Origin of the sequence: Gluconacetobacter asukensis (assembly GCF_014174375.1) — a bacterium.
Classification (GTDB): Bacteria; Pseudomonadota; Alphaproteobacteria; order Acetobacterales; family Acetobacteraceae; genus Gluconacetobacter; species Gluconacetobacter asukensis.
Genome location: NZ_JABEQE010000007.1, coordinates 172,764 through 221,504 on the forward strand (window position 1 = coordinate 172,764; position 48,741 = coordinate 221,504).

General features: G+C 64.7%; 41 protein-coding genes and 1 tRNA gene (1 of these 42 cut by a window edge). 22 read left to right on the forward strand and 20 right to left on the reverse strand.

The window, feature by feature from the left end:
• The 6 genes from HLH35_RS10130 to HLH35_RS10155 all read left to right on the forward strand — a co-directional run.
• Positions 1-1,708, forward strand: partial view of an FdhF/YdeP family oxidoreductase gene (locus HLH35_RS10130; RefSeq protein ID WP_182979016.1) — the 3' portion only. 596 nt of this gene lie to the left of the window's left edge; 1,708 of the gene's 2,304 nt are visible here — the last part of the coding sequence; its start codon lies off the left edge, out of view; the stop codon is at positions 1,706-1,708.
• Positions 1,709-1,747: 39 nt separating this feature from the next.
• A complete protein-coding gene (gene moaA, locus HLH35_RS10135; RefSeq protein ID WP_182979017.1) occupies positions 1,748-2,806 on the forward strand; it encodes a GTP 3',8-cyclase MoaA in 1,059 nt (352 codons plus the stop codon).
• A 36-nt stretch (positions 2,807-2,842) separates the two neighbouring features.
• Complete coding sequence (fdhD, locus tag HLH35_RS10140) at positions 2,843-3,646, forward strand: formate dehydrogenase accessory sulfurtransferase FdhD (protein ID WP_182979018.1); 804 nt, start codon at positions 2,843-2,845, stop codon at positions 3,644-3,646.
• A 60-nt stretch (positions 3,647-3,706) separates the two neighbouring features.
• Positions 3,707-4,618, forward strand: a complete 912-nt coding sequence (locus tag HLH35_RS10145; RefSeq protein WP_182979019.1) for a LysR family transcriptional regulator — start codon at positions 3,707-3,709, stop codon at positions 4,616-4,618.
• Between the two features lie 77 nt (positions 4,619-4,695).
• Positions 4,696-5,187 (forward strand): SRPBCC family protein, encoded by a 492-nt coding sequence (locus HLH35_RS10150; protein WP_220790626.1) that lies wholly within the window; start codon positions 4,696-4,698, stop codon positions 5,185-5,187.
• A 69-nt stretch (positions 5,188-5,256) separates the two neighbouring features.
• On the forward strand, positions 5,257-5,610 hold the full coding sequence (locus tag HLH35_RS10155) for an ArsR/SmtB family transcription factor (RefSeq protein WP_182979021.1): 354 nt from the start codon (positions 5,257-5,259) through the stop codon (positions 5,608-5,610).
• A gap of 31 nt (positions 5,611-5,641) precedes the next feature.
• Here the strand turns inward: HLH35_RS10155 and HLH35_RS10160 are convergent, their stop codons facing one another.
• Positions 5,642-5,821 (reverse strand): hypothetical protein, encoded by a 180-nt coding sequence (locus tag HLH35_RS10160; RefSeq protein ID WP_182979070.1) that lies wholly within the window; start codon positions 5,819-5,821, stop codon positions 5,642-5,644.
• 348 nt (positions 5,822-6,169) lie between these two features.
• Between HLH35_RS10160 and HLH35_RS10165 the strand changes: the two genes are divergently transcribed.
• The gene (locus HLH35_RS10165; RefSeq protein ID WP_182979066.1) at positions 6,170-7,081 is read left to right on the forward strand and encodes a LysR family transcriptional regulator; all 912 of its coding nucleotides are present in this window, start codon (positions 6,170-6,172) and stop codon (positions 7,079-7,081) included.
• A gap of 24 nt (positions 7,082-7,105) precedes the next feature.
• Here the strand turns inward: HLH35_RS10165 and HLH35_RS10170 are convergent, their stop codons facing one another.
• The 9 genes from HLH35_RS10170 to HLH35_RS10210 all read right to left on the reverse strand — a co-directional run bounded on the left by HLH35_RS10170 (position 7,106) and on the right by HLH35_RS10210 (position 18,033).
• A complete protein-coding gene (locus HLH35_RS10170; RefSeq protein ID WP_182979022.1) occupies positions 7,106-7,699 on the reverse strand; it encodes an NAD(P)H-dependent oxidoreductase in 594 nt (197 codons plus the stop codon).
• Positions 7,700-7,769: 70 nt separating this feature from the next.
• On the reverse strand, positions 7,770-8,189 hold the full coding sequence (locus tag HLH35_RS10175) for an SRPBCC family protein (protein ID WP_182979023.1): 420 nt from the start codon (positions 8,187-8,189) through the stop codon (positions 7,770-7,772).
• Positions 8,190-8,498: 309 nt separating this feature from the next.
• On the reverse strand, positions 8,499-10,430 hold the full coding sequence (locus HLH35_RS10180) for an FUSC family protein (RefSeq protein WP_246385003.1): 1,932 nt from the start codon (positions 10,428-10,430) through the stop codon (positions 8,499-8,501).
• 183 nt (positions 10,431-10,613) lie between these two features.
• Positions 10,614-11,375: a class II aldolase/adducin family protein gene (locus HLH35_RS10185; protein ID WP_182979025.1), complete on the reverse strand. Its 762-nt coding sequence runs from the start codon at positions 11,373-11,375 to the stop codon at positions 10,614-10,616.
• On the reverse strand, positions 11,372-12,424 hold the full coding sequence (locus HLH35_RS10190; protein WP_182979026.1) for an isopenicillin N synthase family dioxygenase: 1,053 nt from the start codon (positions 12,422-12,424) through the stop codon (positions 11,372-11,374). The genes HLH35_RS10185 and HLH35_RS10190 overlap by 4 nt, the downstream gene beginning before the upstream one ends.
• 1 nt (position 12,425) lies before the next feature.
• Positions 12,426-13,295: a sugar phosphate isomerase/epimerase family protein gene (locus HLH35_RS10195; RefSeq protein WP_182979027.1), complete on the reverse strand. Its 870-nt coding sequence runs from the start codon at positions 13,293-13,295 to the stop codon at positions 12,426-12,428.
• Between the two features lie 22 nt (positions 13,296-13,317).
• Positions 13,318-15,363: a TonB-dependent receptor gene (locus tag HLH35_RS10200; RefSeq protein WP_246385013.1), complete on the reverse strand. Its 2,046-nt coding sequence runs from the start codon at positions 15,361-15,363 to the stop codon at positions 13,318-13,320.
• 398 nt (positions 15,364-15,761) lie between these two features.
• Positions 15,762-16,520: an amino acid ABC transporter ATP-binding protein gene (locus HLH35_RS10205; RefSeq protein WP_182979029.1), complete on the reverse strand. Its 759-nt coding sequence runs from the start codon at positions 16,518-16,520 to the stop codon at positions 15,762-15,764.
• A complete protein-coding gene (locus HLH35_RS10210; RefSeq protein ID WP_182979030.1) occupies positions 16,510-18,033 on the reverse strand; it encodes an ABC transporter substrate-binding protein/permease in 1,524 nt (507 codons plus the stop codon). The genes HLH35_RS10205 and HLH35_RS10210 overlap by 11 nt, the downstream gene beginning before the upstream one ends.
• Positions 18,034-18,375: 342 nt before the next feature.
• On the opposite strand from HLH35_RS10210, the gene HLH35_RS10215 reads away from it, so the two are divergent.
• Positions 18,376-19,248, forward strand: coding sequence for a dimethylarginine dimethylaminohydrolase family protein (locus tag HLH35_RS10215; protein WP_182979031.1), 873 nt, complete (start codon positions 18,376-18,378; stop codon positions 19,246-19,248).
• 218 nt (positions 19,249-19,466) lie between these two features.
• Here the strand turns inward: HLH35_RS10215 and HLH35_RS10220 are convergent, their stop codons facing one another.
• A complete protein-coding gene (locus HLH35_RS10220; RefSeq protein ID WP_182979032.1) occupies positions 19,467-22,430 on the reverse strand; it encodes an Rne/Rng family ribonuclease in 2,964 nt (987 codons plus the stop codon).
• A gap of 700 nt (positions 22,431-23,130) precedes the next feature.
• Here HLH35_RS10220 and HLH35_RS10225 point away from each other — a divergent pair.
• Positions 23,131-23,907, forward strand: coding sequence for an N-acetylmuramoyl-L-alanine amidase family protein (locus HLH35_RS10225; RefSeq protein ID WP_246385014.1), 777 nt, complete (start codon positions 23,131-23,133; stop codon positions 23,905-23,907).
• 304 nt (positions 23,908-24,211) lie between these two features.
• The gene (locus HLH35_RS10230) at positions 24,212-25,792 is read left to right on the forward strand and encodes a 2-isopropylmalate synthase (protein WP_182979034.1); all 1,581 of its coding nucleotides are present in this window, start codon (positions 24,212-24,214) and stop codon (positions 25,790-25,792) included.
• Between the two features lie 97 nt (positions 25,793-25,889).
• On the opposite strand, the gene HLH35_RS10235 is transcribed toward HLH35_RS10230, so the two are convergent.
• Together HLH35_RS10235 and HLH35_RS10240 are read right to left on the reverse strand one after the other, a co-directional pair.
• A complete protein-coding gene (locus HLH35_RS10235; RefSeq protein WP_182979035.1) occupies positions 25,890-26,294 on the reverse strand; it encodes a cell envelope biogenesis protein OmpA in 405 nt (134 codons plus the stop codon).
• A gap of 128 nt (positions 26,295-26,422) precedes the next feature.
• A complete protein-coding gene (locus HLH35_RS10240) occupies positions 26,423-26,689 on the reverse strand; it encodes a cell envelope biogenesis protein OmpA (protein WP_182979036.1) in 267 nt (88 codons plus the stop codon).
• A 394-nt stretch (positions 26,690-27,083) separates the two neighbouring features.
• On the opposite strand from HLH35_RS10240, the gene HLH35_RS10245 reads away from it, so the two are divergent.
• The 6 genes from HLH35_RS10245 (at position 27,084) to HLH35_RS10270 (ending at position 33,397) form a co-directional block, all read left to right on the forward strand.
• Positions 27,084-28,130 carry a rod shape-determining protein gene (locus HLH35_RS10245; RefSeq protein ID WP_182948744.1) on the forward strand — a complete coding sequence of 349 codons (1,047 nt, stop codon included), beginning with the start codon at positions 27,084-27,086 and terminating at the stop codon, positions 28,128-28,130.
• A 94-nt stretch (positions 28,131-28,224) separates the two neighbouring features.
• Positions 28,225-29,130, forward strand: a complete 906-nt coding sequence (mreC, locus tag HLH35_RS10250; RefSeq protein ID WP_182979037.1) for a rod shape-determining protein MreC — start codon at positions 28,225-28,227, stop codon at positions 29,128-29,130.
• A 12-nt stretch (positions 29,131-29,142) separates the two neighbouring features.
• Complete coding sequence (locus HLH35_RS10255) at positions 29,143-29,706, forward strand: hypothetical protein (RefSeq protein WP_182979038.1); 564 nt, start codon at positions 29,143-29,145, stop codon at positions 29,704-29,706.
• Positions 29,707-29,743: 37 nt separating this feature from the next.
• Positions 29,744-31,657 carry a penicillin-binding protein 2 gene (mrdA, locus tag HLH35_RS10260; RefSeq protein WP_182979039.1) on the forward strand — a complete coding sequence of 638 codons (1,914 nt, stop codon included), beginning with the start codon at positions 29,744-29,746 and terminating at the stop codon, positions 31,655-31,657.
• Positions 31,658-31,790: 133 nt separating this feature from the next.
• Positions 31,791-32,942 (forward strand): rod shape-determining protein RodA, encoded by a 1,152-nt coding sequence (gene rodA, locus HLH35_RS10265; protein ID WP_182979040.1) that lies wholly within the window; start codon positions 31,791-31,793, stop codon positions 32,940-32,942.
• Positions 32,939-33,397, forward strand: coding sequence for a DUF3293 domain-containing protein (locus tag HLH35_RS10270; RefSeq protein WP_338029330.1), 459 nt, complete (start codon positions 32,939-32,941; stop codon positions 33,395-33,397). The genes rodA and HLH35_RS10270 overlap by 4 nt, the downstream gene beginning before the upstream one ends.
• Here HLH35_RS10270 and glyS read toward each other — a convergent pair.
• Together glyS and HLH35_RS10280 are read right to left on the reverse strand one after the other, a co-directional pair.
• A complete protein-coding gene (glyS, locus tag HLH35_RS10275; protein ID WP_182979041.1) occupies positions 33,378-35,438 on the reverse strand; it encodes a glycine--tRNA ligase subunit beta in 2,061 nt (686 codons plus the stop codon). The two genes, HLH35_RS10270 and glyS, sit on opposite strands and share 20 nt — an antisense overlap.
• Positions 35,439-35,441: 3 nt before the next feature.
• Positions 35,442-36,335, reverse strand: coding sequence for a glycine--tRNA ligase subunit alpha (locus tag HLH35_RS10280; protein WP_182979042.1), 894 nt, complete (start codon positions 36,333-36,335; stop codon positions 35,442-35,444).
• 183 nt (positions 36,336-36,518) lie between these two features.
• Between HLH35_RS10280 and HLH35_RS10285 the strand changes: the two genes are divergently transcribed.
• The 3 genes from HLH35_RS10285 (at position 36,519) to HLH35_RS10295 (ending at position 38,809) form a co-directional block, all read left to right on the forward strand.
• On the forward strand, positions 36,519-37,262 hold the full coding sequence (locus HLH35_RS10285) for a DUF2076 domain-containing protein (protein ID WP_182979043.1): 744 nt from the start codon (positions 36,519-36,521) through the stop codon (positions 37,260-37,262).
• A gap of 318 nt (positions 37,263-37,580) precedes the next feature.
• Entirely contained in the window at positions 37,581-37,940 is a 360-nt protein-coding gene (locus HLH35_RS10290; protein WP_182979044.1) for a YidB family protein, read from the forward strand.
• Positions 37,941-37,999: 59 nt separating this feature from the next.
• Positions 38,000-38,809 (forward strand): transglutaminase domain-containing protein, encoded by an 810-nt coding sequence (locus tag HLH35_RS10295; RefSeq protein ID WP_182979045.1) that lies wholly within the window; start codon positions 38,000-38,002, stop codon positions 38,807-38,809.
• Between the two features lie 93 nt (positions 38,810-38,902).
• On the opposite strand, the gene HLH35_RS10300 is transcribed toward HLH35_RS10295, so the two are convergent.
• The 5 genes from HLH35_RS10300 to ssb form a co-directional block, all read right to left on the reverse strand.
• Positions 38,903-38,978, reverse strand: a tRNA-Lys gene (locus tag HLH35_RS10300).
• A gap of 89 nt (positions 38,979-39,067) precedes the next feature.
• Positions 39,068-39,553: a peptidylprolyl isomerase gene (locus HLH35_RS10305; RefSeq protein WP_182948728.1), complete on the reverse strand. Its 486-nt coding sequence runs from the start codon at positions 39,551-39,553 to the stop codon at positions 39,068-39,070.
• A 56-nt stretch (positions 39,554-39,609) separates the two neighbouring features.
• Positions 39,610-40,119: a pantetheine-phosphate adenylyltransferase gene (gene coaD, locus HLH35_RS10310; RefSeq protein ID WP_182979046.1), complete on the reverse strand. Its 510-nt coding sequence runs from the start codon at positions 40,117-40,119 to the stop codon at positions 39,610-39,612.
• Positions 40,112-42,928 (reverse strand): DNA gyrase subunit A, encoded by a 2,817-nt coding sequence (gyrA, locus tag HLH35_RS10315; protein ID WP_182979047.1) that lies wholly within the window; start codon positions 42,926-42,928, stop codon positions 40,112-40,114. The genes coaD and gyrA overlap by 8 nt, the downstream gene beginning before the upstream one ends.
• Before the next feature lie 172 nt (positions 42,929-43,100).
• A complete protein-coding gene (ssb, locus tag HLH35_RS10320; RefSeq protein WP_182979068.1) occupies positions 43,101-43,670 on the reverse strand; it encodes a single-stranded DNA-binding protein in 570 nt (189 codons plus the stop codon).
• Positions 43,671-44,005: 335 nt separating this feature from the next.
• Between ssb and uvrA the strand changes: the two genes are divergently transcribed.
• The 3 genes from uvrA (at position 44,006) to speE (ending at position 48,506) form a co-directional block, all read left to right on the forward strand.
• Positions 44,006-46,885: an excinuclease ABC subunit UvrA gene (gene uvrA, locus HLH35_RS10325; protein WP_182979069.1), complete on the forward strand. Its 2,880-nt coding sequence runs from the start codon at positions 44,006-44,008 to the stop codon at positions 46,883-46,885.
• 161 nt (positions 46,886-47,046) lie between these two features.
• Positions 47,047-47,508 (forward strand): adenosylmethionine decarboxylase, encoded by a 462-nt coding sequence (gene speD, locus HLH35_RS10330; protein WP_182965177.1) that lies wholly within the window; start codon positions 47,047-47,049, stop codon positions 47,506-47,508.
• A 128-nt stretch (positions 47,509-47,636) separates the two neighbouring features.
• Complete coding sequence (gene speE, locus HLH35_RS10335; RefSeq protein ID WP_182979048.1) at positions 47,637-48,506, forward strand: polyamine aminopropyltransferase; 870 nt, start codon at positions 47,637-47,639, stop codon at positions 48,504-48,506.
• Positions 48,507-48,741 lie beyond the last annotated feature (235 nt).

The window sequence follows — 48,741 nt, forward strand, 5'->3', positions numbered from 1 at the left end:
GATCGGCAAGGGCACGATCGTCATGTCGGATTTCGACCATGCCGAGGCGATCTTTGTCATCGGGCAGAATACGGGCACCAATTCGCCGCGCATGATGACCAACCTGGTGGAGGCGAGAAAGCGCGGTGTGCCGATCGTGCTGATCAACCCGATGCCGGAACGCGCCCTGATCCGCTTTACGGAGCCGCAGGATGTGCTCCAGATGGCGACGTTCGGCTCCACTCCGATTTCCAGCGAATTCGTCCATGTGCGGATTGGTGGGGATCTGGCCATCTTCAAGGGGATGATGCGGGCGCTCTTCGAGGCCGAGGAGCAGGGCGAGCGGGTGCTCGACATGGATTTCATCCAGCAGCACACGGCTGGTCTGGATGCGTTGCGTGACGACGTGATGGGCTGTTCGTGGGCCGATATCACCCGGATCTCGGGCGTGTCGGAGGGGCAGATCCGGCGGATCGCGGAGATCTATAAAAGGTCCAAGGCGACGATCATCTGCTATGGGATGGGCCTGACGCAGCATCAGGAAGGGTCGCGCCTGTTGCAGCAGGTGGCGAATCTGCTGCTGTTGCGTGGCAATTTTGGCAAGCCTGGTGCAGGCATTGCGCCGATCCGCGGGCATTCGAACGTGCAGGGCGACCGCACCGTCGGCATCGACGAGAAGCCGACGCAGCGTTACCTGGATCGGGTCCGCGATGCGTTCGGCTTTGAGCCGCCGCGCACGCATGGTCACCATGTGCTTGAGGCGCTGGAGGCCATGGAAGCCGGCACCGCCAAGGTCTTTATCGGCATGGGCGGGAATTTCATCCGGGCGGTTCCGGACACCGATCGCTCCTATGACGCGATGCGGAAGCTTAACCTGACCGTCGGCATCGCGACCAAGCTCAATCGCGGGCATCTGGTGCATGGCAAGGATGCCCTGCTCCTGCCGGTGGTGGCACGGTCGGAGATTATTCGCACGGAAGCAGGTGAGCAGTTCGTGACCATCGAGGATGCGATGGCGAATGTGACGGCTTCGCGTGGCGTATTCGAGCCCGTCACCGAGCATGTGCGGCCGGAGACGGAGATCGTGTGCCGGATGGCCATAGCCACGTTGCCGCATTCGAAGACGCCGTGGGCGCGCTATATGGTCGATTATACGCCGATCCGTGACAAGATCGCCGAAGTCTATCCGGAGATCTATTCGGATTTTTCGGAGAAGATCAAGAATCCGAGGGGCTTTCACCTCGACATTCCGCCGCGTCGGCTCGTATGGCAGACGCCGAACGACAAGGCGAATTTTCTCGTGCTGCCGGGGCTGGAGGTGAATGTTCCGGTTGAGGATGCTGCGATGCTGCGTCTGGCGACGATCCGGTCGCATGATCAGTACAACACGACCATCTACAGCAATAGCGACCGCTATCGCGGTGTCTACAACAACCGGCTCGTGATCTTCATGAACAAGGAGGACATGAAGGATCGCGGGCTGGAAAACGGCACGGTGATCGGGCTGGAAACCTATAGCGATGACGGGTTCCGGCGTTATGTCGATGGGTTGACCGTGATCGACTATCCGATGTCGCGTGGTGCCATTGCGGGCTATTATCCGGAACTCAATCCGCTGCTGCCGCTCGATTATTTCGACGAGATCAGCGGAACGCCGGCGGCCAAGTCCATTCCTGTCAAGGTGGTGGAGAGTGTTGCGTCGGCAGCGCCGATCAGGATTGCCGGGTAACCGTCAATCGCGGGCCTGTGGGTGGATGAGAGTCTCTTGATGGACACAGATGCGTCGCTTGTGGACCGGCTCGGGCGCCCGATGCGGGATCTGCGGATCTCGGTGATGGATCGGTGCAATTTCCGGTGTCCGTACTGCATGCCGGAGGCGACCTATCATGAGGGATTTCGCTTTCTGGCGCCGCGTGAGCGGCTGGATTTCGACGAGATCGAGCGTGTCGCACGGGTTGCGGCAGGGCTGGGCGTGACCAAGCTGCGCCTGACGGGGGGCGAGCCGCTGCTACGCCCCGGCCTGCCTGAACTGGTCGCGCGGCTGGTGCGGGTGCCGGGCATCGAGGATGTCGCGCTGACCACCAATGGTGTGCTGCTGGCACGGTCGGCCGCTGTTCTTCGTGCGGCGGGCCTGCATCGTGTGACGGTGAGCCTCGATAGTCTCGATGCGGCTGTGTTTGCCCAGATGAGTGGCGGGCGCGCGAAATTGTCGACTGTGCTTGACGGGATCGAGGCCGCGCGGGCGGCTGGATTTCCGGGCGGGATGAAGATCAATAGTGTCATCCAGCGGGGCGTGAACGATTCCGGTATTCTGGATCTGGCGGCGCGTTTTCGCGGCACGGATATTGTGCTGCGCTTTATCGAATATATGGATGTGGGAACCCGTAATGGCTGGGAGCGCGCCGATGTCGTGCCCTCGCGCGAAATATTGGCGCGGATCGATGCGCACTGGCCGTTGATTCCTCTGTCGCCGAATTATCGCGGCGAGGTGGCGCGGCGCTATCGCTATGTCGATGGGGAAGGCGAGGTGGGGTTCGTTTCCTCGGTCAGTGCGCCATTTTGCGGGGATTGTTCGCGCGCGCGGCTTTCTTCCGACGGAAAGCTCTATACCTGCCTCTTTGCGGCCGAGGGGACGGATTTGCGGGCGATCCTGCGTGAGGATGACACCGTGCAGGGCGATAGGAAGCTGCGCGCTACGTTGTCGGGTATCTGGCATGGCCGTGCGGATCGCTACAGTGAAGAGCGTGCGATTCCGCGCGGGTGCAGCGCCGTGAAGGGAAAGGCCCCGGCGGCGGAGAAAATCGAAATGCATTATATCGGAGGCTGAACGGCCGGTGCGGCCGGTTCTGGTAAGGTTAGCGGGATGCCCTCTCTCTTTCACCGATTGCGCGTTACATCCCTGGGCCAACCTGACAGGGCGTTCGACCTGAATGTGGCCGATGAGGTGCCGGTCCGGCTGATCTTCAACGGGATCTTCTCCTATGGCGTCATGATGATGACGCCGGAGGATCTGGAAGATTTTGCAGTCGGTTACTGCCTGACGGAACAGATTGTCGGCACGTCGGCGCAGATCCGATCGGTCGTGGTCGTGGAGACGGATGATGGCCTGACAGTGGATGTCTCGATCGCCGGAGATGCGTTGACGTCGCTGATCAGGCGCGGGCCGCGGACCCAGACCGGGCATTCGAGCTGCGGGATCTGCGGCAGCGATGCGGTGCCGTCCTGTGATGCCATCGGGGTGCCGGTATTGGGGCCGGGCCCGGTGGTTTCGACCGAGGCAGTGCAGCTTGCATTGAACGCGCTTGGTGAATGGCAGACGCTGAATGCGGCGACGCGGATGGTGCATGCGGCCGCCTGGGCCGATCGCGACGGTCGTATCCTGATGATTCGTGAGGATGTGGGGCGGCATAACGCGCTCGATAAGCTGATTGGCGCGCGGGCGCGCGGCGCCGAAGAAACGGGCGAGGGGTTTTGTCTTCTGACCAGCCGCTATTCGTTTGAAATGGCCCTCAAGACGTTGCGGAGCGGGATCGCGATCGTCGTGGCGGTCTCGGCCCCGACCTACCGGGCTTGTCGGCTTGCTGAAACGATGAAACAGACATTGATCGCCATTGCGCGACGTGATGGGCAGGTTCTGTTCTGCGGCGGGGAGCGGCTTGTGCAATAAGTGGGCGCCGGGCGGCAGGGTGGCGTACGGCGGCGTCGGTTGTGAATGAGAAGACGATAAATGTTTCTGAGGCAGCTTCATTATCTTCGGGAAATCGACAGGCTGCGGAGTTTTTCGAAGGCCGCGGACGCGTGCAACGTTTCGCAGCCCGCGCTTTCACGCGCCATCAGGCAATTGGAAGACGAGCTTGGGGTCGTTATTATCGATCGCAAGAAGAAAGTCTTCGGGCTGACGGCTGAGGGTGCGCGCATACTGAAATGGGCGCATGATATCCTGCGCAGCGTGTCGGAGATGCGGAATGAAGTTTCGCTGTCGCGGCAGGAGCTGGTGGGGTCGGTCAAGATTGGCGTCATCCCGACCGCCGTGCATATCGTTCCGATCCTCCTGGAAGCAATCAAGGAGAAGATCGGCGATTTTTCGAGCGATGTTGCCGTTCTTCCGAATGCGGACATTATCGAGAGGCTTGCCAGCAAGCAGCTTGATATCGGGATCATGTATTATGACCAGTGCCCGCAGGCGCAGGCTTTTACGGTCCGGGCCCTTTATGCGGAAGAGCAGGTTCTGGCCGGTACCACGGCGTATGTCTTTCCCGACCAGGGGGAAATCAGTTGGGAGGAGGCCGCGACATTTCCGCTCGCCTTGCTCAGTCGCGGTATGCGCTGTCGCCAATTGGTGGATATCGGGTTTCAGACTGCCGGGGTTGAGCCGATCATTCGTCTGGAGACCGCGTCATTGGAACTGATCCATGCCGAAATCATGCGTGGTGCCATGGTGACCATCCTGCCGCTATCCTCCTTTCCGCTACGGGTGCCGCCGGCCGGTCGCCTGCAGATGCGCCGGCTTGCCGGTTTTTCGCCGGGCGCGATCGGGTTGGTGAGGTTGAGCGAACAGCCGCCTTCGCCTTTCGTCGCGCGTGTCTGGACGGTCGCCCTGGAAACGGATTTTCGAGAGCAGCTTGGCAGTCTGTGCTGATGGTATGTCAAAGCGCAACAATATGGTTGCGCCTGGACGTCTGCGATAATAGGGTTTGAGCAACTGGGAGGTTGCTCATGGAGACGGACAGGATCGAAAAGACGGTCGTGCTGAAGGCGGCGCACGACCGTGTATGGCGCGCGATCACGGATTCCACCCGTTTCGGCCGGTGGTTTGGCGTGGAGATCGATGGTCCCTTTATCGCGGGGCAGGAGGCGATCGGGCGGATCGTCCCCACCCAGGTTGACCCGGATGTCGCCCGCATGCAGGAACCGTATCGCGGTACCCCCTGGCGTGTTCACGTCGAGCGGATCGAGCCTATGCGGCTGTTTTCGTTTCGTTGGCACCCATATGCCATCGATCCGGCCCATGATTATGCCGCCGAGCCGATGACGCTGGTCACGTTTGCACTCGAGGAGGTCGAGGGGGGCATCCGGCTTACCATTACGGAGACGGGTTTCGACCGGTTGCCGCTTGCCCGGCGGGCGGAGGCGATCAAGGCGAATGATGGTGGCTGGGCGCATCAGGCCAGGTTGGTGGAGAGATATCTCGCCCTGGGAGACGAGTGAGGCTCTGTTTGAAAAACAGGATTGCCCGGCAGGGGTGATTTTACAAATGGCCCCAAAGAAAGCGCGCTGATGGAAAGCGGATATTGTTCGGACAGTCTGCAATCAGCGGTGCAGATTTTTGCGGCTCTGGGCGATCCGGTCCGCCTGTCGATTGTCGCGCGACTGAGCGAAAACGGGCCGCTGCCCACCGTCCAGTTGAAGGACGGCACGGGGGGAATCACGCGTCAGGGTATCAACAGGCATCTGCGCGTGCTGGAAGATGCCGGGCTGGTGGAAAGCGCGCGGGTTGGCCAGGTTCGGCAATGGCAGTTACGGGCGCAACAGATCGCGATCATCCGCGAGCATCTCGACCGGCTGTCGGCAGTGTGGGATGCCCGTATCGAAGGGCTTCGGGCGTTTGTCGAGGACGGCGATGAGCGATAAGGGGGCCTTCTCTTCGGAAACCGCCTGACCGTCAGGCAATGAGGCTGTCGGTCACGATCTTGCCGCTCATGCCGTCGGTGATGCCGAGGTCGGTGACATGCGGCCCCGGATTGCAGGCGAGGCTGGCGCCGATCACCAGTTCGGGGTGGTATTTCCCGATGGGGCGGCATGGGTCGTAACGGGCGCGGGCTGGGTCGTGGGTGTCTGGCATGTGGCGGCCTTGTGCGTCGCCTTATGCTGCGTGGATGCGGTAAACGCCGGACCGCCACCGGTCCCGATGATGGAAACGGAGACTGTCAATAGAAGAACAGATCGTCCGACCATTTCTTTCCTGGCAGCATTGGCTTGTATTCCCTGGATCTTGCAATGTCAGAACGATAGTTCTCAATGTTGTCAGAGATAAATATTGCGATGATGCATCTTGTGGCGGAGAGTTTAATTTTTGTTCCTCAACGTTCTTGAGGACGGATTGCCGCGGATCGCATCGAAGAGGCCGTGATGCTGGCCCTGGTCCGGCCATGCCGTTATCTTCGACAGGAATTCACAGATCGGAGCGATGATGGATAACCGTGCGGGAGAGATGCTGGTCTTTGTCCGGGTCGCGGAGTCCGGTAGCTTCTCCGAAGCGGCGCGGCAGCTTCTGATGACGCCATCGACGGTCAGCAAGCTGATCGCGCGCATGGAAGATCGCCTTGGCGTGCGGTTGGTCGAGCGGTCGACGCGGCGGCTGTCGCTGACCGACGAAGGGCGTCTCTTCCATGAGCGGAGTGGTGCCCTGTTGGCGGAACTGGACGATATCGAGCGCGAGGTCGGTCAGGGCGGCAAGGGGGCCAGTGGCACGATCCGCGTCAATGCGTCGGTGGCATTCGGTGTGCTGGGGATCGAGCCGCTGTTGCCCGCGTTCTGGGAAACCTACCCGAACATGGTGGTCGATCTGTCGCTGTCGGACGAGATTGTCGATCTTTATCTTGATCGTGCCGATATCGCGTTCCGCGTGGGTCCGCTCGCGGATAGCAGCCTGCTTGCGCGCAGAATCGGGGTCGCACGCCGGAAGATCGTCGCCGCCCCGGCCTATCTTGAACGTCATGGCACACCGGTCACGATCGGAGATCTCGACCGGCATAACTGCCTTGGGTTCAATTTTCGGCGTGCGGCCCCGATCTGGCCGCTGAAGGATGGCGGACGGATCGTCGATCGGATGGTGGGTGGAAATCTGCTGGCCAATAATGGCGAAACCGTACGGCGGCTGGCGCTGGCCGGAATGGGGCTGGCCCGTCTGGGCGATTACCATGTGCGGGAGGATATCCGCCACGGCCGGCTGATCGAAGTGCTGGACCAGGCCGGCCATGGCGACGAGGAAGAGGTCCATGCGCTCTATCCGGGTGGACAGCGCATGCCGCAGCGCATTCGGCTGTTTCTCGATTTCATGATTCCGCGTTTGCAGATCTTCATGCGGAACGACCCTGCGTGAAACGTGGGGTTGCCGTCCGAGCGCTCAGGCCCCGCCGAACGCCAGGGTCTCCGCAAGATGTTGACGATAGCGGCGCGTGGTCGTGTCGATTGCGGGGGCCTTCATGACGTCCGAGGCCAGGAAAGTCGGCAGGGGCGACATGGCGAGGAACTGATTGGCCTTGTGGAAAGGAAAATAGACGGCATCGACGCCCTTGCCTTCGAAGAACTGAGCGGGGGCGACGAAGGCCTCTTCCGGCGCATTCCAAGTCAGGGACAGCATGTAATGCTTGCCGTGCAGCAGGCCGCCTGAGCCGTATTTGCGTTCCGGGTGCGCCCGGCTGCGGCCATCGTTTGCGTAAAGCGCGCCATGGCCGGCGGTGAAGACCTCATCCATGTATTTCTTGACGATCCATGGTGCGCCCATCCACCAGCCGGGCATCTGGTAGATGACCAGATCGGCCCACAGGAAATTCTGGACTTCCTCCTGGATGTCGTAGCCGGAATCGATTTTCGTCTGGCGGATGGCGAAGCCGGCGTTCGACAATGCCTCGACCGCCACCTCATGGAGCGTATCGTTCAGACGTCCGTGCGAATGTGCGAAAACCTTCCCGCCATTCAGAAGGAGGATATTTTTCATGCTCGGTTATCCTGTGGATGGTTTCAGGAGCGGATGATCGGGAAAAGGGGGCTGGAGGATGCCGCGACGGTCAGGGTGCGCCTTCCAGCAGAGTCTTTGCGTGCATGAGGGCCGTCGTATAAGCGGCGTGATACCGTGCGGCCGCGTCTGCTTCACTCAGGCCCACAGGCACGAACCGGCTGCCCCAGCTTATGATGCAGCGGTGGGGGCCGTGTTCGGCGACGGCGACCTGGCCGACATAGTGTTCGACCGGGTCTGGCCCGCTGATATAGGCGTAGGAATACACGCGTTTTCGATCGTCGAAGCGGATCAGGCGTTCCACGATGGTTGTGTCTTCTGCAACGGTCAGGCGCCGGACGCGCCCGCCCTCTTCCAGCGTGCTGGTCCGGATCATCGGTATCCACAGTGGAAGGTTGTCAAAGCCGCCGAGCAGGGCCCAGGCTGCGTCGGCGCTGACCGCGACGTCCATCTGGCTGACGATTTCGACCATACATGTTTCTCCCCTGTTCCGCCGGATGGGGCACCGCACATAAACGGCTCCCGGTTTCCTGCACGTACAGGGCGCCTTTGGACGGGGCTATGGCCCCTGTCGTCACAACGCTTGTGAACGAAATTCAGGAATGGCCCGCAGGCTAGGGTCTCGGGGGGCGCACGCTGCTGCTTCTGGGCGCCGAGCGGCGGCCCAGCGTCAGCCCGTCCTTGTCCTTGATCTCGTCATCCAGCGTCTTCTTGTCGATCGCCTTATCAAGTATCCGGCCCGCATTTCCCAACAGGCCCTGGACCATCCGGCGCGGTAGGTTCAGTGCGGCCGCCTGAGGAACAGCAGCATTTCGCGCAGATGGTCGCCGGTGGACGATGGGGCGGACAGCAGGTCTGAAAAATGCCGCAGGGCTGTCTGGTAGGTCTGTGCGGTCGGGGCTGGAGTGTGGTCCGTCGTGCGTTCGAGCCAGCTTGTGCTGGCGATGCCGGCCTGCTGGCGCAGGTGGAAGAGGATTTCCGTGCAGATCTTCAGGTTTTCCGAACGGCGGAGGCCTTCGAGGCTGGTCTGCTGGCAGAGGATCTCGGCTTTGTTGGACGTGGTTCCGGCCGCGCGCCGCGCCTGCTCGGTTTCGTCGCGGGTGCCGTCGCCGCTGGTGGCAAGCGCGGCATAGCGGAGATTGGCCAGGAAGGCGCGGCTGACCAGGGTGGGGAGCGAGGCCGTGGATTTTTCCGGCCACAGCAGAAGACAGGCGGCCATGCCGACCAGGCTGCCGATGATGTTGTTTTCGGCGCGGGCAAAGCCGAGCCACCAGCCGGTGTCGGAGCCAACGAGGTCGGTGACCAGGACGAAAAGCTGGGTCATGAAGGTGACGCATAGCGTGTAATTGACGCTGCGCAGCGCGATGGTGGTGGCCGATAGCGGGAAAATGAGGAGCAGAACCAGCCATTTTGGACACAGCGTGCCTGCGATGGCGGCGAGGATGCCGCCGGCGACGCTGCCGGCGACGCGCTCGATGGTGCGGGAGAGGGTGGTGCTCCTGCCCGGTTGGGTGACGACGACGACAGCCATCATCGCCCAGTAAGCATAGGGCAGGTGGAAGGCGAGCGTCATGCCGAAGGCGGCCAGAACCGCCACGGAAAGGCGTGCGGCGTGACGGATGAAGATCGGGCTGAGTGGTTGCGACGGCGTGGCAAGGGCGGATGGCGTGGTGCCGCGTCGGGACTGGTCCTTGCCCTGCCAGGCGGTTTGCAGGTCGGTCAGGGCAGCGGCATTCCAGGCGGCGGCGCGAGTTGACAGGGTTTGAGGGTGGGTGCCGAGGCGGCTGAGCGCGCGGATATAGGGGCCGATGCTGTCCGGGGCGTGGCGGCCGGGCGGGATGTCCCGCGCGATGCGGCGGAGGGCGGCGGCGGTGATGCGGATGACACGGGTGGTCTGGGGTGGCAGCGGGGCGGAGAACGCCGCATGTTCGAAGGCGATGAGGGTAACGAAGATGCGGTCGGCGGCCTCGACGGCGGGTAGAAGAGTGGTGCGGGCCGGGCTGAGTGGCGCATCACTGGAGAGTTTTTCGACCGACGAGCGGGCCTGTTCGATGCGGCGGCGGATGTCGCGGCGCCAGGCGCTGAGTTCCTTCTGCTGGGTGAGAAGGCTGGCTGTCTGAAGGTGCGGAAGGTTGAGCAGTCGGAAGGCCATACTGGCCTGTTCGCGAAACAGGGCGGCGCAGGCCTGTTTTTGCGGGGTGCTGGGGTCGACGGGCCAGGCCAGCAGGCAGATGAGCATGGCCCACAGGACGCCGAGGGAGAACAGGGCGGCGAGGGTGATGGCCCCCATCGGGGTCTGGGGATAACAGATGGCGACCACGGCGACGATGGCAGCGAGGACGCTGACCTGGGTGGCGGCCGCCCCTCGGGCCCGGGCAAGCCCGCACAGGAAAACGCACAGACCCAGACCGACGAAGGCGGCGGCGGTGCTGTATCCCGCCAGGGCGGATATGGTGCCGGTGATGAACGCGCCGGCCAGGCCGAAGGATGTCAGGGCCCTGATCCTGCGGCGGAGAAGGCCGCCGGGGTCTGCAAGGCAAGTCCAGAAGGCGGCGAAGGCGGACCACGCCATGAGGGGCATGTTGAGATGCCAGGCGACCAACATGACGGTGCTGACGGCGACGCCGGCCCGTAAGCCCTCGCGGATGGCGATCTGTTCCGGCGCGATGGCAATGGCGCGCGCGCCCAGCCAGTGCGTGACGATAGAGGGCATCAGGCTGTGGGCCAGTGCTTTCAGAAAGCGTGGCTTGCGGGGAAGAGGGGGAAAGAGACTGTTTTTCATGGGCCGGCGCAGGAAGCAGGCCACGGATTATATAAAAGAATCCAGGAAAAGGGGAGGGTCCGTTCCGGACCCTCCCATGTCGAATGATGGTGCGTTGGTCGAGGGGATAGGCCCCTAGCGGATGTAATCCGGCTGTTCACGATCCAGCTTGCGGCGCAGGGCGCGCCAGACCAGTTGGCCCTGATCCGGGTCGCTCTCGAACTGCGCACGGGTGCGCAGCAATTTATCCTCCGAGGGCAGATGCAGCGGGGCGCCCGTCGATTGCGCGGCGATCTGGATGCGGCACGCCTGTTCCAGATAGTAGGTACGATAGAACGCCTGGGCGACGCTCTCGCCGACTGTCAGCAGGCCGTGATTCTGCAGGATCAGGCCGATATTGTCGCCGAGGTCGCGGACCAGCCGCTCGCGTTCGCTCAGATTGTCGTCCGCCGCGATGCCTTCGTAGGGATGAAAGCCGACGCGGCCGTGGAATTCGACATTGATCTGGTTGAGCGGCAGGATTCCATGCTGCTGCGCGGCCACGGTCATGCCTGCCAGCGTGTGGGTGTGCATGACGCAGGCGGCGTCGGGGCGGCTGCGATGAACGGCGGAATGGATCACGAAGCCGGCGGGGTTCACCGGCCAGCTCGTCGCCTGTTTCGGCAGGCCTTCGGCATCCACCACGACCAGCGAACTGGCCGTGATCTCTTCGAACAGCAATCCGTAAGGGTTGACCAGGAATGTGTGGCCGGGGCCTGGCAGGCGCACCGAAAGATGAGTGTAGACAAGATCCGTCATGTCGAACAGCGCGAGCAGCCGGTAGGCGGCAGCCAGGTCCTCGCGCAGTGACTGTTCGTCCTGTTCAGTCTGCGGAGTAGTGAGTGTGTCCGTAGTCATGCGTGCTGCGTCTTTCGTTTGAAATGCCCGAATGTGGCGGTGCCGCGTGCGCCGGTCGGCAGCGCCAGTTCGCCCCGTTCGACCTTGCGGACCAGATATTGGTAGGTCTGCAGGGCCTGCGACCACATGTGATCGCCGATCTTGATGGCCTCGTATGCCTCGCCGCCCTTGTCGAAGGCAGGCAGGGGGCGGATCTGGGTATGGTAGTCGCAGGCATAGAATAATGGGAAGGAATAGCGTTCTTCCTTCACGCTGCGCACGCGGTGCGCGGTGGCGACAAAGGCACCGGCCGTCATGACTTCCAGCATGTCGCCGATATTGACCACGAATGCGCCGGGGATGGGCGGCGCGTCGATCCACTCCCCATTGCCGTTCATGACTTCCAGACCCGGCTGGTCGGCAAGCAGGATGGTGAAACATTCATAATCGGTATGGGCGCCGATGCCCGGCGCGTCCTGCGCCGCGCCGTCATGAGGATAATGGATCATCCGCAGCTTGGAAGGCGGGAATTGTGCCATGTCATCAAAGGCGTTTTCCGGCAGGCCCAGTGCCAGCGCGAAGCCTTGGAACAGCAGGCGCCCGAGGGTGAATACGGCGCGGTAATAGGCCTCGGCCCGTTCGCGGAACAACGGCAGGCCCGGCCAGTTGTTGGGGCCCAGCAGCGGCGTACCGGACAGCACCAGCGGGTTGTCGGCTGGAACCTCGAACCCGATATCGAATGCTTCCTTATGGTCCGGCCGGTCCTTGTTATAGACTTCCTCGCCCTCCGGCACGAAGCCTTTATGGGTCGCGGAGGTGCCGATATAATAGTCCATCTTGCGGTCCAGCGGCAGGGCGAAGAAATCCTTCGCCGCCGCGCGCACGCCGTCGATCAGGTCCCGTGGCACATGATGGCCGGAGATGTAGAGGAAGCCTACATTGCGGGCGGCATCGCCCAGCCTGTCCGCCACTTCCTGCCTGTCGGCGGGATTGGCGGAATACAGGCCGGAAATATCGACGACCGGAATCGAGGTGAAGGTTTCCCGCCGGGTGGTTGCGTCTGTCGTCATGTCAGATGTCTCCTGAGGCCAGGCTGTTCTGGCGCTGCTGGAATGCGTCGAAATGCCGGCGTTCGGTGTCCGCGATCCATCGGTTCAGAGCCCACAGATCGGCCACCGGCGCATTGGTGAAGGGAAGTGTGTGCAGATAGCCGTCCGGGCCGCATTCCGGCGTCAGCGTCGTGACGGCGTAGCCGCGCCGGGCGTGTGCGGCCCACACCTGTGCCCAGACATGCTGATGGAAGGCGAGGGCTGCCGCATATTCCGGCGCGCCGGGATGCGGTACCTGCGGGCCCTGATCATAGCCGACCCGGGCCTGGAGGTGATGGACGCGGTCGATGAAGGCGCTGAAATCGTCCAGCGGATCGTCCAGCAGCCGCTCGCAGGTGACGATCCAGTGGCTGATATCCAGCGTGAACTGCGCATCCGGGCACTGGTTCAGGACGTCCAGCGCGATCCAGGGCGAGGAGAGGATGCGCGAGCGGTGTGTTTCGAACACGCAGCGCAGTCCCACCTGGCGCCCGATCTCGTCTGCCTGGTTGATGAAATCCGCCTGCTGGGTGGCGCCCCAGCGGTCGTTGCCGCCCAGCACGTTGACGAAGCGGGGCTGCATGATGGCAGCGCGGTCAAGCGCGGCGCGTAGGTCGGCCAGATGGTCGGCCAGGGGGGCGCCCTGGCGGGGGATGACGCCGCCGCCGGTCAGGGCGATGGCGATATAGGGCACGCCCTCCTGGCGCAGAAGGCGGCCCTTGTCGGTCGCATCCTGCGCGTTGTCGGGGATGCGTGCCTCAATCCCGTCGAAGGTGGCGGCGCGCATCTCCTCGATGATCTGCGGCCAGGCGCGGGTATCGCCCCACAGGGTCTTGAACAGTTCGAGGCGCATGGCGGCCGCCTTACCCTTGGGCCTAGAAATTATAGCGCAGGTCGCAGCCGACCCAGCGGGGCGTCTGGAGATACTGCACGCGGCTATTGTCGCTGCCGGTGAAGGAATAGGTGTTGCCGTGCTGGTTCAGCATGTTGTCGACATAGACCGCGGCCGTCCATTTGCCGGTCTTGGGCCCGACTTCCATCCGCAGGCCCATCGAGCTGATCTTGTTGGTCTTGCCGTTCGGGTCACCCAGCGCCACCAGCATGTTGTCCTTCCACGTGTAGCTGGCCTGCAGGGTCACGCGATAGCGCGGTGTCACGTCGATGCCGTAGCGCGCGACCGCGCTCCACGAGAAGCGCGGTGCGAAGGGCAAGGCGGAGTGGGAATCCACATTGCCCAGCAGCGGCAGGCCGCCGATCGAGCTGACCGAACTGACGGTCTGTGCGTCGAGATAGGCGAAGGACCCGCGCAGGTCCAAGTTGGGCAGCAGGTCATGCAGCGTGCTGGACAGTTCGCCGCCGCGCGTCCGTGCCCGGGGGATGAGGCCGAGGCTGAGCGAGGTGATGTCGCGCGGCATCTCGGCCACGAACAGGGTCTGGCGGTTGTGGTATTCGTAGTCGAACAGCGAGCCTTCGATCTGCACCTTGTTGTTGAACAGGCTGGTCTTGGCGCCAATTTCGTAGGCGATCAGGTTTTCGGGGTGGACATAGTCCAGGGCCTGGGGGGCGGTGACAGGCGCCGCGAAGTAGGCGCCCGCCTTGTAGCCGTTGGAGATCGTGCCATAGACCAGTGTGCCGGGCAGGATCGTGTAGCGCAGGCCGACGCGGCCGGTCAGGCGCTCATATTCATGGTTCTGGTTGACGTAGGACAGGTGCGAACCCGCCATGCCGGTCACGGCGCCGGTATTGTCCAGCGTGCCACCGTCGAAGCCGCGTTCGTCATAGGACAGGCGGCCGGCGGCGATGAAATCCAGCCCCTTGATGATGTGTGTGACGGTGTTGATGTAGAGGCCGGTCGACAGGTTCTGCTGGACGAAATGATCGGTCAGGCTGGCGTTCGGCGAGTCCAGGATGAAGGAACGGTAGCTGGTATAGGCGCCGTTGATCTTGTCCCAGGACTCATAGACGCCGACCGTCAGGTTAAGGCGCTTGGCTAGGTTCATGTTCAGATGCATGTCGTGCGACTGGGCGATGGTCGTGTCGTTCCAGCGATAGTCGCCGACATTGACTGATTCGCCATCGTAATTGTCATAATCGTCGCGACGGTAGAAATCGATACCGGTGGCCGAGGTGAAGGTGCCGAAATCGAAGTTCCTGGTGTAGTTGATGCCGATGCCGCCGCCGTTTTCGTTGCGCGAGGCGCGGTTGTCGCCGACATTCACCGCATTGTATTTCGCATTCTGGCCGACGCCGATCGTGCGGTCCGGCAGGCCATTTACCGCGTCGCCATCCACATCCTGCGGCGAGACCGGGGTGCCTTTGTCGCGCGTGTAGTGGATGTTCAGCATCAGCGATGACTGGTCATCGATGACGAACTGGGTCAGGTTGCGCAGCGACAGGATATCCTGCGCGCCGTAACGCTGGCCGGTATGGATATCGTGCTGCCAGCCCTCGCCGTTGATGTAGCTGAAGGCGAAGCGGTTGAAGATGCGGTCGGTGATCGGCGTATTGATGGCGCCGCGTGCCGTGTTGGTGCCGTAGCTGCTGTAGCCCCAGTTCAGGTAGCCGCCGAAATGGCCCGTCGGCTTGATGGATTCGATGTTCATGCTGCCGCCGGTCGTGCTGCGGCCATATTCGAAGCCCTGCGGGCCTTTCTCGACACTGACTGTCTGCACGTCGAACATCTGGCCGTTATACAGCACCGGATAGGGCGCGAAGACGCCGTCGATATAGATCCCGATCCCGCCCATGTTGGTGCCGATATAGTCGTCCAGCCCGATGCCTCGGATCGAGAAGATTGGCGTGCTGCCCGAGGTGGCGTTGACGGCGGTCACGCCGGGGATGAAGGCCGCGATCTCCTTGGGGCTGACGATGTGCAGCGACTGGAGTTCCTTGCCGCTGAGCGTGTTGACCGTGTTGGCCATCGTATGGAACCGCGCCGTCCGCGCGCTGGTGACGGTGATGGCTTCCAGCGTCGGGCGCTGGGGGGCGCGGGCGTGACGGGTGGCATGCGCCGGGTGGGTGGTCGTTGCCGGCGGGGACGTGGTCGGCGCGGCGTGCGCTGCGATACTGCTGACCCCGGCCAGAAGCAGCGCCGAGAACAGGACATGCCGGTTCCTCTGTGCGATGGCGGTGCGACACGGGGAACTGGAGCGTGCTGTCATGGGGGCTTTTCCGTCCTGGAATGATCTTGTTCTTATCCAAGAACGAAAAGCGGAATGGTTTCGTTGAGAAGGTTCCAAAGTTTACTTTGCCGCCGTCCTGCATTGCCGGCAGGCGGGGCATGTCTGTGTGTTGGGGCGTGCTCTGTGGTTCGCGCCGATCAGTGGCGGATCATCTGCGCGAGAAAAGTCCGGGCCCTTTCGGTGCGTGGCGCGGTGAAGAATTCCTCGGGTGGCGTGACCTCCAGCACCGCGCCCCGGTCCATGAAGACGATACGGTCGGCAATATGGCGGGCGAATCCCATTTCATGGGTTACGCAGACGGTCGTGATTCCCTGTTCGGCCAGGTCGCGCATGATGCCGACGATTCCGGAAATGGATTCCGGGTCGAGGGCGGCCGTCGGTTCATCGAACAGGATGATCTCGGGATTCATGCACAGGGCGCGGGCAATGGCGACGCGCTGCTGCTGGCCGCCCGAAAGCTGGATCGGGAATTTTTCGGCCTGTTCGGCGATATTGACCTGCGACAGATAGCGGCGGGCCGTGGCCTCGGCATCGGATTTCGTGATGCCGCGCACTAGTTGCGGCGCCAGCGTGCAATTGTCCAGGACGCTGAGATGGGGGAACAGGTTATAGTTCTGGAATACCATGCCGACCGAGCCGCGCAGCGCCGTGAGATTGGTGCGGTCGTCGATGATGCGGCCGTCGATCATCAGGACGCCGCTATCATGCGGTTCGATGCGGTTGAGGCAACGGATGAAGGTCGATTTGCCCGACCCTGACGGGCCGAGCACCACGATCTTCTCACCCTTGCTGATGTCGAGATCGATCCGGTCGAGGGCCAGATAGTCCTTGTAGAACTTGCTCAGGCCACGGATCGAGATGCGCGCGGTCGGATCGGGGGAAGTGCTAAGCTGCATCGGCGGATGCCTTGTTGCGGTCGGCCCAGATGAAGCGGCGCTCGATCCGCTTCTGCAGGAACAGGAAGAAGAAGACCATCGCCAGGTAATAGACCAGGGCGGCGGCATAATATTCGGTGAACTGGAATGTGCGGGCCACCTGGATCTGGGTGACGGCCAGAAGCTCCTGCAACGAGATGACCGAGGCGAGCGATGTCGTCTTCAGCAGGCTGATGAATTCGTTGATGGTGGGGGGCAGGGCGATGCGCAGCGCCTGCGGAAAGATGACATGGCGGTAGGTCTGCGCCGTCGTCATGCCCAGCGCGTCGGCGGCCAGGACCTGGCCCGGATCGACGGCGCGCAGGGCGGCGCGGTTGATTTCCACCTGATAGGCGGATTCATTGATCGAGAGGGAGAGCCATGTCGCCAGGAACGGCGTGAACCAGTGCTCGCGGAAGATGGGGAAGAATTGCGGCAGGGCGTTCCAGATGAACAGCAACTGAAGCAGCGTCGGCGCGCCCCGGAACACGGCGACATAAAGTCCGAGCAGCCGCCTGATGATCGAATCCCGGCCATTCAGCTTCATGGCCATCGGGATCGAGATGGCGATGGCCGTCAGGTGCGACAGGAGGGCGATGACCAGCGTGAGTTCGGCACCCTTGAGGAAGGCTGTGGAGAACAGGGCGCCGAAGAAGGTGGTGAAATCGAAGCGTGATGGCGCTTTCTGATCGGTGAAGACGCTCTGATGGTCGCCGGAAATGCCCCATTTCTTCGCCATGGCGGCGATTTCGCCCTCTTGGGACAGTTCGTCGATCGCCTTCTGCAGCAGGGCGGTATCATGTGAATCCTTGCGGATATAGACCGCGAACTGATGAAAGTCGGGATAATCGGGCGTCAGGATGATCGTGACTTTTCCGCCCAACTGCTTCTGCCGGTAATAGAGTTCGACATCCTGGCTGATGAACGCATGAACCCGCCCGATCAGGACCTGCTGCACGACCTGATCTTCGGTCGGGTATTGCTGCAGGATGATCGGTGCCCGCCTGGCGGCGCGGAGGCGATCATTCTCGCGTTCGATCTGCGCAGCGTAGCTGGTGCCGGACTGCACCGCGACGGTCTGGCCGGACAGATCCGCCATTTCGCGGATCTTCGGCGTGCCGACGCGGGCGACCGCCACCACAGTGGAATCCAGATAGGCAACTGCGTCATAATTCCGCAGCCTTCCCGCCTGGCGCAGGACGCCGCTGATGACCATGCCGCAGCGCTGGGCGGAGAGGCTGGGGAACAGCCCCTCGAAATCCATCGTCTGGGGGATGAGCGTGACATGCCAGTAGGCCGCCAGGCGGCGGGCGAGGTCGATATCCATCCCGGCCAGGGCATTGGTGTCGGACCCGTTGACGAAGGTCATCGGCGGCAGGGTAGGGTTGGTGCAGAGCGTCAGCTGGCCGTCATGCACGAAGCTGGGGAGATCATCGGCCAGCGCGCGCGCGGCCGGCAGGGCGACGGCCAAGGCGAGCAGGGTCGCCGCGAGCATGCGGCGCCATGGGCTGGCGCGGCGTATGGAGCGATCGGAGGCTGGCAGGGACCGAGATCGATATCCGAAAAAAGCGAGGGTAGACGGGCAGGTGCTCGGCAAGCGGGTCCATCCTTCGTGGGGCGGCATGATGCGGAACGGCCACCGGAATCATAGGCGGAATGTTCCGGCTGGCGCCAGCCGGATCGGAACCCTATACACCATTTCGATTGGTTTTTGATTTACCAAAACCCAAAGAGAACTCCATGAGATTTAAATCGAGCACTCTGGAGTGCTCGGCCTAGGTTGGATGGAGAATAGGATCGGACTCGCATTATAGCCGAGCGGAAGGAGTATGGGTACATGACGTCGAACCGGTGGTTCATCGACAGTGAAACCGGCGAATTGTTGGATGTTCTTTTGTGCCCGCCCGACAATTACAGCTGGATACCCAGCAATGACATCGCGATCCAGACCATGGCGAAGGGTGTGCGGATCGACCGGAGTGCTTTGGCGGCGCAGTTCCGCGAGCTGGTTTCGGCCCTGGAAGGGGCGGGCGCGGCCTGCCATTTCCTGCAGCCGCGCGCGGGGATGCCTTATCAGGTCTATACGCGTGACAGCTCGCAGACCACGCCATGGGGCACCGTCGTAACCCGGCTGATGCGCCCCGAGCGCACCGCGGAAGAGGGGGAGATCCGCACGTTCTACCAGCCCGACGATATCTGGAAGAGCGCTACCCAGGGCCATATCGAGGGGGGGGATATCCATATCATCCGCCCGGGCTTGGTTGCCGTGGGCGTGACGGGTGGCCGCACGGACGAAGCGGGGGCGCGCGAGTTCCTGGGGTGGTTCGAGGAGGCCGGGTGGACGACGCGGATGATCCGCTTTCCGGAACATTTCCTGCATCTGGACGTCATTTTTACGATGGTGACGGAAAATCTGGCCATCGCCGCCGTGGACGTGCTGGATGATGAGGATCTCGACTGGTTCCGCGCGCAGGGTATCCGGCTGCTGCCGGTCAGCTACAAGGAAGCGATGCGGGACATGGGCTGCAACGTGCTGGCGCTGGGTCGCGACCGGGTAGTCAGCCCGCGCCATTCAACGCGGATCAACGAGACGCTGCGGGCCGAGGGGCTGACCGTGATCGACCCCGAACTGAACCAGTTCTCGCAGGGCGGGGGCAGCATCCACTGCATGACGATGCCGCTGCGCCGCGCTTCGCTCGTCACCGGCTGAGAGCAGCCGGTCCGGGTCGGCGCCGTCAGGCGTCGACGACGGAGCGTTTGAAGCAGTGTCTCAGAATGCGGACAGGCCCGCCCCCGATACGGGGAGTGGGCCTGTGTCGTTTGTGCGCGGGATTTGAAGCGTCTGCCGCATTCTCGTGCGCGTACCCATCGATGCGACCCGGGGCCCCGCGTCCGGTGAGAACGCGGGGCCTTGGCTGTGGCAGCGATTTAGCGACGCCACCAGCCGGTCCGGCGCGCCGGGGCCGGGGTGGCATCGTCGATGACGATCGGCTGCACCACCGGTCCGTCGGCCGCGGCGGCGGACGTGCTGTCCGCCGTCTCGGCCTTGGGAGCTGCGTCGGCATCGGCCGGTGCGGCCTTTGCGGTTTTGGCGCGTGCCGGTGTCTTGCGGGCCCGCCGGGGCTTGGCGGGGGCCGGCGCGGCCTTGACCGGCTCGGTCTGCTCGACCTTGGCGGTCTTCGTGGCCTTGCGGGTCCGGGTTGCGGCCGTTGCGCGCGTTGCAGCCTTGCGTACGGGCTTCTTCTTCTCCGGCGTTTCCGTCACGGCTTCCGCGACCTCTTCAGGCGCTTCGGCCGGTGCCTCTGCGGTCACCTCAGCGACTGGAGCTGCCTTGGTCGTGCGCCGGCGGCGTGTCCGGGGGGCCGCCGCAGGTTCCACGCTCTCGGCCGGCTCCGCCGGGGCAGCAGCCACGGCGGGCTCTTCCGTCGCCTGAACCGTTGCGGGTTCAACCGCTGCCGGTTCGGCCTCCGCGCTCTTGCGGGTGCGGGGACTGCGACGGCGACGCGGCTTCGGCGCGTCTTCGGCCGGTTCGGCCGCAGGTGCGCTCTCGGGCACCGCTTCCGCCACCGTTTCGATTACCACTTCCACCGGCACGGCTTCGGGTTCCGACACCGCCAATGTTTCGGCGATATCGACGATCTCCGCCAGTTCGGCCTCGGGGGCGGCTGGGCGCCGGGGGGCGGATGCCGCCGGCAGGCCAGCTTCGGTCGATTGCTCGATCACGTCGAAGATGTCGATGATGCCATTGCCGAACGGGTTGGCCGGTGTCGGACCGCGATAGGGTGCTTCTGCGGCCCTGGGTTCGCGCCGGTCGTTCCGGTCGCGCCGACGGCGCGAGCGATCGCGGCCCTCGTCTTCGCGGTTCCGAGGGGCTGGCGCTTCGGCGGGTTCGACCGCCGCAACGACGGGCTCGGCGGCCTCTTCCGCATCCTCATCCTCGCCACCGGCTTCGATAACGGCCGACTGCTGCGTGCCCTCGGCCGTCCGCTCGCCGTTCCGACGCCGACGGCGACGGCGGCGGCGCCGGCGATGGTCGGTACCCTCCTCGGACCCTTCGGCGGCACGCGGAGCCTCCTCGACGGATGTCGGGGCCTCGGCCTGGATCGGGATCTCGCGCACCACGGGGGCGGTCGCCTCGACTGCCACTTCGGCTTCGGTCTCCACCGGTTCGGACAGGGCGGCCTGCACAACCGGTTCGAACCGCTCGGTCTGCGGCCGCACGCGTTCGATGCGCAGTTGGGGTGGCAGGAGCGTGGCGTCGGGGGAGAAGACCACGCGCATCTTGTGCCGCTTCTCGATCTCGTCGAGCCACGCGCGCTTGTTGTTCAGGATATACAGCGCGATCTCGGCGGCTACATGGACCGTGATCTCGGCCGCGCGGCGGCGAGCGCCTTCTTCCTCGACCGCGCGCAGCACGTGCAGGGCCGCGCTTTCGGTACCACGAATGATGCCCGTGCCCTGGCAGTGCGGGCAGGGGGTAAAGGACGATTCCGTAATCGACGGCCGCAGACGCTGCCGCGACATCTCCAGCAGTCCGAAATGCGAGATCGAGCCGACCTGGATCCGCGCACGGTCGGTGCGCAGCGCGTCCTTCAGCCGCCGCTCGACCATCGCATTGTGCTTGCGGCTTTCCATATCGATGAAATCGATGACGATCAAGCCGGCCAGGTCGCGCAGGCGCAACTGGCGGGCCACTTCCTCGGCTGCTTCCAGATTGGTGCGCAGCGCGGTTTCCTCGATATTGCGCTCGCGCGTCGACCGGCCCGAATTGACGTCGATCGCCACCAGGGCCTCGGCCTGGTTGATGACCAGATAGCCGCCCGAGCGCAGTTGCACTGTCGGCGATAGCATCGAGTCCAGCAGGCCTTCGACATTGAAATGAGAGAACAGCGGCTGGCCGCCGTCGCGCCAGCATTTCACCTTCGGCGCGCTCTGCGGCATCAGCATGCGCATGAAGTCGCGCGCCGATTTCCAGCCGGGCTCGCCATCCACCAGAATCTCGGTGACGTCGCGGGTGTAGATATCGCGGATCGCACGCTTGATCAGGCTGGCTTCTTCATAGATCAGCGCGGGAGCCACCGAATTCATCGTCAGGTCGCGGATGTCGTCCCACAGCCGCAGCAGATATTCGCAGTCGCGCATGATCTCGGGGCGGGGGCGCTGGGCGCCGGCCGTGCGCACGATCATCGCCATGCCACGGGGGATCTGCAGTTCCGCGATCACGTCCTTCAGACGCCGGCGGTCGGCGACCGAGGTGATCTTGCGCGATACACCGCCACCGCGCAGCGAATTGGGCATCAGCACGCAATAGCGGCCGGCCAGCGAAATATAGGTGGTCAGCGCCGCGCCCTTGTTGCCGCGCTCTTCCTTGACTACCTGGACCAGCAGGACCTGACGGCGCCGGATCACTTCCTGGATCTTGTAGTTGCGCAGGAAGCGGGCGATGCGGCGCTGCACCATGCTCTCGTCGCCGGTATCGGTCTCGCCGCCCACGGTCTCGGGCAGGGGCTCCGCCTCGCCTTCGGACGCATCCTCGGCCGTGGCTTCGGCAGGAGCGGGCGCTGCGTCAGCGTCATCTTCTGCCTGGGTCTCTTCGGCGCGGGCTTCCTCTTCCTGAAGAGCCAGCAGTTTCTCGCGATCCGCGACCGGAATCTGGTAATAGTCAGGATGGATTTCGCTGAAGGCGAGGAAGCCGTGACGGTTGCCGCCATATTCGACGAAGGCGGCCTGCAGGCTCGGTTCTACCCGGATGACCTTGGCCAGGTAGATATTGCCCTTGAGCTGCTTCTTGGCCGAAGCCTCGACGTCGTAATCCTCGAGCCTGTTACCATCCATCACGACCACGCGGGTTTCTTCCGCGTGTGTCGTGTCGATCAGCATGCGCTTGGTCATTAAAAACGGAACTCCGGTATGCCCGCTTCCGCTGTCTGTCCGGCGTCCTCATGGGGGATGCGCAATCGCGACGGTGGGGAGGGGCAAAGATAGAAATGGGAGACAATTCGATGGATCCGGAAGCCGTTGCGGCGATATCCGCGCAGATCCTGCCCGCGCGCGTCCCATGTGACGTGCGCTGTACCGGGCTGTCTGCGAACGCGGATCGCGTGGCGTTCATCCATCCTCATCAGGCGGTGACGCGCACCTGCGCATGCGCGGTGCGGCGTCGGAATAAAGGGCATCGTCATCCTGCGCCGGCCTTGCGGCCGGGCGGAGCGGCATCCGTGGCCCGTCGATACGGGGGCGGCCTGCCGGATGGACCCGGTCCTGTCGACCTGGCCGTTTTCCGGCGCCAACCGACGCGGACCCATCACGGTGCAAGCATGACCTAACTGAGGCCGCGCTGCAAGCGCTGTCGCATCCCGGAATGACAGGTTGACGATCTGTACCAATGATCTCGCGCAAGCCGTTGAAATGCAGACGAAGGGAGTAGAGCCTGCTATGATCCGTCGCGGAAATGGCCACGAGGGGCGGTTTCATGGATGCTGATCATTCCGAAGGGGCGCCGGCCGGCCGGGGGCGGCGCGCGGTCCTGCTGGCCACGCTGGGCGCAGGGCTTGCGGCACGGGCCGGCGACGCGGGCGCTGCGGTGCGTCGAATGGCCGCGCACAGCGCCGTCGCGCATGCCCGGCACCCCCTGCGTGCCCCGGCGATTGTGGGGCGGGCGGCGACGCCCCTGCCGCTGGTCATGCTCGATCCCGGCCATGGCGGGAAGGACCCCGGCGCGATTGGGGTTTCCGGCACGTATGAGAAACATATTGCCGAGGCGGCTGCCGCTGAACTGCAGCGGCAATTGCTGGCCAGCGGCGCCTATCGCGTCGCGATGACCAGGATGGACGACCGCTTCATCCCGCTGGAAGGGCGGGTGGAGATCGCGCATGCGCATAGTGCGTCGCTGTTCATTTCCATGCATGCCGACGCATTGACCGATCGCTCGGTGCGTGGGGCCAGCGTGTACACGCTCTCCGGGCAGGCGTCTGACGCCCAAAGCGCGGCGCTGGCCCGGACTGAGAACAGCGCCGACCGGTTCGGCGGCCCTCAGGTGCATGCCAATTCGCCGGAGGTCGCGGCCATCCTGTCCAGCCTGGTCAGCGAGGAAACGCGGCGTGGGGCAGCCCATATGGCGAGTAGCGTGGTGGACGCCTTTCGGCCACGGATCGGCCTGTTGTCGCATCCGGCGCGGCATGCGGCGTTTGTCGTGTTGAAATCGGCCGACATTCCCTCGGTCCTAGTGGAAATGGGGTTTATGTCCAACCGGATGGATGAGGCCGCGCTCCGCCAGGCGGGGCATCGGATGATGGTGGCGGGCGCGATGAAACAGGCGGTCGACCGCTATTTCGCCTCGGCCGGCGGGGTGACCCGTCTGACAGGGTGAAAGCCGGGGTGTCCCCCATCAGGCCTTTTCTGTTGCAATCGGTGGGGCGGACTGTATGGTGCGCGGCATGGTTAACGCGATCACCATGACGGCAGGGCTGTCCGGCGCCAAGGCGCTGTTGGTGTCGCATGCCCGCGACCGGGCTGCCCTTCTCCTTCGTCTCCGACTTATCTGCCCCTGAGCGTTCAGGGTCGGCATGATGCCGGCGCGCCCAGGGGAGACGGCGGGAGCAATCCCGCATGCGAGGAAGCAGCGCCCACGCGGCGTATGCAGGCGAACATTCCGGACCTGTCCGAGGTATTTCATGACAATCGACCATCCGTCCTTCGGCCGTATTGACGACGACCGGGTCATCATCTTCGACACGACCCTGCGCGACGGCGAACAATCCCCTGGTTTCTCGATGAATCTGGCCGAGAAGCTCCGGATGGCGGAGGCGCTGGCCGAACTGGGCGTCGACGTGATCGAGGCCGGCTTCCCGGTGGCGTCGAAGGGTGATTTCGAGAGCGTTCACCAGATCGCATCCGCCATCCGTGGCCCGGTGATCTGCGCGCTGGCCCGTAGCGGCGGCAAGAACGACATTGCCAGTGCGGGCGAGGCCATTCGCCTTGCCGAGCGCGGGCGCATTCACAATTTCATCTCTACTTCGCCGCTGCATATGAAATACAAGCTGCGGATGGAGCCCGAGACGGTGCTGGAACTGATCACGGCCGGCAACAAGGCAGCGCGGCAGTTCACCGACGACGTGGAATGGTCGGCTGAGGATGGCTCGCGCACCGACCCGGATTTTCTGTGCCGCTGCGTCGAGGCCGCGATCAAGGCCGGGGCGACCACGATCAACATCCCCGACACTGTCGGCTATGCCACGCCCGAAGACATGGCCCGCATCTTCGCCGACCTGAAGGCCCGCGTTCCGGGCGCGGACACGGTGATCTTCTCGGCGCACAATCATAACGATCTGGGCCTGGGTGTGGCCAACACCATCGCCGCGCTGGCGGCGGGCGCCCGGCAGATCGAATGCACGATCAATGGCATCGGCGAGCGCGCGGGCAATGCGGCGCTGGAAGAAATCGTGATGGCGCTGCGGACGCGCCAGGATGTGCTGCCCTACAAGACGGGCATTCAGACGCCGAACCTGCTGCGGACCTCGCGGATGCTGGCGACGATCACCGGCTTCGACGTGCAGCCCAACAAGGCGATCGTCGGGCGCAACGCTTTTGCGCATGAGAGTGGCATCCATCAGGACGGCGTGCTGAAGAACGCCGCGACCTATGAGATCATGACCCCCGAGAGCGTCGGCTGGACCCGGTCGTCGCTGGTGCTGGGCAAGCATTCGGGCCGCGCGGCCTTCCGCGACAAGTTGAAGGCCATGGGCTATGGCGAGATGGACGAGGCGCATCTGAATGATGCCTTCGCACGCTTCAAGGACCTGGCCGACCGCAAGAAGGTTGTCTACGACGAGGATCTGGTCGCTCTGGTGGATGACGAAGCGCGCGATCATGCCCGCATCCGTTTCGTCTCGCTGGATATCGAGGCCGGGTCGCGCCGCCCGGCGCGCGCGGAGCTGACGCTGGAGGTCGATGGAGAGACTCGCAGCGGTGAGGCGAACGGGCAAGGGCCGGTTGATGCGGCCTTTAACGCGGTGCGGGCGATCTTCCCCCATGAGGCGACCCTGCAGCTCTATTCGGTTGGCGCGGTGACCGAGGGGAGTGATGCCCAGGCCCGCACGACCGTCCGGCTGGAAGAGGATGGCAAGCTGGTCGACGGCCAGGGGGCGGACAGTGACACGCTGGTTTCGGCGGTCAGGGCCTATGTGCATGCCCTGAACAAACTGCTGGTCAAACGCGCCCGGACTGAGCCCGAGGCCCTGAGCGTGACCGCCTGACGGCTGGCGTCGCGGATTGAACGGACAGGCGGGACCTCCCTCGGGAGGTCCCGTTTTTTATGTCCGGCCTTTCCGGGTGCTCCGTGGCCGTGTCGGGTCAGTAACCGTAATAGCCGGCGGGCGGCGGTGGGGGCGGCGGCGGCGGGTACCCGGGCGGCGGATAGGATGGCTGCCCGTATGGCCCGTAAGCGGGGGCCGCGTAACCGCCCTGCGGCGGATAATAATATTGCCGCGGACGATTGGGCGTGGTGGCGGCACCGGTCGCCGCACCGACCGCGCCACCGGCCAGCGCGCCGATCGCGGCGCCTGGTCCGCCGCCGGCCAGGGCACCGATTGCGGCACCGCCGCCCGCGCCGATCAGGCCGCCGCCAAGCGCGCGCTGGCCGGGATCATATGGATTGCTGCAGGCCGCCAGTGACAGGGCAAGAGCGCCCAGTGTCAGGATTCCGGCCTTACGGCCGGGGCGGCGGGTTGGAAGAGCGGGAATGCGAAGAGGGCTCATGGAATTCTCATGGTTTCAGGCCCATGGAGGGCCGTGGGTATCGTACGATACGCCGGTTCACGCTCAATTCGCCATCATCAGAGGATAGTGCGATCGGGGCGATACCGCCGGCGAATCAGGCACCCGGGTCAATATCCGCGTCGTGACGGCGGATTGGGTGTAGTGGCCGCCCCGGCAGCGGCACCGACCGCGCCGCCGCCGAGGGCGCCGATCAGGGCGCCGCTGCCGCCACCGGCCAGACCGCCGATCGCGGCGCCGCCGCCGGCGCCGATCAGCGCGCCGGTTCCGGCGCGTGCACCCGGGTCGTACGGATTGCCGCAACCCGCCAGCGCCAGAAGTCCGGCGCCGAGCAGGGCCGTCCGGGTGAAGAAAGAGGTTCGGGTGCGGATCGTCATGATTATCGTCCTTATCGAAAGGGCCTGTTCGCCAGCTACGGGTATCGTCTTCCGCTGCCGCGAGTTTCCCCGCAGGTCGTGTGCGTAGCGGGGCATTCCGGTGGCGAAAAAAAGGCGGCCGGATCTTTTTCGCCGGCTCTTTCGCGCTGGACCGAATGGCGGCCTGAGGAGAGATAGGGAGGGGCAGTGCCTTTTTCATGTCTGGAAGAGGGTGACGGCCTGAAAAGCACGAATTAATGTGGCTGGGCCTTGCTCGTGTCCTGTAGCCCCGGTAAGCCCTCGGCCTGATCCGGCAGATTGGGATGCGTCGCGACGGGCTGCCTTGCGGCAGGTCGTGCGTCCCATGTTCCGAATCGTGTGCCGCCGTGTTGTGCTTGTTTGTCGGGAGTTCTGGATGTTTGCTCGTCTGCTGGGTCTATTGTCGGCCGATATGGCCATCGACCTCGGCACGGCCAATACCCTTGTCTATGTCAAGGGACGCGGCGTTGTCCTGAATGAACCGTCGGTGGTCGCCATCGCGGATGTGCGCGGCAAGAAGCAGGTGCTGGCGGTTGGCGAGGAAGCCAAGCAGATGGTCGGGCGCACGCCTGGCAACATTACGGCGATTCGGCCTCTGCGCGACGGCGTCATTGCCGATTTCGAGGTCGCGGAGGAAATGATCAAGCATTTCATCCGCAAGGTACATAACCGGCGGATGTTTGCGAGCCCGCTGATCATCGTCTGTGTTCCCTCCGGTTCCACTGCTGTCGAGCGCCGGGCGATCCAGGAAAGTGCGGAGAGCGCGGGCGCGCGCAAGGTGTTCCTGATCGAGGAACCGATGGCGGCGGCAATCGGCGCCGGCCTGCCGGTGACCGAGCCCTCGGGCAGCATGATCGTCGATATCGGCGGCGGCACGACCGAGGTTGCCGTGATCTCGCTGGGTGGAATCGTCTACGCCCGATCGGCCCGTGTCGGCGGCGATAAGATGGATGAGGCCATTATCTCCTACATTCGGCGCAACCATAATCTGCTGATCGGCGAAAGCTCGGCCGAGCGCATCAAGATCGAACTGGGTTCGGCCCTGCCTCCTGACGATCCTGATGATGACGGTGGCTGGCGTGAGGTCAAGGGGCGCGACCTGATCAATGGCGTTCCGCGCGAGGTTGTGGTGTCGCAGGCGCAGATCGCCGAGAGCCTGGCAGAGCCTGTCAGCCAGATTGTCGATGCGGTGACGACTGCACTGGAAAATACGCCGCCCGAACTGTCGGCGGACATCGTGGACAAAGGCATCGTCCTGACCGGTGGTGGTGCGCTGCTCTATCGCCTCGACGACGTGCTGCGCCGGGCCACCGGCCTGCCGGTCACGGTCGGCGAGGATGCGCTGTCCTGCGTGGCCCTGGGGACTGGACGCGCCCTGGAAGAGATGAAACGTTTGAAGAATGTACTGACCAGTATGTACTGACGACGAGCGGAACGCGGGGGGCCGAGGCGATGGACGTCCGGCATAATGACGGGTGTGACTGGCGTGGGTATGCACGATACCCGGCGAATCCGTCATGATTCCGCTTTCCATCACCTTGCGTCAGGCGCTGGAACGGCTGGTCCTTCCGATTCTGATCGTTGCCGCGCTGGGGATCATCCTGCTTGGACAGGCGGATCGCAGTCTGACGGAACGGGTGCGGATGGGGTTGGCCGATATTCTGGCGCCCGCGTACGGGCTGGTTGTCTGGCCGCAGGAACAGGCGCGCGACCTGCTGGGCCGCATGCGCGACATGGGCCGGATCGAGGCCGAAAACCAGCGCCTGCGGGCGGAAAACGCCAATCTGCGCCATTGGTATGATGTCGCGGCCGCGCTGGCGGATGAAAACGCGGCCCTCAAGGCTAATTTGCACTGGATGCCCGATCCCTCGCCGTCTTTCGTCACGGGCCGGGTCGTCCGTGATACCAGTGGTCTGTATGCCCGCAGCGTGCTCGTGGCGGCCAATGTCGATGCGGGAATCCATAAGGATGAGATCGTGCTCGACGGTTCGGGCCTGGTCGGACGCGTGACCGAGATCGGTAGCCGGTCGGTGCGTGTCCTGCTGCTCACCGATGCGTCGAGCCGCATACCGGTCAGACTGGAAGTCAGCCACGGGGCCGCTATAATGGCCGGCGATAATTCGGGTACACCTCGCCTTATCTACTATCCCCAGGACAATCCCCCGGTCGAGGGAGAGCGCGTCGTCACCAATGGCGAGATCGATACAATGCCCGCGGGCCTGCCTGTCGGGCAGATCCATTATGTTCGCCCCGGTCAGCCGGTCGTCATCCCCTTTGCGTCACTGGGGCATCTCGACATCGTCCGGGTCTTCGATTACGGGCGCTCCGCTGTCGTCCCCCCCGATGCGCCGGGGCGGATTCCGGTGCGGCGCCCGGCCGATTCCTTCTCGCTCCCATTTCCCTCCCCACTCGGCCGTGGATGAGAGTGTGCATGGATGACGCCCGACCAGGCTCCAGAGTTCCAACCGGGCATTCAGCCTCGGCCCAGTCTGTGGCGGCGGCTGGACATGCTGTCGCGGCGTGGCCTGCCCGCCGCGCTGACCGGTATGGCTGTCCTGCTGCTTTCCGCGCCGTTCGACCTGCCCGGGCAGGCAGAGTTGCTGCCGGGCATCCTGCTGTCGTCCGTTTTCTTCTGGTCGGTGTTCCGGCCGGCGTCGATGTCGTCGCCGATCGTGTTCCTGCTTGGGATGCTGGTCGATCTGCTCGGGTTCGGGCCGCCGGGTGTGATGCTTCTGGTAGTGCTGCTCGTCCATGGGGTGGCACTTTCTGGCCGCTACGGCTTCTCGCGGGCTCACATTCTCGTTCTGTGGCTGGTGTTCGACGGCGTGTCGCTGGCCGCGACGGCGCTGCAATGGGGACTGATTTCCGCGCTGTCGCTGCATCTGGTGCCCATGATTGCCTTCGCGTTCCAGTGGGTGCTCGGGGTCGGTGTGTTTCCGCTTCTCTGCGTGGTCTTCAGCACCCTGGGGCGTTCTATCGCCAATCCGGATCGGGTCTGATGGCGGTTTTCGATTTCGTCCCGGCCTGGATGAATTGATGGTTCGGCGTCGCAAAACCTTGCAGCGCCTGATGTCGCGGCCCGATGCCGATACGCCCTCGCGTGGGGTTTTTACCCGGCGTGCGCTGGTTGTGCTGGGAGCCCAGATGGCGGCATTCGGCCTGCTGGGGCATCGGCTGTACGGGTTGCAGGTGGTGGAGGGCGATCATTTCGCCCGCATGGCCGAGAATAATCGTGTCAGCCGCCGCCTGATCGCCCCGCCACGCGGGCGGGTGGTCGACCGGTTCGGGATCGCCGTGGCCTCGAACAAGGTGAACTGGCGTGCCCTGCTGCTGCCCGAGGAAACCAGCGACATACCGGGCACCCTGGATCGTTTTTCCGCGCTGGTGCCGATCGAGGCGCGGGACCGGGCGCGCATCGAGCGCGAAATCCGGCACAAGCGGCGTTTCATTCCGGTCATGCTGCATGATTTCCTGTCCTGGGACGACATGGCGCGGATCGAACTCAACGCGCCGTCACTGCCCGGGGTGCTGATCGATGTCGGGACCACGCGGAATTATCCGTTCGGGCCGCTGATGGCGCACGTGGTGGGCTATGTCGCACCGCCCGGCGACAAGGATGTGGCGCAGGACCAGACGCTGGCGCTGCCCGGAATGCGGGTGGGGCGTGCCGGTATCGAGCAGACCCAGGATGGGCTGCTGCGCGGCCAGGTCGGCGCGGTGGAGGTCGAGGTCAACGCGGTCGGTCGCCTGATGTCCGAATTGTCGCGCGACGAGGGGCAGCCAGGCGACGAAATCACCCTGACCATCGATTCGGGCCTGCAGCAGGCGGTGCTGGGGCGGATTGCCGACCAGTCGGCCAGCGCGGTGGTGATGGATTGCCGTAATGGCGAGGTGCTGGCCATGGTCAGCAACCCGTCCTTCGACCCGTCGCTGTTCGACAGCGGGGTCAGTCAGGCGCAGTGGCAGGAATGGGCCACTGATCCGCGCACGCCCCTGATCAACAAGGCGGTGGCTGGCGTCTATCCGCCGGGCTCGACCTTCAAGCCGGCGGTGGCGATGGCGGCGCTGAAGGCCGGCACCCTGTCGCCGACCGACCGAATCTTCTGTCCAGGTTATCTGGATGTGGGCGGGACGCGGTTCCACTGCTGGTCCCGCTATGGTCATGGCTCTTTGACCCTCAAGGACGGGCTGAAATTCTCCTGCGACGTGTTCTTCTACGAAGTGGCGCGGCGGACCGGCATGGATGCCATTGCGGCTGCCTCCCACAGTTTCGGGCTGGGCATGGATCTGGACATTGAACTGCAGCATACCCGAGTGGGCCTGATCCCCACGCCGGAATGGCGGCGGGCGCATGGCCAGCACTGGAACGGCGGCGACACGATCGTCAGCGGCATCGGTCAGGGGTTCGTGCAGGTGACGCCGCTGCAACTTGCCACCTATGTCTCACGGATCGCCAGTGGGCGGGCGGTGCAGCCGCATCTGGTTCGGGCGATTTCTGGCCGGCAGACCGACGGCACCGATGGTGGCCACTGGCCGGCACTGGACATGCCCGAGCCCTTCCTGGACCAGTTGCGGGCCGGGATGTACGCCGTGGTCAACGAGGAACATGGTACCGCGCCCAAGGCCAAGCTGGATATTCCGGGGGTGCAGATGGCCGGCAAGACCGGTTCGGCCCAGGTGCGGCATGTTTCGCGCGCGTTGCGCGAGAGCGGGCATTTCGATTCGTCTTCGCTGCCGTGGGAATACCGGCCCCATGCGCTGTTCATCTGCTTCGCGCCCTATGACGCACCGCGCTATGCAGCGGCGGTGGTGGTGGAGCATGGCAATGCGGGAGCTGCGGTTGCCGCCCCGCTGGCGCGCGATATCATGACCGACACGCTGACCCGGGACCCGGCGAACCGCAAGGAGCCGTCGGGCCAGGTGGTGGCGGAGGTCGAGGACTTCGAATAGTCGTCCCTATGGGGGCGCGTTCGGATTGCAACGCGCGCGCATGTTCAGTCAGACTCTGGACAAGGGCCGGTGGGACGCGCATCTGTGGCCGCCGTCCGTGCGGCGTAGCGGGCGATGACGCGGGACTGAGAGCATGAATTTCCAGAAACGCCTTCTGCGCGCCGAGCCCAATTTCCGTATCCTGGCCAAGCTGTGGCAGGTCAATTGGCTGTATGTGCTGCTGATCTGCGCGCTGGCGCTGATAGGTTACGGTGCGCTTTATTCGGCGGCTGGCGGGTCGTCCCGTCCATTCGCCGGGCCGCAGACCATTCGCTTTGCCATCGGCCTGGTGATGATGGTCTGCGTGGCGCTGATGAGTCCGCGTGTGCTGACGCGTCTGGCGTGGCCGCTTTATGGCCTGTCGCTGGTGCTGTTGGTTGCCGTGCTGCGCATGGGCCATGTCGGCAAGGGGGCGGAGCGATGGCTGATCGTCGGTGGCGTGCAGCTTCAGCCGTCCGAACTGGCCAAGATCGCGCTGGTGCTGGTGCTGGCGACCTGGTTCCATCGTGTCAGCTATCGGCGCATGGTCAATCCGCTCTATCTGCTGCCGCCCGCCGCCATGGTGCTGCTGCCGGTGGGGCTGGTGCTGAAGGAGCCCAATCTGGGTACGGCCGTCATCATAGGTGTGGTGGGTGCCACCATCTTCTTCGGCGCGGGGATGCGGCTGTGGCAGATCGCGCTGCTGCTGTTGCCGCTGCCCTTTCTGGGCAAGTTTGCCTACAGCCATCTGCATGACTACCAAAAGGCGCGTATTACTACCTTCCTGAATCCCGAAAGCGATCCGCTTGGGGCGGGTTATAACATCATCCAGTCGAAGATCGCGCTCGGTTCGGGTGGTATGTGGGGGCAGGGCTATCTGCACGGCACGCAGGGCCAGTTGAACTTCCTGCCTGAAAAGCAGACCGACTTCATCTTCACCATGATCGCCGAGGAATGGGGCTATGTCGGCGGGATTGCGGTGATCGGACTGCTGATGCTGATGGTGATCGGCGGCATGCTGATTGCCATGCGCAGCCGCAACCAGTTCGGACGGTTGCTGGGGTTGGGGATCGCGACCAATTTCTTCCTGTATTGCGCGGTCAACCTGTCGATGGTGATGGGGACGATCCCCGTTGGTGGTGTGCCGCTGCCGCTGATTTCCTATGGTGGGTCGGCCATGTTGACTGTGATGTTCGGTTTCGGCCTGCTGATGTCGGCCTGGGTGCATCGCAACGACCATTTTGGCGAGGCCGGGGACAGGTCGTGACCGGTCTGCGGCCGGTCGATGCCGCGACCGCGCTTGCATATCGGCGGAGCCTGTATCGTGCGGGCGGGATATCTGTGCGGGTCGGACAGCGCCCCGTGCCGGACGATCCGATGCTGCCCGCATGGTGGCGGCGCGGTGACGTGGTGTTCGTCAGCGCCGCCAATCCGGGTGGTCGCCGCCGGCCGGATGGCTGGAACCTGCGAGGGATGCGGGCACTGGCCGCATGTCTGGCAGGATGCGAAAGCCATGAAGGTGAGGGACGGCTAGGGCACTGGGCTGAGCCGCTGTTCGCCGTGCGTCTGCCGCTGGCACGTGGACGGGTGATCGCCCGGCGCTTCGGGCAAAATGCCGTTCTGCTGGTGCGGGACGGGAGGCCGGCACGGCTGGTGTTTCTTGAAACGCCCCACCCGGCGCGGTGGCCGGGTGGGAATGGACTCAGCCTTCGATCTGGCTGAAATCCGCGATCAGCACCGTCATGCGCCGGAGTTCGGCCAGCAGGCGCAGCCGGTTCAGGCGCAGCTCGGCACGGTCGGCGTTGACCGTGACTGCTTCGAAGAACCGGTCGAGGGCCGGCCGCAGGCGGGCGGCTTCGCGCATGGCATCGGTGTAGCGCTCACTGGTGATCGCGGCTTCGACCGCAGGAATGACCTCCAGCAGCATGTTGGCCAGGTCGCGTTCCTCTGGCTGCTCGTACAGCGTCGGGTCGGGCGTGCCGTCATGCGGGCCGTCCTTGCGGTCTTCGATCCGCAGGATGTTGGCAGCGCGTTTGGTCGCTGCCAGCAGGTTTTGTCCGTCATCAGTGGCCAGCATGGCGGCCAGCGCGTCGGTGCGGGCCAGCAGGCGGGTGATGTCGCTGTCCTCGTTTCCGCTGGAAATCGCGGCCAGGATATCATGGCGGGCACCTTCGGCGCGCAATTGGACCCGGAGCCGCTCGGCCACGAAACCGGGCAGCAGCGCCAGGTCCGGTGCGTCGCGCAGGGTCTCGGGCAGGGGCTCGGCCGCCAGCACGAACAGCCGGACCAGATCCAGCCGTAGTGCGTTTTCGCGGATGATGCGGATGATGCCCAGGGCGGCGCGGCGCAGCGCATAGGGATCGCCTGATCCGCCGGGTTTTTCGCCCGCCGCGAAGAAGGCGGTCAGGCTGTCGAGCTTGTCGGCCAGTGCCACCGCGATCGAGACTGGAGCCGTCGGGACGCCATCGGTCTGGCCGCGCGGCATATAGTGTTCGGCGATGGCCGTGGCGACGCTGGCGGGCTCGCCGTCATGCCGGGCGTAATATGACCCCATCACGCCCTGAAGCTCGGGGAACTCGCCCACCATGCCGGTGGTCAGGTCGGCCTTGGCCAGCAGGGCAGCGCGTTCGGCCTCGGCGGCCGGGGCGCCGACCATCGGCGCCAGTAGGCCCGCCAGACGGACGATACGTTGCACGCGCTCGCCCTGGCTGCCGAGGGCGGCGTGAAAGACGATGGCATCCAGCGCCGTGACCCGGCTGGCCAGGGGGCGTGCGCGGTCCAGGTCCCAGAAATGGCGTGCATCGGCGAAGCGGGCGCGCAGCACGCGTTCATTGCCCGCGATGGTCAGGGCGCCGCCATCCTCGGGTTGCAGATTGGCGACGAAGGCGAAGCGCGGCGCGGCCGAGCCGTCATCGCGGACCAGGGCGAAATAGCGCTGATTGACGCGCATCGACACCTGCATGACCTCGGGCGGCAGATCCATGAAGGTTTCGTCGATCCGGCCGAGGAACGGCACCGGCCATTCGGTCAGGCCCGCGACCTCGTCCACCAGGCCCGGATCGGCGACGATGCGCAGCCCTTCCTCGGCGGCCAGGCGGGCGGTGCCGTCGTCGATCAGGGCGCGGCGCTCGGCCGCGTCTACCAGGACCTGTCGGGCGCGCAGGCCCTCGCGCCAGTCGGCCGTGCCGGTCACGGCGAAGGCGCCGGGCGCGGTGAAGCGGTGGCCCTCGGTCAGCCGGTCGGCGCGCAGGCCGTGGCCGTTATCCTCGCCCTCGGCCAGGGTGACATCGACCACTTCGCCATCCAGCAGGCACAGGATACGGCGCAGCGGCCGGACCCAGGTGAAGGCGCTGCCGTCACCCCAGCGCATGGATTTGGGCCAGGGGAAGCGGCGTAGCAGGGGCGGCAGGATCTCGGCGATGCGGGTCGCCGCCTCGACAGGCGGGACGGTGCGGTTCAGCACCCAGAAGCCGTTTTCCAGCACCAGATCGTCCTGGGTGACGCCATGCTTGCGGGTGAAGCCGGCCAGCGCCTTTTCGGGCGCGCCCTCGCGCGGGCCGCGTTCGGCGATGGTGGTGCCGGGTACGGTGCCGTCCAGCGTCAGGGTCAGGGCGATGCGGCGAGGGCCGGCGAAGGCGGTGGCGTCGCGCGGGTTCAGCGGCGCCAGGGCCTCGGTGACCAGACGCAGCAGGTCGTCCGCCCCGCGGGCCTGCATGCGGGCGGGAATTTCCTCGGAAAACAGTTCGAGCAGAAGTTCGGGCATGACTTATTCCTCGCCAGCCAGCCATGCGTCGCAGCAGCGACGGGCCAGGGCCCGCACGCGGCCGATATAGGATGCGCGTTCGCTGACGCTGATCACGCCGCGCGCGTCCAGCAGGTTGAACAGGTGGCTGGCCTTCAGGCACTGGTCGTAGGCGGGCTGGGCGATACCGGCTTCGGCCAGGGCAGTGGCCTCGCGTTCGGCATCGATGAAATGGCGATGCAGCATTTCGGTGTCGGCCAGTTCGAAATTATGGCGCGAATAATCCCGCTCGGCGCGCAGGAACACGTCGCCATAGGTCAGGCCCTGGCCGTTGAAGTCGAGGTCGTAGACATTCTCGACCCCCTGGACGTACATCGCCAGCCGTTCCAGACCGTAGGTCAGTTCGGTGGAGGGAAGCACGGTGGGAATGCCGCCGACCTGCTGGAAATAGGTGAACTGCGTCACCTCCATGCCGTCGCACCAGACTTCCCAGCCCAGCCCCCAGGCACCGATGGTGGGGTTTTCCCAATCGTCCTCGACGAAGCGGATGTCATGTTCCAGCGGGTCGATGCCGATGGCGCGGTAGCTGTCCAGCAGCAGTTTCTGGCTTTCCTCCGGCGTCGGCTTCAGCAGTACCTGGTACTGGTAATAATGTTGCAGCCGGTTCGGATTTTCCCCGTAACGCCCGTCGGAGGGCCGGCGGCAGGGCTGGACATAGGCTGCTTTCCACGGCCGTTTGCCCAGCGCGCGCAGGGTGGTGTGCGGCGAGAGCGTGCCGGCCCCGACCTCGGTATCGTACGGTTGCAGAATGGCGCAGCCCTGTGCGGACCAGAACTGATGCAGTGTCAGGATCAGGTCCTGGAAGGACAGGGGACGCGCGGCAGGGGCACGGGGGCGAGGCGCGGAGGCCGGGACCATGGACAGGGATGCTCCGGGTAAGCGATGGAAAACGCATGCCATCCGGCACGCACAGGGGGCGCACCATACAGGTATGACGCGCGGATCGAAAGGCGGCGCGTGGCGTGGCGGGCCGGGGTTGCGAAATCCATGCACGCGGGCCACATCTAGGCTTGGCACTCTTGTCGGAGACAGGACGGAAAGATGAATACCGAAGAACGCGACCTGATCACGAAGTTCGTCGCCCGTGTGGGGGGCGCACCGCAGGGGGGCTTCGGCAGCGTACCTGCGACGACGCCCAACCTGCCGCCGATCGACCCGGAGGCCGACCAGTATATCGGTCAGATGTTCCAGCAATATCCTGAGGCCCGCTACCGCGTTACCCAGATGGCGGTGGTGCAGGAAGCGGCGCTGGTGGCGGCGCAGAATCGTATCCAGCAATTGCAGTGGCAGCTTCAGCAGGCGCAGCAGGCCCTGCAGGCACAGCAGCAGCAGCGCCCCGCGGGGAGCGGCGGTGGCCTGTTCGGCGGGCTGTTTGGTGGCGGACAGCGGGCGCAGGCGGCGCCTCCGCCGGGTTGGGGACAGCAGGCGGCTCCGCCGCCGCCCCAGCCGCAGCAGGCTTATCCGGCGGGTATGCAGCCGGGGATGTTTCCGGCGCGTGGCAGCGGCTTCTTGGGGTCGGCCCTGACGACGGCGGCTGGTGTCGCGGGCGGCATGATGGTGGGCAATGCCCTGACCGACCTGTTCAGCGGCCATCATGATGGCGGGGGCTTCGGTGGGGGCGGAATGGGTGGCGAGACGGTCATCAACAACAATTACGGGGCTGCGCCGGGGGGTGATCCCTTTGGTGGTGCTGGGACCGATGTCGATCCGGGCTTCGATGCCGGTGGCGGCGGCGATGGCGGTTTCGGCGGCGACTGGGGCGGCGGCGGCGACGACAATTTCTGAAGCGAGCCGGCTTCGGCGATGATGGAAAGGCGGCCTGAAACGGCCGCCTTTTTCATAATCTGCGCCCCGGAATGCCGCCTTTGTCTCACATTGCCGTGAGGTATATTGATGTCAAACATGAATGAGTGTTATTCAGAAAACGGCCACTAAGGCCATTTCCTCTGTGTCGTCTCATCCGCGGGAAACCGGGGCCGTCAGGCCCCGGTTTTTCCGTTTGGGGATCTGGTTTCGGCCTCAATCATTCGGGAGGACGAAACGATGCGGTTTTCGGAGCGTTGCGAATTTCAGGCCACAACGTTTCGAGAATGGAGAGGCCCTATGTCCATTACTGACTCCGCCACGACGCTTGGCGATTTCCTGACCGGTGCCCGTTACGATCATTCGGGGCTGGTCAGTGCGGTTCATGAATATCTGGATGGGGTGAAGCGCCAATACGGGCTGAACGGCTTTGCCGAGCGCGCGGCGGTCGCGGGCTATGGCGATATCGTCGCGCGCTGGAAGGCCGATGACACGGCGGGCCCGATAACCGAGGACATGGTGCGCACCCTGATCGCACAAAGCGATCTGGAGCATTTCGCGGAACAGACGGGCCTGTCGGTGCCGGCTGTCGTCACGATCCTGGCGCGCCAGCTGCCGATCGTGATCTACAAGCGGGCGCATGCGGTCGAGCCGCACTGACTTGACATCGTGAACCGGTACGGGCGGGGTGGCGGGGACGGCCAGGAAGGGAAAACGGCGTGCTGATTCGTGCCGGTTACGACATCGCCCTGACGGTCCAGGCCCCGACTCCCATGGTGCTGATGCTTGAGGTCCATCCGGATCGCGAGCCGGACCTGATGACGCCCCAGACCCCGGTCTTCGATCCGCCCGTGCCGACGCAGCGCTATCTGGACGGATTCGGCAATCGCTGCACCCGTCTGGTGGCGCCCATCGGCACCTTGCGGACCAGCCTGTCCTTCGTCATTGCCGATAGTGGCCTGCCCGACCGGTGGATGCCCGGGGCGCGGGAGGTGCCGGTGGCGGACCTGCCGGCGGATTGCCTGGTGTTCCTGATGGGCAGCCGGTATTGCGAGACCGATCTTCTGTCCACCATCGCGTGGTCGATGTTCGGCCACCTGGCGCCGGGGTGGGGACGGGTGCAGGCTATCGTCTCGTTCGTGCACCAACATATCCGCTTCGATTACCAGCAGGCGCGCCCGACCCGTACGGCCTATGAGGCCTATCAGGAAGGGGTGGGCGTGTGTCGCGACTATGCCCATCTGGCGGTGACGCTCTGCCGCTGCATGAATATCCCCGCGCGGTACTGCACCGGCTATCTGGGCGATATCGGGATTCCGCCGGTCGATTATCCGATGGATTTCTCGGCGTGGTTCGAGGTGTGGCTGGAAGGCCAGTGGTTCACCTTCGACGCGCGGCACAATATGCCCCGGATCGGGCGGATTGTGATGGCCAGGGGGCGGGATGCGACGGACGTGGCGCTGACGACGACCTTCGGTCCGGCGGGACTGTCCAACTTTTTCGTGACGACTTATGAGGAGATCGGCTGAGAGGCTGGTCGCCTTCGTTCTTTTTAAAAAAAAGAACCCAAAAACTTCTGATCTGTTCAGGAGTTTTCCGGGGCGCACGATACCCCTGAAAATTGGTGAGCCGGGTGGGACTCGAACCCACGACCATTCGATTAAAAGTCGAATGCTCTACCGACTGAGCTACCGGCTCACCGGGACCGCGTAGCGGTGCGGCCCCGGGTACCGGCTTCAGCCGGTCAAGTCAACCGTCAAAGGCGGTGACGTGGCGCGGTTTGTCGATCAGGCCGCGACGGGGCGCATGGAAATGATGCGATCCGGGTCCTGCACCACGCCGCTCTGGCCGGCGCCGCGCTTGATCTGGTCGATATGCTCCATGCCTTCGACCACCTGGCCGACGATGGTGTACTGGCCGTCGAGATGCGGCGAGGGCTCGAACATGATGAAGAACTGGCTGTTCGCGCTGTCGGGATTCATGGTGCGGGCCATGCCGACGGTTCCACGCTCGAACTTCGCGGCGCGCGTGAATTCGGCCTTCAGGTCGGGCAGGTGGCTGCCGCTGGTGCCGGTGCCCGTCGGGTCGCCGCCCTGTGCCATGAAGCCGTGGATGACGCGGTGGAAGGGCGTGTTGTCGTAGAAGCCTTCGGTGGCCAGCGTGCGAATCCGCTCGGCAGCCAGCGGCGCCAGGTCGGGGCGGAGCTGGATGATCACATGGCCGGTCTTCAGCTCCACGTCGATCAGGTCGGCCTTCGGTGCGGTGTCAGACATCGTTCGTATTCCAGTTTGCTTGCGTGTCGCGCGGCATGGATGCCGGGCGACCGGCGTTATCCCCCCAGCCGCGCCATGATGCGCTGGCGGGTGAAGGGGGGGACGAAGCTGGTGATGTCGCCGCCCAGGCGTGCGACCTCCTTCACCAGCCGCGAAGAGATATATTGGCTGCGTTCGGTGGCCATCAGGAACACCGTCTCGATATCCGGGGCCAGATGATGGTTCATGCCGAACATCTGGACCTCGTAATCGAAATCGGTAACCACGCGCAGCCCCCGCACGATCACGGTGGCGCCATGGCGGCGCGCCTCCTCGACCAGCAGGTTGCTGAAGCCGATGACCTGGATCAGGGCTCCGGTCCGTTCGGCGATGGATCGGGTTTCCTCGACGACGCAGGTGATGCGTTCGTCCAGCGGCATCAATGGCTGCTTGCCGGAATTTTCCGCCACCCCGATGATCAGCCGGTCCACCAGCCGCGCCGCACGTTCGACGATATCCAGGTGACCGGTGGTCACCGGGTCGAACGTGCCGGGGTAGAATCCCGTGCGCGGCCCGCCATCAGGCATCGGGGGCCTCCTGCGGAGCGGCGTCTTCGTCCGTGGCGTCGTCCCCGTCATTGCCCTCGTCGTCATCGTCTTCCATGACGGGGAAGACGCTGATGACGTGTTCGGTCGCATCCAGCCTGAACAGCGTCACGCCGCTGGCCTGCCGCGACATGACGCGGATCTGGTCGACCGGCACGCGGATCAGGCGGCCGGCATCGGTGACCAGCATCACGTCGGTCCCGCCGATGACCGGCAGGGTGGCGACGACCTCGTTCCCGCGCTTGCCGGATGTGAAGTTCATGTTGGAGATGCCCTGGCCGCCGCGACCGGTCACGCGATAATCGTAAGCCGACGAGCGGCGTCCGAAGCCCGCGTTGCTGACGATCAGCAGGATTTCCTCGGCCAGCTCCAGTTCGGCGAACCGTTCCGGGTCGATCACCGAATCGGCGGGCAGCGCCTCTTCATCCGAGGTGTCGGCAGAGGCGTCGGCCGCGACATCCTCGGCCTCGTCGCTGCCCTGGCTGGCTGCGAGTTCGGCCCGGCGGCGGGCATTGGCCATGCGCAGATACGATGCGCGTTCCTCGACCGTCGCCTCCACATGGTTCAGGACGCACAGGCTGTTGACCTCGTCCCCTTCGCCCAGGCGGATGCCGCGCACGCCCGAACTGTCGCGCCCGGCAAAGACGCGCAGCGTGTCGTCGGTGATCTGGAAGCGGATGCAGCGGGCATTGCGCGTGGCCAGGAACACGTCCTGCCCCTCGCGGCAGGTCGCGACGCCGATCAGCCGGTCGCCTTCGTCCAGCTTCATCGCGATCAGGCCGGAGGCGCGGATATTGCGGAAATCGCTCAGCCGGTTGCGGCGCACGGTGCCGGACGCGGTGGCGAAGACCAGGTGCAAATTCTCCCACAGCGTCTCGTCCTGCGGCAGGGGCAGGACGGCGGTGATCGAATCTCCGCCCAGGTCGGGCAGCAGGTTGACCAGCGCCCGTCCCTTGGCGGTCGGGCTGGCCTCGGGCAGGCGCCAGACCTTCTCGCGATAGGCCTTGCCGCCCGACGAGAAGAACAGGACCCATTGATGGGTATGGGCGTTGAACGAGCGCACCACGATGTCGTCGCCCCGGCGGCCGGCGGCGGTACGGCCGCGTCCGCCGCGATTCTGCGCGCGGAAGATTTCCAGCGGCGTGCGCTTGATGAAGCCCTCGCGCGTGATCGTGACCACCATCTGGCCGGGTTCGATCAGGCTTTCATCCGTCTGGTCGCCGGCATAATCGACGATTTCAGTCAGCCGCGGATTGGCCAGTTCGGCACGGATCGCCGCCAGTTCCTCGCACATCACCTCCATGCGGCGGGGGCGGCTGGCGATGATGACCAGAAGCTCGTTGATCTTCTCCGCGACCTCGGACAGTTCCTGCTGGATCTTGTCGCGCTCCAGCCCGGTCAGGCGTTGCAGGCGCAGTTCCAGGATGCCGCGGGCCTGGGCCTCGGTCAGGTGGACCTTGCCGTCGATGACGACATTGCCTTCGTCATGGATCAGCGCCAGCAGCGGCTCGACATCGGCGGCGTCCCAGGCCGTGGTCATCAGCGCTTCGCGGGCGCTGGCGGCGTCGGGGGCGGCGCGGATCAGGGCGATCACGGCGTCGATATTCGCGACCGCGATCACCAGCCCGACCAGCAGGTGGCCACGGTCGCGCGCCTTCATCAGGTCGTACCGCGCGCGGCGCAGGATCACCTCCTCGCGGAAGGTGATGAAGGCTTGCAGTATGGATTTCAGCCCCATGAGCTGGGGTTGGCCGTTATTCAGCGCCAGCATGTTGACGCCGAAGGAGGTCTGGAGCTGCGTGAAGCGGTAGAGCTGGTTCAGCACCACTTCCGGCGTGGCGTCGCGCTTGACCTCGATGACGATGCGCATGCCCGACCGGTCGCTTTCGTCGCGGATGTCGGAAATGCCCTCGATCTGCTTGGCGCGCACCAGGTCGGCAATGCGCTCCTGCAAGGTCGATTTGTTCACCTGGTACGGGATTTCGGTGATGATGATCGCGTGGCGGTCGCGATGCAGGTCCTCGATCTCGGCGCGGGCGCGGATGATGACCGAGCCGCGCCCGGTCTCGAACGCGCTGCGGATGCCCGCGCGGCCCAGGATGATGCCGCCGGTCGGGAAATCCGGCCCCGGCACGATCTTCATCAGGTCTTCGAGCGTCAGGTCCGGCTGGGCGATCAGGGCCAGGGTGGCGTCGATGATCTCGCCCGGATTGTGGGTCGGGATATTGGTCGCCATGCCGACCGCGATGCCCGAGGCGCCGTTGATCAGCAGGTTGGGGAAAGCGGCGGGCAGGATCTTGGGTTCCTGCTCGCTTTCATCGTAGTTCGGCTGGAAATCGACCGTGTCGCGATCGATATCGTCCAGCAGGAAGGACGAGGCCTTGGCCAGGCGTGCTTCGGTATAACGCATCGCGGCCGGGGAATCGCCGTCGACCGAGCCGAAATTGCCCTGTCCGTCGATCAGCTTCACGCGCATCGACCAGGATTGCGCCATGCGGACCATGGCGTCGTAGATCGAGGAATCGCCGTGGGGATGGTATTTACCCATCACGTCGCCGACCGCGCGGGCCGATTTGCGATAGGGCTTGTCGTGGGTGAACCCGCTTTCGCGCATCGAATAGAGGATGCGCCGATGCACCGGCTTCAGCCCGTCCCGCACGTCCGGCAGGGCGCGGCTGACGATGACCGACATCGCATAGGCGAGGTAGGAGGAGCGCATTTCCTCCTCGACGGTTACCGGAACGATGTCGGAGGGGGCCGGCGGCTGCGGCGAGTCGGGAATCTCGGTCAAGGCATATCCGTCATGTCAGTGCCATCTCTCTCGCGCCGGGCGCGCGCCGAATGGCGGGAACTGGTCCGGGTCCGGCGCCGGTGGAGGCATCCACCCTAGCATAGACTGCCGGCCGGGGAAAAACCGCGCCCCGGCCCGGGCCGACAGGGGCCGGGGCCGGGAGGAGGCCGCCTTAGAACGGAATTTCGTCGTCCAGGTCGCTGCCGCCGCCATGGGGCGCATCCCAGCCGCCGCCGGCCGGTGCGGCAGGGGCGCCATGGTTGCCACCTGCGCCGCCGCGCGCGCCGCCGATCTGGCGGGGAGCGGAGGGGGCTCCGTATCCGCCGCCACCGCCACCGCCGTAACCACCGCCGCCATAGCCGCCGGCATCATCGCCGGATTCGCCGCCGCGGTTGCTGTCCAGCAGGACCAGGTCGCCACGGAAACGGTCCACCACCACTTCGGTCGTGTAGCGTTCCTGCCCGGACTGGTCGGTCCATTTGCGGGTCTGGAGCGAGCCTTCCAGATAAACCTTGCGGCCCTTGCGCAGGAAGCGTTCCGCCACGTCGGCAATGCGCTCGTTGAAGATCACGACGCGATGCCATTCGGTCTTCTCGCGCCGCTCGCCCGATGCCTTGTCGTTCCAGGTGTCGCTGGTGGCCAGCGTCAGCGACACGATCTTGGCGCCGTTCTGGCTGTTCCTGACTTCGGGGTCCTTCCCCAGATTGCCCACGAGGATGACCTTGTTGACGCTACCCGCCATAGTGCTGCCCTGCCGCTGTCCGGTCCGGGGCCGCGCATTCGGGCGCCGCCCCATCAAAAAAACCGTCCACCCGGACCGGTGCGGTTGGGGGACGGGACTCAGGTGCGATCCTAACCCAGATGGCCGCCCGATGATACCTGCATGTAGGGCGCCCGGTCGGGCGGGGGCGTATCGCCATGGCATTTTCCGGTGGGCGGATCTTGGCGGCGGCGTTGGAACCCGGCAGAACAGAGGAAGAACGACTCAGCCCGGCGCGCGCCGGAGCAGAACGGAGAGCGGACATCATGGCGAATCGATCCAGCCCGGTCGCGGCCGAGCCGACAGCGTCGATCGGGATGCGCGATGCGCCGGTCATCCGGGTGCGCGGCGCGCGGGCGCATAATCTGAAGAATGTCGATGTCGAGATCCCGCGCGACGCGCTGACGGTGGTGACCGGCCTGTCGGGCTCGGGCAAATCGTCGCTGGCGTTCGATACCATCTATGCCGAGGGGCAGCGGCGCTATGTCGAGAGCCTGTCGGCTTATGCGCGACAGTTCCTGGAGCTGATGGGCAAGCCCGATGTGGACGCGATCGAGGGTCTGTCGCCCGCGATTTCCATCGAGCAGAAGACGACCTCGAAGAATCCGCGCTCGACCGTCGGCACGATTACCGAGATCCATGATTACATGCGCCTGCTGTGGGCGCGGGCGGGGGTGCCCTATTCGCCGGCCACCGGCCTGCCGATCGAGGCGCAGACCGTCAGCCAGATGGTCGATCGGGTGATGGCGATGCCCGAAGGGACCCGGCTGATGCTGCTGGCGCCCGTGGTGCGGGACCGCAAGGGCGAGTGCCGCAAGGAACTGGCGGAATTGCAGCGCAAGGGCTTTGCCCGCGTGAAGGTGGACGGCACGCTGTATGAGATCGCCGATGTGCCGGACCTGAACCGCAAGCTGCGCCATACGGTCGAGGCGGTGGTGGACCGCGTGGTGGTGCGGCCGGGCGTGGAATCGCGGCTGGCCGACAGTTTCGAGACCGCGCTGGGGCTGTCCGACGGGCTGGTCTATGCCGAAGAGGTGGTGCGCGACGGGGCGGAGGTGCCGCCGCATGTCGTGTTTTCCTCGCGGTTTGCCTGTCCGGTCAGTGGCTTCACGCTGGAGGAGATCGAGCCCCGGCTGTTTTCGTTCAACGCGCCGCAGGGGGCCTGCCCGGCCTGTGACGGGATCGGCACCGAGACCTTCTTCGACCCGCATCTGATCGTGCCGGACGAATCGCTGTCGCTGGCGGCGGGGGCCATCGCGCCGTGGCGCAGCACGCAGAGCCCCTATTACCAGCAGACGCTGGAAAGCCTGGCCGCCCATTACGGCGTGAAGATGGACACGCCGTGGCGTGACCTGCCGGCAGGCGTGCGCGCGGTGATCATGGAGGGGGGCGAGGATGAGGCGACCTTCCAGTACCGTGACGGCCGCAAGAGCTACAGCCTGACCAAGCGGTTCGAGGGCGTGGTGGCCAATCTGCGCCGCCGGGTGGCCGAGACCGACAGCGTGTGGGTGCGCGAGGAACTGTCGCGCTATCAGTCCGACAAGCCGTGCCATGTCTGCCATGGCGCGCGGCTGCGGCCGGAGGCGCTGTCGGTGCGGGTGGCGGATCGCACCATCGCCCAGGCCTCGGACCTGCCGATCCGCCGGGCGCTGGAATGGTTCGGCACCGTGGAGGCGACGCTGACGCCGCAGCGCGCCGAGATCGCGCGCCGCATCCTGCGTGAGATCCTGGACCGGCTGCGTTTTCTGGACGATGTCGGGCTGGATTACCTGACGCTGTCGCGGGGATCGGCCACGCTTTCGGGTGGGGAAAGCCAGCGGATACGGCTGGCCAGCCAGATCGGGTCGGGCCTGACAGGCGTGCTGTATGTTCTGGACGAGCCTTCGATCGGGCTGCACCAGCGCGACAATGAGCGGCTGCTGGGCACGTTGCAGCGGCTGAAGCGGCTGGGGAATACGCTGATCGTCGTGGAGCATGACGAGGATGCGATCCGCTCGGCCGACTGGCTGATCGACATGGGGCCGGGGGCGGGCGTCAATGGCGGCCATGTGGTCGCCATCGGCACGCCGGCGCAGGTGGCGGCCAATCCGGCGAGCCTGACGGGGGATTATCTGTCGGGCCGCAAGCAGATCGCGGTGCCGGAGAAGCGCCGCCCGGTGGACCCTAAGCGCATGCTGGTGCTGGAAGGGGCCAGCGGGAATAATCTGCATGATGTGACCGCGCGCTTTCCGCTGGGGACCTTTACCTGCGTGACCGGTGTGTCAGGCGGGGGCAAGTCGACGCTGGTGATCGACACGCTGTACAAGGCGCTGTCGCGGCAATTGATGGGGTCGGGGCAGAATCCGGCGCCCTATCGCCGGATCGCCGGGCTGGAGCTGCTGGACAAGATCATCGACATCGACCAGTCGCCGATCGGCCGCACGCCGCGTTCGAACCCCGCGACCTATACCGACCTGTTCGCGCCGATCCGCGACTGGTTCGCCGAGCTGCCGGAGAGCAAGGCGCGGGGCTACAAGCCCGGCCGGTTCTCGTTCAACGTCAAGGGCGGGCGGTGCGAGGCCTGCCAGGGCGACGGCGTGCTGAAGATCGAGATGCACTTCCTGCCCGACGTGTTCGTGACCTGCGATACCTGCAAGGGGGCGCGCTATAATCGCGAGACGCTGGACGTGAAATTCCGCGGCAAGTCGATTGCCGATGTGCTGGCGATGACGGTGGACGAGGCGCTGCCGTATTTCTCCGCCGTGCCGCGCATCCGCGACCGACTGGCCATCCTGCAGCAGGTCGGGCTGGGCTATGTCGCCCTTGGCCAGCAGGCGACCACGCTTTCGGGCGGTGAGGCGCAGCGCGTGAAACTGTCCAAGGAGCTGGCGCGGCGGGCCACCGGCCGCACGCTGTATATTCTGGACGAGCCGACGACGGGGCTGCATTCCGAGGATGTGCGCAAGCTGCTGGACGTGCTGCACGCCCTGGTGGACCAGGGGAATACGGTGCTGGTGATCGAGCATAATCTGGACGTCATCAAGACGGCGGACTGGGTGCTGGATATGGGGCCGGAAGGGGGCGATGGCGGTGGCCGGATCGTCGCCGAGGGCACGCCCGAGGAGATTGCGGCCTGTGCCGAAAGCCATACCGGGCGCTTCCTGGCCCCGCTTCTGCCGGCGCCGTCGAAAGGGCGGAAACGGCGCGCGAAGGGCTGAGTTTTCCCCTCTTTGAGAAGCTTATGTGAAAGAGGTGAAAAAAAACGTGTCCGGGGGGTAAAAACGCTTGCGTTGACAGGGGGAAGGCCTTATCAGCGGCCCCTCTTGGCCCAAGGGGGCGATCCCGCCCAACAGGCTGTCTACTGGTTTGGGGGTACGTGATGAACGCACTTGCTCAGCTGGGGATGGTCTCGGAACTCCCGAGCAATATCCAGATGTCTTCAGCTCCGTCCTCGGTTGACGAGGAGCGGAAGGATTACTTCGTCGAGCGCGACGGGATGAAGTTTGCGGGAACGCATCTTCTTGTCGATCTCTGGGAGGCTCGGAATCTTGATGATCCGGAGCAGATCGACCGTACGCTGTGCGAAGCGGCGGTGACGGCCGGGGCGACGATCCTGCACAGCCATTTCCACCATTTCACGCCCAATGGCGGCGTGTCGGGCGTGGTGGTGCTGGCCGAGAGCCACATCTCGATCCACACGTGGCCGGAGCGGAATTTCGCCGCCGTCGACATCTTCATGTGCGGCGCGTGCGATCCGCACCTGGCGATCCCGGTGATGCAGCGCCTGTTCCAGGCGGGCCGGGTGGTCGTGGACGAGCAGCGTCGCGGCCGGGTCGGCTGATTGGCGAGGGTGCCGGCATGGCCCGGCGCCCGTTCGTCCGGCGTGGCATGATGCCGCGTGAGAATTAAGGGCCGGATTCGTCCGGCCTTTTTTTATGTGCCCATTTTCGTGCCGGGGAGACACAGGCAATGACCGACGCATGGATCGGCGAAACACTCTATGACGGCTGGCAGCAGCGTTTCCGTGTTCGCAAGGAACTGGCCCGTACCAAAAGTGCCTTCCAGGATATCGTTGTTTTCGAAAGCGAGACGCATGGTGGCGTGCTCGTTCTCGATGGTGTGATCCAGATCACCGAGGGTGACGAGTTCGTCTATCAGGAAATGCTGACGCATGTGCCGGTGCTGGCCCATGGTGACGCAAAGAGCGTGCTGATTATCGGTGCCGGCGATGGCGGCGTGCTGCGCCGCGTGCTGCAGCATCGGGGTGTCGAGCGTGCCGTGATGGTCGAGATCGACGGTGCGGTGATCGAGCTGTCCAAGCAGTTCCTGCCGGGCATTGCCGGCGACGCCTGGAACGACCCGCGCGCCAATGTGATCGTGGGTGACGGTATCGATTACGTCGCCAAGGCGGAAAGCGGCTCGGTCGATGTCATCATCGTCGACAGCACCGATCCGATCGGGGTGGGCGAGGTGCTGTTCACCGATGCGTTCTATGAGCATTGCGCCCGTATCCTGACGCCCAACGGCATCATCGTGAACCAGTGCGGCGTGCCGTTCATGCAGGCGGACGAACTGCGCGAGACCAGCCTGCGCCGTGCGCAGTTCTTCCCGCATGTTTCGGCCTATGTGGCGGCGGTGCCGACTTATGTCGGTGGCTTCATGACGCTGGGCGTGGCGGCCAAGGGGACCAATCCGGCCCTGCATTCGGTCGAGACGATCCGTGCGCGGGCCGAGCAGGCGGGCATTCTGGGCACCACCGGGTATTGGACGCCGGAGATCCATACCGGTGCCTTCAACCTGCCGCCTTATATCGCCAAGCATCTGCCGGCATCGAAGTAATCGTTAGGTTGGCATGACCAGGGCTCTGCCCTGGACCCGGCAGGGCCTGAGGCCCTGCACCCCAACCATCTGATAACGAATGGGTTTCCAAAGGGCGAATGCCCTTTGGTGGGTCAAGGGCAACGCCCCATAGGCGCGAAGGTAATGGATTGAATTGAGTGTCCGACTTATGATTCAAGAGAAAGATGCGTTCTGTATCTCTTCTTGGCGGGGATTGGGGGTCTGTTGTCCGCGC

Bases quoted from the DNA above. Each gene is read 5' to 3' on its own strand.
- moaA (WP_182979017.1), top strand. From the start codon at position 1,748: ATGGACACAGATGCGTCGCTTGTGGACCGGCTCGGGCGCCCGATGCGG.
- fdhD (WP_182979018.1), top strand. From the start codon at position 2,843: ATGCCCTCTCTCTTTCACCGATTGCGCGTTACATCCCTGGGCCAACCT.
- HLH35_RS10145 (WP_182979019.1), top strand. From the start codon at position 3,707: ATGTTTCTGAGGCAGCTTCATTATCTTCGGGAAATCGACAGGCTGCGG.
- HLH35_RS10150 (WP_220790626.1), top strand. From the start codon at position 4,696: ATGGAGACGGACAGGATCGAAAAGACGGTCGTGCTGAAGGCGGCGCAC.
- HLH35_RS10155 (WP_182979021.1), top strand. From the start codon at position 5,257: ATGGAAAGCGGATATTGTTCGGACAGTCTGCAATCAGCGGTGCAGATT.
- HLH35_RS10160 (WP_182979070.1), bottom strand. From the start codon at position 5,821: ATGCCAGACACCCACGACCCAGCCCGCGCCCGTTACGACCCATGCCGC.
- HLH35_RS10165 (WP_182979066.1), top strand. From the start codon at position 6,170: ATGGATAACCGTGCGGGAGAGATGCTGGTCTTTGTCCGGGTCGCGGAG.
- HLH35_RS10170 (WP_182979022.1), bottom strand. From the start codon at position 7,699: ATGAAAAATATCCTCCTTCTGAATGGCGGGAAGGTTTTCGCACATTCG.
- HLH35_RS10175 (WP_182979023.1), bottom strand. From the start codon at position 8,189: ATGGTCGAAATCGTCAGCCAGATGGACGTCGCGGTCAGCGCCGACGCA.
- HLH35_RS10180 (WP_246385003.1), bottom strand. From the start codon at position 10,430: ATGCCCTCTATCGTCACGCACTGGCTGGGCGCGCGCGCCATTGCCATC.
- HLH35_RS10185 (WP_182979025.1), bottom strand. From the start codon at position 11,375: ATGACTACGGACACACTCACTACTCCGCAGACTGAACAGGACGAACAG.
- HLH35_RS10190 (WP_182979026.1), bottom strand. From the start codon at position 12,424: ATGACGACAGACGCAACCACCCGGCGGGAAACCTTCACCTCGATTCCG.
- HLH35_RS10195 (WP_182979027.1), bottom strand. From the start codon at position 13,295: ATGCGCCTCGAACTGTTCAAGACCCTGTGGGGCGATACCCGCGCCTGG.
- HLH35_RS10200 (WP_246385013.1), bottom strand. From the start codon at position 15,363: ATGGCCAACACGGTCAACACGCTCAGCGGCAAGGAACTCCAGTCGCTG.
- HLH35_RS10205 (WP_182979029.1), bottom strand. From the start codon at position 16,520: ATGCAGCTTAGCACTTCCCCCGATCCGACCGCGCGCATCTCGATCCGT.
- HLH35_RS10210 (WP_182979030.1), bottom strand. From the start codon at position 18,033: ATGCTCGCGGCGACCCTGCTCGCCTTGGCCGTCGCCCTGCCGGCCGCG.
- HLH35_RS10215 (WP_182979031.1), top strand. From the start codon at position 18,376: ATGACGTCGAACCGGTGGTTCATCGACAGTGAAACCGGCGAATTGTTG.
- HLH35_RS10220 (WP_182979032.1), bottom strand. From the start codon at position 22,430: ATGACCAAGCGCATGCTGATCGACACGACACACGCGGAAGAAACCCGC.
- HLH35_RS10225 (WP_246385014.1), top strand. From the start codon at position 23,131: ATGGCCGCGCACAGCGCCGTCGCGCATGCCCGGCACCCCCTGCGTGCC.
- HLH35_RS10230 (WP_182979034.1), top strand. From the start codon at position 24,212: ATGACAATCGACCATCCGTCCTTCGGCCGTATTGACGACGACCGGGTC.
- HLH35_RS10235 (WP_182979035.1), bottom strand. From the start codon at position 26,294: ATGAGCCCTCTTCGCATTCCCGCTCTTCCAACCCGCCGCCCCGGCCGT.
- HLH35_RS10240 (WP_182979036.1), bottom strand. From the start codon at position 26,689: ATGACGATCCGCACCCGAACCTCTTTCTTCACCCGGACGGCCCTGCTC.
- HLH35_RS10245 (WP_182948744.1), top strand. From the start codon at position 27,084: ATGTTTGCTCGTCTGCTGGGTCTATTGTCGGCCGATATGGCCATCGAC.
- mreC (WP_182979037.1), top strand. From the start codon at position 28,225: ATGATTCCGCTTTCCATCACCTTGCGTCAGGCGCTGGAACGGCTGGTC.
- HLH35_RS10255 (WP_182979038.1), top strand. From the start codon at position 29,143: ATGACGCCCGACCAGGCTCCAGAGTTCCAACCGGGCATTCAGCCTCGG.
- mrdA (WP_182979039.1), top strand. From the start codon at position 29,744: ATGGTTCGGCGTCGCAAAACCTTGCAGCGCCTGATGTCGCGGCCCGAT.
- rodA (WP_182979040.1), top strand. From the start codon at position 31,791: ATGAATTTCCAGAAACGCCTTCTGCGCGCCGAGCCCAATTTCCGTATC.
- glyS (WP_182979041.1), bottom strand. From the start codon at position 35,438: ATGCCCGAACTTCTGCTCGAACTGTTTTCCGAGGAAATTCCCGCCCGC.
- HLH35_RS10280 (WP_182979042.1), bottom strand. From the start codon at position 36,335: ATGGTCCCGGCCTCCGCGCCTCGCCCCCGTGCCCCTGCCGCGCGTCCC.
- HLH35_RS10285 (WP_182979043.1), top strand. From the start codon at position 36,519: ATGAATACCGAAGAACGCGACCTGATCACGAAGTTCGTCGCCCGTGTG.
- HLH35_RS10290 (WP_182979044.1), top strand. From the start codon at position 37,581: ATGTCCATTACTGACTCCGCCACGACGCTTGGCGATTTCCTGACCGGT.
- HLH35_RS10305 (WP_182948728.1), bottom strand. From the start codon at position 39,553: ATGTCTGACACCGCACCGAAGGCCGACCTGATCGACGTGGAGCTGAAG.
- coaD (WP_182979046.1), bottom strand. From the start codon at position 40,119: ATGCCTGATGGCGGGCCGCGCACGGGATTCTACCCCGGCACGTTCGAC.
- ssb (WP_182979068.1), bottom strand. From the start codon at position 43,670: ATGGCGGGTAGCGTCAACAAGGTCATCCTCGTGGGCAATCTGGGGAAG.
- uvrA (WP_182979069.1), top strand. From the start codon at position 44,006: ATGCGCGATGCGCCGGTCATCCGGGTGCGCGGCGCGCGGGCGCATAAT.
- speD (WP_182965177.1), top strand. From the start codon at position 47,047: ATGAACGCACTTGCTCAGCTGGGGATGGTCTCGGAACTCCCGAGCAAT.
- speE (WP_182979048.1), top strand. From the start codon at position 47,637: ATGACCGACGCATGGATCGGCGAAACACTCTATGACGGCTGGCAGCAG.